This window comes from Cyanobium sp. FACHB-13342 (assembly GCF_014697415.1).
In the GTDB taxonomy this organism is placed as follows: Bacteria; Cyanobacteriota; Cyanobacteriia; order PCC-6307; family Cyanobiaceae; genus Cyanobium_A.
In genome coordinates, this window is the sequence record NZ_JACJRT010000004.1 from 54,236 (window position 1) to 100,869 (window position 46,634).

The following is a 46,634-nucleotide window of genomic DNA, read 5'->3' on the forward strand; positions in this document are numbered from 1 at the left end:
GGGTGGCCTGCTGGAAGCGCAGCTCAAACAGCTCGCGCCGGGTGGCGTTGACCTGTTCGTTGATTTGGTCACCGCTGAGCTTGCGCACGTCGGCGATGTTGGGTCTTGCCATTGGATCAGGCCTCCACAGGGGCTGCAGTGTCCTGATCCGCCAGGCTCAGGAATTTGGTCTTCAGGGGGAGCTTGTATTGCGCCAGGCGCATGGCTTCCTTGGCGATTTCGGGGGTGATTTCGGCACCCCCCATCTCGAACAGAATCCGACCCGGCTTGATGACGGCCACCCAGAATTCCGGGTTGCCCTTACCGGAACCCATTCGGGTTTCGGCGGCGCGCATGGTGACGGGCTTGTCGGGGAAGATCCGGATCCAGATCTTGCCGCCCCGCTTGACGTGGCGGGTCATGGCTCGGCGGCTGGCCTCAATCTGGCGGGAGGTGATCCAGCCACATTCCTGGGCCTGCAGGGCAAACTCACCGAAGGCAATGGTGTTGCCGCGGGTGGCGACACCGCGCATGCGGCCTCGCTGTTGCTTGCGGAATTTGACGCGTCGTGGACTCAGCATGGTTCAGGGCTCCTGATCACTCTTTGTTAGAGCGGTCTTCAAACTGTTGCGGCTGCCGGCTGGTCCGGCGGCGGGGGGCAGCACCCACGGGCAGCTGCTCTTTCTGGCCAGGCAGCACCTCGCCCTTGAACACCCACACCTTGATGCCGAGCACCCCATAGGTGGTGCTGGCCAACTTGGTGGCGTAGTCGATGTCGGCGCGCAGGGTGTGCAGGGGCACACGACCTTCGCGGGTCCATTCGGTACGGGCGATTTCGGCGCCGTTGAGGCGGCCGGCCACCATGATCTTCAGACCGAGCACGCCAGCCCGTTGGGCCCGTTGCACGGCCATGCGCATGACGCGGCGGAAGGCAACCCGCTTTTCCAGTTGCTGGGCGATGTATTCGGCCAGCAGGAAGGCGTCGGCGTCGACCCGCTCGACTTCCACCACGTTGATGCGCACCTGACGGTTGGCATCGCCGAGGGTTTTTTGGATGCCGGCACGCAGCTCCTCAATGCCGCTGCCCTGGCGGCCAACAAGAACGCCCGGACGGGCGGTCTTGAGTTCGACCTCCAGTTGGTCGGCCTTGCGGGCGATCAGCACATCGCTGATGCCGGCAGCGCCGTACTTCTTGTGGACGAACTTGCGGATCCGATCGTCCTCCTGGAGGAGGGTTGGATAGGTCTTGCTGGGGGCGTACCAACGCGAGCGGTGATCCTGGGTAATCCCCAGGCGCAGGCCGGTTGGATGGATCTTGTGTCCCATCGGTCGGTGTCCTCGGGGTCAGGCGGAAGGCGCCACAGCAATGCTGATGTGGCAGGTTTGTTTTTTGATCGCGTAGGCACGACCCTGGGCGCGGGGGCGGAACCGCTTCAGGGAGGGGCCCATGTCGGCGTTCGCCGCAGCGATCACCAGGGTGGAGGGGTCGAGGCCGAGGTTGTGCTCGGCGTTGGCCACCGCCGACCGCAGCACCTTGGTGATGGGGCCAGTGGAGCGGTAGGGCATGAACTCGAGCATGATCAGGGCCTCGCGGTAGCTGCGGCCACGGATCTGATCGAGAACCCGCCGCACCTTGGACACGGAACCGCGGATGTAGCGACCGTGGGCGAGGGCCTGGTTGGAAGGGGTGTTTGCCATAGCGTCAGCGGCCTCCTTTCTTGTCCTTGATGTGGCCCCGGAAGGTGCGGGTGGGGGCGAATTCCCCGAGCTTGTGGCCCACCATCTGTTCCGTCACGTAGACGGGAACGTGGGATTTGCCGTTGTGAACGGCAATGGTGTGGCCGATCATCATCGGCAGGATGGTGGAAGCCCGTGACCAGGTCTTGATCACGGACTTGTCATCGGCGACGTTTTGCTTTTCAACCTTCCGCAGAAGGCTGTCGGCAACAAACGGTCCTTTTTTGAGTGAACGTCCCATGGCGGATTAAGCGAACAGCAAAGCGGTGTGGATCATCAGGAATCGCGTCCGCCACGGCTCCGTTTGGAGGTCCGGCGACGTTTCCGGAGCACAAACCGATTGCTGGGTTTGTTCCGCTTACGGGTTTTGAGGCCCAGGGCCGGTTTACCCCAGGGGGTGACCGGGCCGGAGCGGCCGATCGGTGCACGGCCCTCGCCACCACCGTGGGGGTGGTCGCAGGGGTTCATCACCGAACCGCGCACTTCGGGTCGGCGACCCAGCCAGCGCTTGCGTCCAGCCTTGCCAAGACTGGTGTTGCGCACCTCGGAGTTGCCCACTTCGCCGAGGGTGGCGTAGCACTCGCGACGCACCAGGCGCACCTCGGTGGAGGGCAGCTTGAGGGCGACGTAGTCGCCTTCTTTGGCCACCACCTGGGCACTGGCACCAGCGGTGCGCACCATCTGGCCACCCCGGCCGGCGTAGAGCTCCACGTTGTGGACGCTGGAGCCGAGGGGAACGGCCGAAAGGGGCAGGGCGTTGCCGGTTTCGATCGGGGATTCGGGGCCGGAGACCACCTGTTGACCGATCTCAATGCCAGCCGGAGCCAGGATGTAGCGCTTCTCGCCATCGGCGTAGAAGAGCAGGGCCAGCCGGGCGTTGCGATGGGGGTCGTAGTGAATGGCCGCCACCTTGGCGACGATGCCGTGCTTATCGCGGCGGAAGTCGACGATGCGGTAGAGGCGCTTGTGGCCGCCGCCGCGGTGGCGACAGGTGATCACACCGCGGTTGTTGCGGCCCTTGCGGCGGTGTTTGGCGACCACCAAGCCCCGCTCCCGTCCACGGCCGGTGACTTCAGAGAAGTCGCTGGCGACGCGGGTGCGGGTGCCGGGGGTGATGGGTCGGTAGTTGCGAATAGCCATGACGTTTCAGACCCCTCAGGACTCAGGGAACAGCTGGATGGCGTTGCCCTCGGCCAGGCGCACCACGGCTTTCTTCACCTGGGCACGCTTGCCGGCGAAGCGCCCCACGCGCCGGGTTCGGCGGGGGGGATTCATGGTGCTGATGCCGATGACCTTGACGTCGAACAGCTGTTCAACGGCAGCCTTGATGTCGGGCTTGGCGGCCCGGTGATCCACCTCAAAGGTGTACTGGTTTTGCTCGAGGGCCCGGGTGGCCTTCTCGGTGATCAGGGGCCGACGGATCACATCCGCAAGCCGACTTGAAAAACGCTCAGCCATCGCCGTAGACCTCCTGAATCTTCGCGAGTGCTTCCTCGCTCACCACCAACTTGTTGGCGTGGAGCAGATCGAACACGTTGAGCTGATCGGCGGCGATCAGCTTGACCTTCTCGAGGTTGCGGACGGAGCGCCGCACCGCCTCGGAGGCATCGTCGAGCACCACCAGAACCTTGGCGCCGGCCTCGATGCCGAAGCGGGCCAGGGCAGCAGTGATCTCCTTGGTTTTGGGGGTCTCCAGACCCGCTCCGAAGCCCTTCACCACCGTGATGTCGTCGATGCGGCTCATCAGGGCTGTGCGCAGGGCCAGGCGACGCTCCTTGCGGTTCATCGCCACCGCGTAGCTGCGGGGTTTCGGCCCGAACACCACGCCACCGCCGGGGCGAAGCGGGGTGCGGATCGAACCCTGGCGGGCCCGACCGGTGCCCTTCTGCTTGTAGGGCTTGCGGCCACCACCGGCCACTTCGGCCCGGGTGAGCGTGCTGGCCGTGCCCTGGCGGGCGTTGGCCAGCTGACGCACCACGGCGCGGTGCACCAGGTCGGAGGCGGAGGATTCTTTGGCGACCTTGAGGTCGAGGGCAGCCTTGCCGGCTTCTTTGCCCTGCCAGTCGCGGATTACACAGTTAGCCATCGGTGTTCTCCTCAGTTCCCGGCTTTGGCGCCCACCCGGTTCGCCGGGCGGATGTTCAGCAGGGCGCCGGGCTTGCCGGGCACTGAACCTTTCACCACCAGCAGGTTGCGCTCGGCATCCACTTTCAGGATCACGAGGCCACGGGTGGTGGTTTGCTTGCCGCCGTAGCGACCGGCCATGCGCTTGCCGGGGTAAACGCGGCCCGGGGTGGTACCGGCACCGATCGATCCGGGCTCGCGGTGGTTCTTGGAACCGTGGGTCATGGGGCCGCGGCTGAAGCCGTGGCGCTTCTGGAACCCGGAGAAGCCCCGGCCCATGGTGTCGCCACTCACATCGACCTTCTGGCCTGCTTCGAAGGCCGTGACGGTGATGGAGCCACCCAGCTCAAGGCCGTCCACGCTGTCGACCCGATATTCCTTCAGGTGACGCAGGACATCCTCACCGGACTTGGCCAAATGCCCCTTGGCCGGCTTGTTCACGAGTTTTTCGCGAATGTCGCCAAAACCAAGCTGCACGGCGTTGTAACCGTCGGTGCTGGTGCTTTTGAGTTGGGTGATGCGGCAGGGCCCAGCCTCGATCACGGTGACCGGGATGGACCTGCCCTCTTCATCGAAGAACTGGGACATGCCCAGTTTCTTCCCAAGAATGCCGATGGACATAGGAGGGGAAACAACGCCAGCTGGACCACCGGGACCAGGAGCACGGGGCCCATGGACAACGGTGAAGCTGAAGGGATCGAAGAGCTGCCGGGCTCGGCCATGGGGCCGCTTGGCGCCGTTCGAGTGGGCACTCGAACCGGGCTGTTGCGAATTCCAAGGGCTAGCGAGGCTGATCAGGATCGGATCAGCGCGGCTGGGACTTATCGGAACCGGACCGGGATGTCTCCGAGGAGCTCCGGCGCGTTCAGGCAGTTTCCCGACGGATCGCGCAACCTGGGAGGGTTGGTTGGTCCGTACTGGCCGAGGACGGTCTCCACCACTGGAGACCGTGTGCCGCGAACTGGAGGCCCGGCTAGCGGACGGGCACAGTTCAATGGCACAGTTGGCCACCTTACCCCACAGCCCAACCCCCTACCTACGGTTCGAGCTGGCAGACTGGTGCCCAGCTCCGCGATCTTCTGCGATGCCCCTGCTGCTCTCTGGTCGCGGTTTCCGACAGGACCTTGAGCGCGCCGGGGCATTGGCCCTCTTTGCGCCCCTGGAAGGCGGGGCAGAAACCCGGTTGATGCGCCGCCTGCGGGCTGCGGGGTACCGCGCCCAGCTCACCTCGGCCCGCGGGCTGGGGGATCCGGAGGCGTTTTTGCTGCAGCTGCACGGTGTGCGTCCGCCCCATTTGGGGCATCAGAGCGTGGGCCGGGGGGCTGCTGTCGGTGAAGTCCAGCGGGTCATGCCCCAGTTGGGCGCCCTGCTGGAGGGAACCCAGCCAATCCTGCTCTGGTTGCTGGAGGGGCAGGTGCTCTCCCAGGCGGAGCTGGGATCCCTGGTGGCGCTCTGTCGCCGGGAGCCCCGGCTGAAGCTGGTGGTGGAGATGGGTGGTGCCCGGTCCCTGCGCTGGCAGCCCCTTGACCAGCTGCTTGCGGCCTGACCTCGCCCTGGCCCGGGGGTGCTGGGTCAAGCTCATCTGCGGCGCCAGCAACCAGGACCTGGCCGCCATTGAAGATCTCTGTGGCATCTTCAGCCTGGCGGGGGTGCACTGCATTGATGCAGCCGCCGATTCCGCCGTGGTGGCGGCGATTCGTCGTGGCATGGCCTGGGCCGTGGCCCGCGGGGCGGAGCGGCCCTGGCTGATGCTCAGCCTCAGTGACGGCGCCGATCCCCATTTCCGCAAGGCCTGGTTTGACCCCGGCCGCTGTCCGCCCGCCTGTGCCCGTCCCTGCGAACGGGTTTGCCCGGCCCTCGCCATCGGCGTGGCCGCCACCGGCGCCGCGGGGGTGCTGGCCGAGCGCTGCTACGGCTGTGGCCGCTGCCTGCCCCTTTGTCCCCATGGTCTGATCGAGGAGCGGGGGCAGGTGCTGGAGGGGGAGGCTGTGGCGCCCCTGCTGGCCCAGCTCCGTCCCGATGCGGTGGAGCTCCATACCCAGCCCGGTCGGGGACTCGCCTTTGCGGAGCGGCTGGCCCAGTTGGTCGCCAGTGGCGTCCCCCTGCAGCGGGTGTCGGTCAGCGCTGGCCTGGAGGGCACGGCCCAGTCGCCGGAGGCCCTGGCGGCGGAACTCTGGCAGCGTTCGGTCCTGCTTCGCGGGTCTGGGTTTCGCCCGATTTGGCAGCTCGATGGCCGCCCGATGAGCGGCGATGTGGGGGCCGGAACGGCCCATGCCGCCCTGGGCTTGGTGAGGGCTGTGGCGCCAGCCTGCCCGCCTGGCCCCCTGCAGCTGGCGGGGGGGACCAATGGCCAGACCCTTCCCCTGCTGCGGGCGGGGGGGCCACTGCGGCAGCCGATCGCCGGTGTGGGTTTTGGTGGGGTGGCCCGGCGCCTGTTGCAGCCCCTGTTGCTCCAAGCCCAGGCCCGGGGGCGGGCGCTCCTGGCCGATGGGGAGCTGTGGCCCCAGGCCCTCACCCTGGCGCAGGACCTGGTGACTCCCTGGCTAGAACGGGCTTAGTGCTCCGCGAGCCGGTGTCCAGCCCTGAGCCCCACCCTGAGCCCCAGCGCATCACCGACGATCTCGATCGCCTGCTGGAGGTGTTGCCCGACGTGGTGCAGGCGTCGTTGGCCTCGGAGGCGTCGCGCGAGCAGCTGCTGGAGGTGGTGCTGGATCTGGGCAGGGTGCCGGAGGCCCGTTATCCCGGCCGCGTGCTGGCCCTGGGCGAAGCGCCGCTGCAGCGTGTTGATCTGGCTGCCGTGGTGGACCGCCTCGGCAGCTTCGGGGGGGACAATCGCGCCGGGATTGAGCGCACCCTGCATCGCATCAGTGCCATCCGCAATCGCAGCGGCGATGTGGTGGGCCTCACCTGCCGGGTGGGACGGGCGGTGTTCGGCACCGTGGCCATGGTGCGTGACCTGCTCGACTCCGGCGAGTCGCTGCTGTTGATGGGGCGCCCTGGTGTGGGCAAGACCACCGCCCTGCGCGAAATCGCCCGGGTGTTGGCCGACGACCTGGGCAAGCGGGTGGTGGTGATCGACACCAGCAATGAGATTGCCGGCGATGGCGACATCCCCCACCCCGCCATCGGCCGTGCTCGCCGCATGCAGGTAGCCCGGCCTGAGCTGCAGCACCAGGTCATGATCGAGGCGGTCGAAAACCACATGCCCGAGGTCATCGTCATCGATGAGATCGGCACCGAACTGGAGGCCCAGGCGGCCCGCACCATTGCTGAACGGGGCGTGATGCTGGTGGCCACGGCCCATGGCAATGAGCTGGCCAACCTGATCAAGAACCCCACCCTCTCCGACCTGGTGGGTGGCATCCAGTCCGTGACCCTGGGCGATGAGGAAGCGCGGCGGCGACGCACCCAGAAGACGGTGCTGGAGCGGGCCGCCGATCCCACCTTCCCCCTGGCGGTGGAGATGCACAGCCGTCACCGCTGGCTGGTGCACCGCGACGTGGCCCGCACCGTCGACCTCCTGCTGCGGGGGCAGAGTGCCCGGCCCCAGATTCGTGAGCTCGGGGTCGATGGCCGGCTGCAGCTCCAGGACCTGGCTCCAGTGGCTCCGGCCGAGATGGGGGGATCCCCGGCCGCGCCCCCACCGCTGTCCTCCCTCACGGTTCGTCCGCGGATCGCGCCCAGGCCCCTGCCGCCTCCCGATGCGCCCGTCGGTCCCGCCCCTGCTCCGTTGCCCGTGTTGCGGGTGTACGGCGCCGGCATCAGTCGGGCCCAGCTCGAGCAGGTGGTGCGGGCCCGCCAGCTGGCGCTGGAGGTGGTGGGCAGCGTGGAGTTGGCCGATGCGGTGCTCAGCCTGCGTCACCAGCTCGGCCGGGATCCCCATGTGCGCCGGCAGGCCCAGGACCTCGGGCTGCCGATTCTGGTGCTGAAATCGGCGGCCCAGCCCCAGCTTCAACGGGCCCTGGAGCGGCTGCTGGAGCGCCACCGCCAGGCCCAGGTGGACCACGATCCGGCCGTGGCGGCGGCGGCTTCGGTGCAGGGCGACGATGCCCTGGCCGGCTTGGAGGAATGCAGGCTGGCGGTGGAACAGGTGGTGCTTCCCCATGGCCAGCCTGTGGAGCTGTTGCCCCGCAGTGATCGGGTGCGCCTGATGCAGGCGGAACTGGCCAGCCGCTACCGCCTGCGCACGGCGGTGTTCGGCCGTGGAGCCGAACAACGGTTGCGGGTCTTCCCGGCCTGAAGCGGCGGCCTCGCCAGCACGCGGTTGACGAAGGACGGGGCGCTATGGGTAACTATCTAGGCACCGGTGAAACCCGGCTGCTTTGGGTCGTCGCCAAGTGGTAAGGCAGCGGGTTTTGGTCCCGCCATTCCTAGGTTCGAATCCTAGCGACCCAGTTTTTAGCAGCTTTCGCGGCCCCTGTTCCGCGCCCGCATTTTCCTTGCCATGTCTGCCGATCCGGCCCCCCTGCTGGTCTTCGACTTCGATGGTGTGCTGGTGGATGGAATGCCGGAGTACTGGTGGTCGGCCCGGGAGGCAGCGCTGCAGCTCGCTCCTGCGTTGCAGCTCCCCGAGGCGGCCCCTGCCGGCTTCGCCCAGCTGCGGCCCCTGATTCACAAGGGCTGGGAGATGGTGTTGATGGCCGCGGAGCTGGGGCGAGTCGACCTCGATTTGGAGGCCCTGCTGGCTGATTACGACGCGGCCCTGCCCAGGGCGCTGGCGCGCTGGGGTTGGCAGGCCGATCCGCTGCAGCGTCAGTTGGAGCAGGTGCGCTCCACGGCCATCGCCACCGACCCGGCGACCTGGTTGGCCCGGCACCGGCTGTATCCCGGGGTGAAGGAGCGCCTGGAGCGGTTGGGCCGAGAAGGCGCGGACTGGGCCGTGCTCACCACCAAAGGCGCGGCGTTCGCCTCCCAGCTCCTGGCGGCGGCGGGGCTGGCGCCCAGGGCCCTGTTCGGCCACGAGCAGGGCAGCAAGCCCGAGGTGTTGCGGACGTTGTTGGCGGAGGAGCGGCCGCTCTGGTTCATCGAAGACCGTCGTCCCACGCTGGAGACGGTGCGGGCGGATCCCCGGCTGGCGGCGGTGCGCTGCTTCCTGGTGAGCTGGGGATACCTGGGGCCCCGTGATGGCGAGGGCCTGCCGCCCACCATCGCCTGGCTCACCCCGGAGCGATTTGCAGCCCCCCTGGCGCAATGGCCCTAGTCGGGTAGAGTACGCCCGTACTATGCACAATTGGTACGCCGGCCCTGTTTGGTGGCACTTGCTGCTCAGAGGTCGCAGGATGGCTCCCCAGCGGGGCCCGCGCCACGGCCTGTCCCATTGCTTCTGATCGCTGCCATGCCTGCCGATCCCGCCACCCCGTCAACAAAACCGTCAACAAACCCGTCCGCAGCAGCACCGTCCTCAGGGCCGTCCGCGCCCGCTTCCATTCCTTCCACCGCCCGTTCTTCCGTGTCTCCTTCTTCCTCCGCTCCCCGCACCCCCGCCGCCGGTTCGTCTGGGGCAGCGGATGCTCGGGCTTCCGCCGAGCGTGACAAGGCGTTGGGGCTGGTGCTCAACCAGATCGAGCGCAACTTCGGCAAGGGATCGATCATGCGCCTCGGGGATGCCTCCCGCATGCGGGTGGAAACCGTGTCCACCGGGGCCCTCACCCTCGACCTGGCCCTCGGTGGTGGCTACCCCAAGGGGCGCGTGGTGGAGGTCTACGGCCCGGAGAGCTCCGGTAAAACCACCCTCACCCTGCATGCCATTGCCGAGGTGCAGAAGCGCGGTGGCGTGGCGGCCTTTGTCGATGCTGAGCACGCCCTGGATCCCGTCTACGCGGCCTCCCTCGGCGTCGACATCGAAAATCTGCTGGTGTCCCAGCCCGACACGGGCGAGATGGCCCTGGAGATCGTGGACCAATTGGTGCGTTCCGCCGCCGTTGACATCGTCGTGGTCGACTCGGTGGCAGCCCTGACACCCCGGGCCGAGATTGAGGGTGAGATGGGCGACCTGGCGGTGGGGAGCCAGGCCCGGCTGATGAGCCAGGCCATGCGGAAGATCACCGGCAACATCGGCAAGTCCGGCTGCACCGTGATCTTCCTGAACCAGCTGCGCCAGAAGATCGGGGTCACCTACGGCAACCCGGAAACCACCACCGGTGGCAACGCCCTCAAGTTCTATGCATCGGTGCGCCTCGACATTCGCCGGATCCAGACCCTCAAGCGCGGGACGGAGGAGTACGGCATCCGCGCCAAGGTGAAAGTGGCCAAGAACAAGGTGGCGCCACCGTTCCGCATCGCGGAGTTCGACATCCTGTTCGGCCGTGGCATCAGCACCCTGGGCTGCCTGCTTGACCTGGCCGAGGAAACCGGTGTGGTGGTCCGCAAGGGCGCCTGGTACAGCTACGAGGGCGACAACATCGGCCAGGGCCGGGACAACACGATCGTCTGGTTGGAGCAGAACCCGGAGCAGGCGGAGGTGATTGAGCAACTCACGCGCCAGAAGCTCAAGGAGGGCTCCGAAGTAACGGCCAATTCGATGAAGCCGCTGGCCGCGGCGGCCAAGGCCGCTGTCAGTACGGCTGTGCTAGCGGACTCGGCGGCTGATGCGGTGGAGGATCTGCCGGTGGCGAGCTGAATCGGCAGCCGCTCGGGAGGGTTGGGCTCAGGGCCGGGTGAAGGCTCCCTGGGGTCGGGCTGTCGGGCCGAGGGATGCCTCGCCCCGGGGCTTGGTGTGGGCGGCTGGGCTCTGGAGCACCTGGGCCACCCGCTGCAGCTCCTGGATGGCTTCAGCTCCCTCCAGCTTCACCAGTTCATGGCCGTCCCGGGACTCCACCCAGCTGATGCCGAAATCAGACACCAAAAAGCGAACCATGTGATTGGCATCCAGGTTGGCCACGAAGGAGGCGCCATGACCGTCGCGGCCATCGCCGCACACGTAGCAGGTGGCGGCGATGTTCCGGTCTTGCAGGCTTTTGGCGAGGGCCTGGAGGCTCATCACCAGGTCGTGAACCACCGATCGGTATTGCTCGGCAAGACGCGGAAACACGGCGGCACCCCGGAATCCTGCCAATCATAATGTTTTCTTCAGATTTCGGCGACTCAGCCGTCGGACAGGGTCCACCAGCCGGCGGCTGGTCCGATGAAGCGCACCGTGAGCCAGAAGAGCACCAGGGCGCCAATGCCCACCCAGGCCCCTTTGGTGGTGAGGGCGACAAAGCGATCCGCCTGGTTGCGGGTCAGGGGTAGCCAGGAGGCAATGCGCGGAGAGGTGTCGACCTTGTCGCCGCGCTCTGGCTTGATCACTTTGGGTGGCAGTCCCTGAATGCTGCGTCGCTTGGCTTCCCCCATCTCCTTGGTGGCTCGTCTGGTGCGGTGAGGGTCCCACGCTAATGAGGCAGCAAGCGGCTGAGGCTCACCCAGGGTTCGAGGGCATGGAGCACCTGGCGGCCCCAGCTCCGGCCCCGCAGGCGGCCGTCCAGCACCGCCAGCCTTCCGCCCTGGCGCCGCAGGCCAGCGACCCCCAGTTGCAGGCGCGTCAGCCCATCGGGAAGGAGGCATTCCCGAAACCAGTCGCGCCCCCCTTGGCGGAGGGCCAACACCCGGGCGGCCGTGAGGGGGTCCTCCAGGCTGGCAATCGGCAGCAGGCCCACCACGATCTGGCTGGGCAAGGGGAGCCGCTGCTGCTGGGTGAGCCACCAATCCCAGCGCGCGCAAATGACGCCATTGCCCTCCGGCGCGGTGCTCTCATGCACCACCCGGCTGCCAAATTCCGCCGCCAGGCCACTGGTGAGTCCCAGCCGCAAGCCATCGTCATCGAGCAGCACCACCGTGAGCCCCGTCTGGCCCAGCACCAGTCGCCTGCCCTGCTCCAAGAGGTGCTGGCCGTAGTGGGGGCTGTTCGGCAGCGGTTGGCGTAGCGGGGCATAGAGCGGCAGGGGATCGGCCAGGGGGGGATCCCCCAGGGCCACGCTCACATCCGGCTCAAACCCCAGCTCCAGGCCGGGCTGGGGCTGGCCGGCGGCAGCCCGGGCACTGGCGAGCTGGCCCAGGACCACCGCCCCCCGCTGCTCCAGCAGGCCGCGCAACACGCCGAGGGGCTCCAGGGGTTGGCGGTGCAGTTGCCACTGCAGCATCTCGGGATTCACCCGGGCCCAGCTGGTCCAGTCATCTCCCTGGGCGGCCAGCCAGGTCGGCCAGGGGTCGGGAAGGGGGCTCAGCAGCTGCAGCAGGTGCCGCAGGGGCGCTTCGTCTTCCGGGGCGAGGGCGACCAGGTGGTTGGGGTTGCGGGGATGGCTGAGCACCTGGCGGCTGAGCCGCTCGTGCAACGCCAGCAGGCTGGCTTCCGCCGCGGGTTGCGCCCGGCGCAACTGGTCCCAGTGCTGGGGCGTGACCACCACCTCCAGGGCCTGGCGCAGGAGGCCATCGAGGTGTTCGGCTTCCGGGATCACCAGTTGCCGCTCCCCCAGGGTTCCCTGCTGCCAGGCCCCCACCAGCTGGCGATGGTTGAGCAGCCAGACGCGGGCGTGGCTGGGCGGATGGTCACCTTCGAAGCAGGGCAAGGCCAGGCTCGGGTCGGCCCGTCCCAACCGGGGGAGTTCCACCTGCAGCAGCCGCTGGCGTTGGGCCTCGCTCACCACCAGGGCCAAGGGGCATTCGCTCAGGGCCAGGGGCACCAGCAGGCTGATCCACCAGCTCGGTTCGCAGCCCGGTGCCAGCCGTACCAGGGTGTGGTCGCTGCGGCGCAGGCTGCGGGCCACCAGCCGGCTGAGGCTCAGGTGGTGGGGCCAGGGTTCGCCGCCCTCACGCTCCAGCAGGGCCTTGAGTTGCTGGTGGGCGCGGGCTTCGAGCATTCCCAGGCGTCCAACGGACCCAAATCGTAGGAAGCTGGCTGCATGGCTCCCTCGCCCCGATGACGTCCGTGCCCGTGCCTTCGCCCCCGGCGTCCGATAGCCCTGCATCTGGCTTCGACCCGATGGCCCCGTGGTGCCAGCACCCCGTGGGGATTGTGGGTCTGGGCCTGATCGGGGGCTCCCTCGGCCTGGATCTGCAGCACCTTGGCGTGGAGGTGCGGGCCCTGGTGCACCGCGAGGCCACGGCTGAACGGGCCCGTCAGCGCGGCCTGGCCAGTGCGGTCAGTACCGACCCCGGTGTGCTGGCCCCCTGTGGATTGGTGGTGTTGGCCCTGCCCCTCGATCGTTTGCTGGCCCCGGCTGCGGAGTTGGTGGCGGCCCTGCCGCCGCAGGCGGTGGTGACGGACGTGGGTTCGGTGAAGGCCCCGGTGCTGGCCAGTTGGTCGGCTCTGGTGCCGCGCTTTGTGGCGAGCCATCCGATGGCGGGCACCGCCCAGGCTGGGGTGGACGCCGGCCAGCGGGGGCTGTTTCTGGGGAGGCCCTGGGTGGCGACTCCCGACCCCTCCACCGATCTTGAGGCCCTGCAGGTGGTGCGCGGTCTGGCCGAGGCCGTGGGCGCCGCCTGGCTCTGCTGCGAGCCGGAGGCCCATGACCAGGCCGTGGCGCTGATCTCCCACGTGCCGGTGCTGGTGGGCGCGGCCCTGCTGCAGGCTGCCGCCGGGGCGGAAGGCGATCCCGCCCTGAGGCGTCGTCTGGCCTCGAGTGGCTTTGCCGACACCACCCGAGTGGGTGGGGGCAATCCGGAGCTGGGTACCCTGATGGCCCGCTGCAACCGCTCCGCCGTGCTGGCGGCCTTGGCCGCGTACCGCCGCGCCCTCGACCAGCTCGAGGGCCAGATTCAGGACGCGGACTGGGTCGCTCTCCAGCAGACGCTCCAGGCTTGCCAGGAGCTGAGGCCCGAGTTCCTCTAGGCCAGCTCCAGGGCCCCTCCGCGGGCAGCCAGCAGCTGACGGCTGGCCATCAGGGCCGAGAGGCTCACCCCGGCGGTGCCTTCCCCGGGGTAGATCCCATCACCGCAGATCCACAGCCCCGGGATGGGCGTTCGGCTGGCCAGGCCGAAGGGGCCGAACCGGCTTGGGTGTTGTCCCTGGCCGCCCACGTAGCCGAAGGGCCGGCCGGTCCAGCGTTCAAAGCCGCGGGGGGTGGCGGTTTCGCAGTGCAGCCAGGGGTGCTCCGGCAGCTGCAGCAAGGTCCGCAGTCCCCGTTCCATGCCGGCCTGGGCCCTGGCTTTGCGGGAGGCATAGGCGTCCGGACTGAGCCCGAACCAGGGCTTGGCCTCGGTGAACACACTGGCGATCACGGTCGCTTCTCCTTGGGGTGCCCGGCCATCCCCGTCCCGGCTCACGGACACGAACAGGGACCCCGGGTCGTCCCAGGTGCGTTGCAGGTGGGCGGGGCATTGGGGCGGCAGGTCGCGGCGGGCTACAGCCCCGTACAGCACCAGGGCGCCGGAGGGTTCGTTCAAGGCGTTCAGCCGCTGCCGGTAGCGCTCGGGCATGGAGGGCCCCAGCAGGCTGGGCAGGCTCTGGGGGGGTAGGGCCAGCACCACGTCGCGGCCGTGCAGGGCAAAGGCACGATCACCGGGGCCGATGCCCTCCACCCGCCAGCAAGGGGCTCCCGCTTCAGCGGGCCCAGGAACCCGATGCACGGCGGTGACCCGGTGGCGGGTGAGCAACTGGCCGCCGGCCTGGCGCAGCCCTCGCTCGAGCGCGGTGGCCAGGCTCTGCATCGAGCCCTGGAGATGAAAGAGCCCCAGGGGCGCCTGGGCCATGGCCAGCACGGTGGCCCCGTAAAGGGCGGCGGTGCGGTCGGCGGGTTCCTGGGAGTACAGCTTCAGCTGCAGGTCGAGAAAGCGCTGCAGTCGGGTGTCACCCGCGGCGCCGCAGAGCCGCAACAGATCGGCGATGGTGGAGCCCACCAGCACCCCGCTCAGCAGGTTGGCCGGGCCCAGGGCCCCGATCAGCTGGGCCAGGTCCCAGGGATGGCGGGGGGGCAGCACCGGATCCCTGGCGGCGAAGGCCCAGTTCGCCCGGTGCAGGGCTGCACAGAGCTGCCAGAAGCGTTCACTGCCGGGGAACTGGGCACGCCGTTCTGCTTGCCAACGCTGGGGGTCGCGCCAGAGCTGCACCGGAGGACTGCCATCGCCCAGATCCACCACACAGCCAGGATCCAGCGGGCTGGCCAGGGGGGCCTCAACGCCCAGGTGTTGGAAGATGCGGGCATGGATGCCGCCTGGCTCCAGCCCCGCCACCTGGGTGGCTCCCACATCAAAGGTGTAGGGCCCGCGGCGGAAGGTGCCGGCGCAGCCGCCGCTCTGGTGGTGGGCTTCCAGCAGCTGCACCTGCAGGCCTGCTTTGGCGAGCAGGGCCGCGGCGGTGAGGCCGGCGATGCCCGCCCCCACCACCACCACTTCGCCGTGTTCCTGCATCCCGGCATGCTGGCAGGCGCCTGAGCGGCCCGCGCCATGGCTCCTGCCCCTCCCGAGTGCCTCGTCCGCTGGTTCCAAAACCAGCTGGGTCAGGCCGTCGTGGGCTGGTCGCCGGTGGCAGGGGGCTGCATCCATCGGGCCTGGCGCCTTGAGTTCGCTGGCGGTGGGCTGGCCTTTGCCAAGACCAACACCGCCGCCCAACTCCCCCTGCTGGAGGCGGAGGTGCTGGGGCTACGTGCCCTGGCATCCCATGCCCCTCCGGGTCTGGTGATTCCCGAGCCCCTGGCCTGGGGCGTGGCGGGTGAGCAGGCCGTGCTGGTGCTGGGCTGGCTCAACTTGGGTGGCCGGCTTGGCGGTGTCGCCGCTCGGCAGGCCTGGTTCCGGCTTGGTCAAGGACTGGCCGCGTTGCACCGTTCCAGCGCCGTCCATGCCCCGACCGAGGGCTACGGCTGGCCGACCGACAACTTCATCGGTTCCGCCCCCCAGACCAACAGCTGGCGCCAGGACTGGGGGCTGTTCTTTGCCGACTGCCGTCTGGCCCCCCAGCTGGCCTGGGCGGCCCGGCGGGGCCAGCCCCTGCGGGGGGGACAGGCCCTGCTGGAGCGGCTGCCCCACTGGTTGGCTGGCCACCGCTGCCAGCCCGCGCTCGTTCACGGGGATCTCTGGAGCGGCAATGCCGGCCTACTGGCCGACGGAGCCGCTGCAATCTTTGATCCTGCTTGCTACTGGGGGGATCGGGAGGTGGATCTGGCGATGGCCCAGCTGTTCGGCGGATTTCCGCCGGCCTTTTTCGAGGGCTATGCCGCGGGATGGCCCCTGGAGCCCGATGCCGCGCAGCGGGTTGCGCTCTACAACCTCTATCACCTGCTCAACCACGCCAACCTGTTCGGAGGCGACTACCACCGTCAGGCCCAGGCTTCGATCCACGCACTGCTGGCCTAGCCCAGGTATTCCTTGCGCAGGTTTTGGACCTTCGCTACCACGGCACCGCGCTTCTCACTGGTGGTGAGGTTCTGCCAGCTCCACTGGCCCACAACCACCAGGCCGAGCAGTTCCAGCAGACCGGGGACCACTGGCAGCAGGTTGATGGTGTCCAGCACACCCTTGATCAGGATCTGGGCCACGATCACGGCCACGATCACGCCGGTGGCCTTGCCGATTCGGCCCATCTGGCTCCAATCCACCTGGTCAAGGGTGGAGTTCACCTTGGCGAGGATGTCGCTGTAGCGCTCGCTGAAGCTGACGTCGGCTTGCCCGGAGGTCGCACCGGCGTCCACTCCAGGGGCAGGTTCAGTGGCAGTGCCCTGCTCAGCCGCGTCGGTGGTGGTATCGCTCATGGACCGGAGTGAGGGGCGGGTGTTTGGATTGCTTCATAAGGTATCGGTGTGTCCCGCCAACCGCCAGTGCAGCTCAGGGCAGGTCACCGCCTGCTCACCGTTCTGGGCCAGATGCTTGCGTCTGCTGGGCCCCGGGAAGGGTGTGCCCTCTTGCTGGGACAGCGGCTCGGGGATGTCTGGCGTCTCGACTGGGTTTGGCCCTGCTGCAATGTCTGGCCGGTGCCGGATGAACGCTGCCGGCACTTCGCGATTGACCCCCGGGAGCAGTTGCTGGCTCAGAAGTGGGGGCGGCAGCGGGGTCTGGAGCTGCTGGGCTCGGCCCATAGTCACCCCACCAGCGAGGCCGTGCCCTCTGCCCACGACCGCCGTCTCAGTGCGTTGCCGGCGTTGATGGTGATCCTCGGTGGGGGCAGCCAGGACCAGGTGCCGGCCCAGGCGCGGCCGCTGCTCGGCTGGTGGATCCCGGAGCCGCCCGCTCGGCCGCAGCGCCTGCCATGGACAATGGAGAGCTGATCCCAGCGGCCATGCTTCCTCCCGATACCAGCGGCGTTCAGCTCAGCCCCGATGAGGTGGCCCGTTTTGCCAGGCACCTGATCCTGCCCGAGGTGGGCATGGAGGGGCAGAAGCGGCTCAAGGCCGCCTCCGTGCTGTGCGTGGGCACGGGCGGTCTGGGTTCGCCCCTGCTGCTGTATTTGGCCGCCGCCGGCGTGGGCCGCATCGGCATCGTCGATTTCGATGTGGTGGACCACTCCAACCTGCAGCGCCAGGTGATCCACGGCACCAGCTGGGTGGGCAAGCCCAAGATCGAATCGGCCAAGGCGCGCATCCTCGAGATCAACCCCCACTGCCAGGTGGATCTCTACGAAACGGCGCTCACCAGTGAGAACGCCCTGGAGATCGTCCGCCCCTACGACCTCGTCTGTGACGGCACCGACAACTTCCCCACCCGCTACCTGGTGAACGACGCCTGCGTGCTGCTGGGCAAGCCCAACGTGTACGGCTCGATCTTCCGCTTTGAGGGCCAGGCCACCGTCTTCAACCTGGATGCCGAGAGCCCCAACTACCGCGACCTGTTCCCCGAACCCCCGCCGCCGGGCATGGTGCCCTCCTGCGCCGAGGGCGGCGTGGTGGGCGTTCTGCCCGGCATCATCGGCGTGATTCAGGCCACCGAGGCGGTCAAGATCATCACCGGCATCGGCACCACCCTCAGCGGCCGGCTGCTGCTGTTCGATGCCCTGGGCATGAAGTTCCGGGAGCTGAAGCTGCGGCCGAACCCCGAGCGGCCCGTGATCGACAAACTGATTGACTATCAGGAGTTCTGTGGCGTGGGCGGCAGCGCCCCGGGCCAGGAGGAGGCCGGCGCGGTGGAGAGCATCAGCGTCAGCGAACTGAAAGGGCTGCTCGATGGCGACACCTCGGGGATGGTGCTGATCGATGTGCGCAACCCCCCCGAGGCGGAGATCGCCGTGATCCCCGGGGCCGCGTTGATCCCCCTCGATCAGATCGAGAACGGCACGGCCGTGGAACGCATCCAGCAGCTGGCGGCCGGCAAGACGCTCTACGTGCACTGCAAGCTGGGTGGCCGCAGCGCCAAGGCCCTGATCGCCCTCAAGCGGGCCGGAATCGAGGGCATCAACGTGGCAGGTGGCATCGACGCCTGGAGCCAGGAGGTGGATCCGAGCGTGCCCCGTTATTGATCCAGGCCGGCGCCAGGGGCCTCGAGCTTGGGTCCCCCTCAGTAATCCACGCCGCGCTTGAGGTCCACACCCCGCTCGGCGTAGTGCTTGTGGCACACCATCTCGGAGTGCACTGAGGCCAGGTCGAAGTAGGCGGGTCGGTTCTTGCAGCGGCCGGTGAGGATCACCTCGGTTTCGGCCGGCTTGCGCAGCAGGGTCTGCACGATCGGCTCCACCGGCAGGAGCTCCAGATCCACCGTGGGGTTGATCTCGTCGAGGATCACGGTTTTGTAGAGCCCGCTGGAGATGGCCGCCCGGGCAATTTCCCAGGCCCGTTCCGCCTCCACGTAGTCGATGGGCTGCTGCTGACCGCGCCAGACGATCGCATCGCGGCCGGAGCGCAGGTGGTCGACCAGGTGGGGATAGCTCTCGCGCAGTGCCGCGATCGCCGCGTCTTCGGTGTAGCCCGCTCCGCCTTTGAGCCATTGCAGGATCAGCACCCGGTGGCTCTTGTCCTGGGAGATGCCCCGGCCGATGGCCTGCAGACCCTTGCCTAGGGCGCTGGTGGATTTGCCCTTGCCCTCACCGGTGTAGATCTCCACACCCTCGAGACCGCCGGGGCCCTGGTGGGCCCGCATCTCCGAGTGCAGGTCGGCTAATTGCACCAGCTGGCGGGGGGCCCCTCGGCCCGTGCAGATCACTTCCATGCCGGCTGGCTTGGCCGCCAGGGTGCGCGCCACGTCCTCGATGTCCAGCAGGCCCAGGTCCAGCACGGGGTTGAGTTCGTCGAGCACCACCACCGAATAGAGGTCGCTGGCGATGGCTCCCTTGGCGATGTCCCAGCCCCGCTGGGCTTCCTGCCGGTCGAAGCGGGTGGCCTCCTCGGCGCTGAAGAACTCCCCGCGGCCGGTGCGCACCTGGTCGATCAGATGGGGGAAACCCTGCTGAAGGGCCTCAATGGCCGCATCCTCGTCGTAGGCCCGGCCGGGACCTTTGAGGAAGCGCAGCAGCAGCACCCGGGTGCGTTTCTGCTCGCAGATGCCCAGGCCGATGGTGCGCAGCACCACCCCTAGGGCCGCCTGGCTCTTGCCCTTGCCATCCCCGTCATAGACGTGAAGTTGGCCATGGGCCCGCTCGTCGCTGCCCGCCGCCGTGCGAATGCCGATGCCCCGGCCCGTGCCCCGCTGCGGCGTCTGGGTGCTGCTCATGGGGCGATGTTACCGGCGCTTCCCGGTTGGGAGTTGCCAGGATCGGGGCAGGATTCTTGGCCTGATCCCGTTCGCCTGATGCGCTTCTCCCTGCTGGAACCGTTGCCGCCGCCGCTGGCTGCGCTTCTGGCTGCGCTGCGTCAGCACCTGGCGGCCTTCGATCAAGTGGTGGTGGCCTATTCGGGTGGGGTCGATAGCGCCCTGGTGGCGGCCCTGGCGGTGGAGCAGCGGGGAGGGGCGGCCCTGGCCATCACCGGCGTGTCGCCGGCCCTGGCCCCCCACCTGCGCCAGGAGGCCGCCGCCCAGGCCGGTTGGCTCCGCATTCGCCACCGCGAGATCGCCACGGCGGAGCTGGCCGATCCGGCCTATGCCAGCAACCCCGAGCAGCGCTGCTACGCCTGCAAGCGGGAGCTGCACCGCCTGTTGGCGCCGATTGCGGCGGCGGCGGGTGGGGCGGCGGTGGTGGATGGCGTCAATGCGGACGACCTCGGCGATCACCGGCCTGGGATCCGGGCGGCCCAGGAATTCGGGGTGCGCTCTCCCCTGGCCGAGGTGGGCCTCGACAAGGCCGGAGTGCGCCAGCTCTCGCGGGCCCTGGGTTTGCCCTGGTGGGACAAGCCAGCCCAGCCCTGCCTGGCCTCGCGCTTCCCCTACGGCGAACCGATCACGGCCGAACGGCTGGAGCGGGTGGCCGCGGCCGAGGCCTGGCTGCTGGCGGCCGGCTGGCCCCAGCTGCGGGTGCGCTGTCAAGGCCAGACGGCTCGGATTGAGTTGCCCGCGGATCAACTCAACCGGGCCCTGCTCCTCTGGGCCGAACCCACAGCGAGAGGCGAGTTGGTGGCCGCCTTCCTGGAGTTCGGGTTCACGGCCGTGGGCGTGGATCTCGAGGGGCTCGTGAGCGGCAAGCTCAACCGGGAGCTGGCCGCCCAAAGCCTGCCGGAGTTCAGACCGTCACCGCTGCGCTGAAGGGCTGCTCCTGCAGGGGCTCCCGCTGGCTGTCGGCGATGCACGATGGCGTTTCGCGGCGAAAGCTGGTGAGCTTGTGGGTGCCGGCGGCGAGTTCTTCGGCAAGCACCGCACAGGCCTTTTCGGGCATGGTGTGGTCACCACAGGTGAACACGTCCACAGCCGCATAGCCCGATTCGGGCCAGGTGTGGATTGAGATATGGGATTCGGCCAGCAAGGCCAGCCCCGTGACGCCCTGGGGCTCGAAACGGTGGGTGATCAGATTGAGCAGGGTGGCACCGGCACGCTTCGCTGCTGCGGTGATGGTGTCCCTCAGGAATGCTTCGTCGTCGAGGCGGGTGCTGTCGCAGCCGTAGAGCTCGAGGATGCAGTGTTTCCCAACCGTATCGGAGACCTGGTGGGGTAGGGGGGCCGCTGGGTTGGCGGATGCAGGGGCCTCGGTCCATCCTGGGTTTGGGTGGAGGCAGGGCAGGGTCTGGGTCATTGATTTCGACCGCACAAGCTGCCCACCATACGTGGTGAAGCAGGTCATGGTGCCCCGTTCAAGCCAACCGTTGGTGTCTCCCCATCCAGCGCGCCGGCACGCATCTGCACCACCTGGCTCTCGGCCTGCCAGCCGTTGCTGAACGCTCCGAGGTGGGTGGCGCTCACCAGGCACTGGTGGCCGTTCCCGACCGCCTCCAGCAGCAGCTGCTGCCGCACTGGATCGAGCTCGGCCAGCACGTCGTCGAGCAGCAGGAGCGGGGGTTCGCCCAGCACCGAGCCCACCAGGTCCAGTTCGGCCAGCTTCAGGGCCAGCACCAGGGTGCGTTGTTGCCCTGCCGAGCCGTAGCGGCGTGCCGGTTGGTCTGCCAGGCTCAGGCCCAGTTCGTCGCGGTGCGGCCCCACCGTGCATTGGCCCAGGCGCAGCTCCTCGCCGCGTTGCTGCAGCAATTGCTCGAGTAGGGCCTGGCGCCAGGGCTCCTCGGCCTCCTCGCCGGGCGGCACGGTGCCGCTTTGGTAGTGCAGCTTCAGCCGTTCCTTGCCGCCACTGAGCCGCTCCTGCCAGGCGGCGGCCAGGGGTTCCAGGCGTTGGATCGCCCGTGATCGGCGCCGGTGCAGCCGGGTGCCGATCACAGCCATCTGCAGATCGAAGGCGTCCAGGAGGGCCTGCAGCTCCCCGCCGCCGAGGCCGCGACGCAGCAGTTGGCTGCGCTGGCGCAGCAGCCGTCCGTAGCGGCTGAGCAGATCGCCATAGACGGGCTCCAGCTGCAGCACCACCCGGTCGAGCCACTGGCGACGACCGGCCGGTTCCCCGCGCACCAGGTCCAGGTCGAGGGCACTGAAGCCCACACAGCGCAGCGACCCCAGCAAATCGAGTTGCCGCTCCAGCGCCTTGCCGTTGCGTTGGGCCACCCTCCCACCACTGCGCCGCAGGTCGAGCTGGAGCTGGTCGCCGTCGCCCGTGGCGGCCCGAATCAGGCTGCTGCTCTGGCCGTGCTGGATCAGGTCCCGGTCGCTGCCGGTGCGATGGGAGCGCAGGCAGCCCAGCAGTTCCACCGCTTCGAGCAGGTTGGACTTGCCTTCGCCATTGGCACCGATCACCAGCAGCCGGGGGGCCTCCAGGGCCAGCTCCAGCCGACTGATATTGCGAAAACGCAGCAGCTCCAGGCGGTGCAGCCGGATGGGTCTGAAGCGGTGAGCAGTTAAGGTAGGCCCACTGGGGTATTCACTCCGGCCATGGGCCCCGTTCCATGGGCATGTAGCTCAGTTGGATAGAGCATCAGATTCCGGTTCTGAGGGTCGGGGGTTCGAGTCCCTCCATGCTCGTCACCCCATCACCCCCACCGCCTCCGGCAGCCCTGGCCTTGGCGCTGGGGTTTTTTTGTGGGCTAGCTCTCCAGCTGCAGCCCCATCGCCCGAATGCCCCCTGGATCCACGGCGAAGCCGTGACGCTCGAGGGCGGCTAGGGCCTCCGGCGGCGCTGAGAGCGAAATGCTGCACCCGGCCAGTTCCCGGCGCAGCCGTCCCAGGGCGCCATGGACCAGCACCGCCAAAATCTCCCCTCGCCCGGGATCGGCGGGATCGGAGCAGAGGTCCCAGAGGTTGGCGTTGAGGGCCAGATCACTGGTGGCCCGCACAAAGCCCACCAGCTCTCCCTCGGGGGACTCCACGGCCAGGTGCCAGATGCTGCGCTCCAGCACCCGGTGCCAGCGTTCGGCATCGCGGGCGCGATCCCCACTGGCCAGCAGCAGCCGATTGAGGGCGGCGGGGCTGGGCTGTCCATCAGCCACCAAGCGGTAGCCCTCCCGCAGGCGCGGGGCTGGGGGCTGGCTGCGGAAGGGGATCAAGAGGGAGTCCAGAGCTGGGCGGAGCGGGGCGGGTGAGCTTGGCGTGGCGAAGGGGAAATCAACCGGTGTTGCGCATGCCTGCGGCAATGCCGTTGATGGTGAGCAGGGCCCCCCGCAGCAGTTCGCTGCGGCTGTAGGTCCGGCCGTCATCGCTGGGGTTGCTGCTGGCGGCTTCGCTCATCGGCGGTTGACGGTTCTGGTCGCGCAGGCGCCGCAGCAGGGCCACCTGCAGGAAGCCCAGCGGAATGATCGTGCGGTTGCGCAGGTCCACCGAGAGCTGGAGGGCTGGATCGCCATCGAGCAGGCGGGTGTGGCCGGTGATGGTCAGCACCAGGTCGCGGGTGAGGGCGAATTCGGCGGCAATGGCCTGGAAGATCTGCTCGAAGGCTTCCCGGTGTTCGCTGCGGCCCAGGGCCTGAACGTAGTGGTGGGCTAGATCCAGATCCACCTTCGAGAGGGTCATCTCCACCTTGGAGATCAACATCCGGAAGAAGGGCCAGCGCTGATACAGCAGGCGCAGCAGTTCGAGTTGGTCCGGGTCCTGGTCGAGTTCCTCCTGCAGGGCCGCCCCCACCCCAAACCAGCTGGGCAGGAGGAACCGGCTCTGGGTCCAGCCGAACACCCAGGGGATGGCCCGCAGGCTGGAGAGATCCTTGGCGCCGCTCTTGCGCCGGGCCGGCCGGCTCGAGATCTGCAGTTTGCTGATCTCCTCGATCGGGGTGACCTGCTGGAAGAAGGCCACCAGGTCAGGGTTGTCATGCACCAGGGCGCGGTAGTGGTCCCGGGAGCGGGCCGCCAGCCGGCCCATCAGGGTGTTCCAGCTCGGGGTGTCGTCCACGGGGGTGCTCACCAGGCTGTTTTGCAGCACGGCGGTGGTGACCGTTTCCAGGTTGTAGAGGGCCAGTTCCGGCAGGGAGTACTTGGAGGCCAGCACTTCGCCCTGTTCGGTGATCTTGATGCGGCCATTGAGGGTGCCGCTGGGCTGGGCCAGGATCGCCTGGTAGGCAGGACCGCCCCCGCGCCCCACGGAACCGCCGCGGCCGTGGAAGATCCGCAGGGCCACCCCGTGCTCAATGGCCAACCGCTGCAGGGCGATCTGGGCCTTGTGGATCTCCCAGTTGCTGGAGAGGAAGCCCGAATCCTTGTTGCTGTCGGAGTAGCCCAGCATCACTTCCTGCAGGGGCTGGCTGCCGTCGCTGCCCAGCAGGGCCCGGTAGAAGGGGTGCTGGAAGAGGGTGGCCATCACCGCCGGGGCCCCCTGGAGATCTTCCACCGTTTCGAACAGGGGTACCACCAGCAGCCCCGCCCGTTGGGCCAGGGGGTCCACCAGGCCAGCTTCCTTGGCGAGCAGCAGCACCTCCAGCAGGTCGGACACCGTGTGACTCATGGAGATCACATAGGTGCGGCAGATCCGGGAGCCGAATTCCTGCTGCAGCCGCTGCAGCATCCGGAACACGGCAAAGGTCTCCGCTGCTGGAGCACTCCAGCGTGCCGTCGGCGGCAGCAGGGGACGGCGGGTCTGCAGCTCCGCCAGCAACCAGGCGACCCGCTGCTCCTCGTCCATCTCCCCATAGGGAACGGGCAGTTGCAGGTAGCGACTGAGCTCGTCGAGGGCGTCGCTGTGCCGGGTGCTCTCCTGGCGGATGTCGAGACTGGCCAGGCAGAAGGCGAAAATCTGGGCCTGGCTGATCAGGTGCTGCAGTGACTCGCAGCTGAGGCCCGTGCCCTTGAGGCTGTCCTGGATCAGTTCCAGGTCGTTGCGGAACTCGTCCACCGTGCTGTAGTGCAGCTCCTGGGAGGGAGGGGCCGCCAGGTTCCCGCCCATCGGGGGGGGAGGGGTGTTGCCATCACAGGGGGACTCCCAGCCGGCATCGGCCAGTTGTTGGTTGCGCTCGTGGGTGAGGCGCAGGCGCTCGAGGGTGTAACTGAGCTTGAGCCGGTAGGGCTCGAGCCGGTAACGGGCCGCCCGCTCCTCATAAATCTCCGGGAAGCGCAGCCGGTCCATTTCCAGTGACTCGAGCAGGGCCGGGCTCACCTGGCTCCATTGCATCGAGATGCTCAGCTGGTCCCGCAGCTCGGCCACGGCCTTGATGTAGCGCTCCAGCATCAGCTGGCGTTGATAACAGGCCGTCCGCCAGGTGATGTCCGGGGTCACTGAGGGGTTGCCATCCCGGTCTGAGCCCACCCAGGAGCCGAAGGTGCAGAACGCATCCCGGGGTGGTTCCACATCGGGATAGCTCACCTGCAGGGCTGCGCGGATGCGATCCCGCAGTTGGGGCATGGCGTCGAAGAGCACCTGCTGGAAGTAGTGCAGGGCGTAGTCGACCTCGTCGAGCACCGTCGGTTTGAACTGGTGCAGCTCATCGGTGCGCCACCAGAGCCGGATCTCCTCCTCCAGCTGAAGACGCAGGCTCTGGCGCTCGAGGCCATTGAGGCCGCTGCCCTGCTCCAGCTGTTGAATCAAGGTGGCCACCCGCCGCTGTTTGTGCCGCACGGTGTGCCGCACGATTTCGGTGGGATGGGCGGTGAAGACCAGCCGCAGGTCGAGGGTGCGCAGCAGGTTTTCCAGCTGGGCTGGGGGTACGTTCAGATTCCGTAGTCGTGCAAACAACTGACGGAAGGTGGCCGGGTCGGTTTGGTTGGCCAGCGCCGGCAGGAAGGGATCGCTCGGACTGCAGTCCTGGTTTTTGAGGCTGTCGAGGTAGCTGTCCTCCTCGATGTGCTGCTCGAGAATGTTGACCAGCTGGAAGTAGAGCGAGAACGCCCGGGCTGCGGCGATGGCCTCGGCCAGATCCATCTCGCGGATCAGCTGCACAATCGCCGCCGTCGCGTCTGCACCGTTGGCGTCGCCCGTGCCGCTGGCATCGCCCTCGGTGGGGTCGCTCAGGCGCTTCAGCCGCAGCAGGCGCTCTGCCTGTTCGGGCGGGCACTCGCTGCGCAGCACGGTTTCCCACAGGTCTTCAACCAGCTCCAACCGTTCGCCGAGGAGGCGGGTGACCCGTTGTGCCGTCGGCAGGCCAGCGCTGCTGGCGCCCGCGGTGGGGTTGGGCGTGGGCATGGACTGCCGCATGGGAGCCGGATGGGCAGCACGGGAATCCATGATCATCCCAAAGGACCCGGCCGCCCGACTGTGCCGAATGCCTCCAGCAGGGCCGTTTCCTGGTTGGCCATCGCCTGAATCTCCTGGCTCAGCAGGGTGCTGATTGAAAGGCCGGCCCGGTGGCCAGCCAGCCAGCGCATGGCCTGGTTGCCGTGGTCCAGAACTGTGTGCAGGGGGGCCAGCACGGTCGCCAACCCCAACTCCACGGCCAGAGGGGCCAGGGCGGCCAGCTCGGCCCGCAGCCAGTCTTGGGCGGACACCGCCGCACCATCGCGCCAGTGATGCAGCGTGGCCTCCAGGCTGGAGCGGGCTGCGGCCCGGTCGTTCGCATCGGCCAGGGCAGCCAGTTCGGCCGGCGTCAGTTGGCTGGCCTTGAGGGGATCGCCGGGTTCCGGCTGGCGCAGCAACTGGTGGATCCGAAGCTCGGCGAAGGCCGTAATCGCCAGCAGCAGGAGTGGATCGGTCACCAGATCGCAGATGCGGATCTCCAGCCGGTTGAGGTCATGGGGACGGTGGTCCCCATTGGGCCGCACCGAGGTCCAGAGGTGCCGCACGTTCTGCATGGTGCCGAGGGCCAGCTGCTGGTCCATCCAGTCGATGTAGTGCTGGTGGCTGAGGAACAGCGGCACATCGGCCGGCGTGAGTGGGAACTGCAGCCAGCGCTGGGAGTGGGCTCCGGTGGCCGCACCGTCCAGGAATGGGGAGCTGGCGCTCAGGGCCAGCAGCAAGGCCGCCTCACAGCGCATCAGGCGCAGCGCCGCAAACAGGCGGTCCATCTGCTCGGGACCCTGGCTGCCGATCAGCCCCAGGTTGATGTGCACGCTGGCGGTGACCACCTGGGTGCCGTAGGTGGCTTCGATGTAGCCGTGGTAAGGGTTTTCCGGATCCGAACGCTCGAAGCGGTGGCTGTCCCCCAGGCTCAGGGTGCTGCCGGGCAGCAGGGTGAGCTGGCGGCTGGCCAGCCAGAGGCGGAGGCGCTGCCGCGGCTCGATCAGCAGCCGCAGCTGGTTGGCGTAGCTGGCATCTGGGGGGGTGATGTATTCGAGGTTGCGGTGGTCGGGTTCGGTCACGAAGCCCTCCAGGGCCGCTGCCGCCTCGGCTGAGCAGCCCACCACGGTGCCGTCCTCCCGGCCGGTGTACAGCTCCACCTCGAAACCCTTCAGCAGCAGGGGTGTGGTCATGGCTGGGCCGGCAGGAGGCAGGCCAGGGCCTTCAGCATGCCGCGGGCTTTGTTGAGGGTTTCCTGGTATTCCGCTTCAGGCCTTGAGTCGGCCACCACCCCGGCGCCGGCTTGCACCTGCACCCGCCAGCCCCCCTCGGGATGGGGCAGCACCACCATGGTGCGAATGGTGATGGCCGTGTTGAGGGCGCCGGCCAGGTCAACGCCGCCGTAGACCCCCGAATAGGGGCCGCGGGCGTCCGGCTCCAGGGCGTGAATCAGCTGCATGGCGCGGATCTTGGGGGCGCCGCTCACCGTGCCGGCCGGGAAGGAGGCCATCAGCAGGTCCCACACGGTTTGCCCCTCGGCCAGCAGCCCCTCCACCTGGCTGACGATGTGCATCACGTGGGAATAGCGCTCGATCACCATCAGGTCGCTCACCTTGACGGTGCCGGGCTGGCAGACGCGGCCCAGGTCGTTGCGGCCCAGGTCCACCAGCATCACGTGTTCGGCCCGTTCCTTGGGATCGGCCAGCAGGTCGGCCTCCAAGGCGAGGTCTTCGGCCTCATCGGCGCCCCGGGGGCGGGTTCCGGCGATCGGCCGCAGGGAGGCCTTCACGGTCCCTTCCGGTGTGGGTTCGGCCTTCACCATCACCTCGGGGCTTGAGCCGATCAGGTACCAGCCGCCGAAGTTGAAGAACGCCATGTAGGGCGACGGGTTCACCATCCGCAGGCTCCGGTAGAGCTCGAAGGGATCGCGATCGATGCGGGTTTCCAGTCGCTGGCTGAGCACCAGCTGAAACACGTCGCCCGCCTCGATGTGCTCCTCGCCTCGGAGCACGGCGGCCTCAAACGCTTCCCGGCCCACATTGCTGGTGGTCACCAGGGTCTGGGCCATGTCGGTGGCGCTGGCGTCGTGCCAGCGCAGGGGGGTCACGTGGCCTGGCAAGGGAGCATGCATGCGCTCTTCCAGGGCGGCAATGCGGGCCGCCGCAGCGGCATAAGCATCCTGTGGATCCTGGCCATCGCTCAGGTCGGCATAGGCCAGTGCGGTGATCTGCCGCTTCACCTGGTCGAACACCAGCAGGCTGTCGGCGAGCATCCAGCAGCCATCGGGCGGGGCGCCCTCCCCTGGCGGGTGCACCGGCACGCTCGGCTCGATCCAGCGGATCAGTTCATAGCCCCAAAAGCCGAACAGCTGCCCCACCGGCGGTAGCCCGGGGATGGGGGGGCTGCTCAGGGGCTCCAGGCAGGCGCGCAGCAGCCCGAAGGGATTGCCCTCCAGGGGCTCACGACGGCCATCGCGCCAGCGGCGCTCGGACTGCTCGCCGCGGCTGGTGAGGGTCCAGAGGGGGTCGCTGACCACAAAGCTCCAGCGGCCAATCCGCTCGCCACCATCCACCGACTCCAGCAGGACGCCGTGATCACTGCCGGACCCCACCTTCAGCCAGGTGGTCAGTGGGGTCTCCAGGTCGGCAGGCCAGCGCTTCCACAGGGGGATGAAGTTGTGGCCGGCCGTCACCGCCTCGAGGAACGCCTGCTGGGCAAGGCCATCGCGATCGGGGCTGGGCATCGGGCAACCGGGCAGGCAAAAAAAACGGGGCGCCTGGCCCCGCCTTTATAGGGGTTGGTCGTCGCCGTTCAGGCGTCGAAGGTGTTCTTGCCGGTGAACTTGAGGTTGGCGGGATTGGGATTGGCGCCAATCCGACGGGGGTTGTGGCCCACCATGGCGCGGCCCTCGTTGACCTTCTCGGGGAAGACGCCGTCTTTGGGGTGCAGGAACTCGGTGTCACCGCCCGGGAAGATCCGGTAGATCTTGTAGTCCTCGATCCGGGGCTTGAACTTGGTGCGCAGCTGGGTGCCAAGCGCAAGGCACTGCTCCTTGCGGGCGAAGTACATCAGGTTTTCGCCCTCGTTCATGTGGGCGGCACCGCCGGTGGGCAGCTCAAACACCTGTTCCTTGGGGCTGGTCCAGGTGATGGCGTATTTCTCCTCGGTCTCAGCGGAGTTCAGCAGGCCGCCGGTGCTGCCGATGTACTTCGGGAGTTGACCGCTGAGCGCCGTAGCTGCCATGGCTTTGGATCGTTTCAGCCGGAAGCTAGCACCGTGTTTTTGCCCCAATCCGGGCTGGTGCCGCACTCTTCACACCCGTCAACAAACCACGCCTCCTGGCGGATCCTCAGCACAGCGGGAAGAACACCGTGAGGCCGCTGCCGCTGCGTTCGGTGAGCCGGCCGCCCAGGCGATGGAACAGCCGCTGGGTGGCCTGGCGGCTCAGCTGCAGGCTGCCGGTGGTGGGGTTCCAGCTCAGCACCGGTCCCACCAGCTCCCGGGCTTCCCCGTCGCCCTCCTGGGTGGGGCTGGGTTCTTCGCTGGGCTGGCCTGCGCTGCTGAGCTGGAGTTTCAGCCTGGAGCCGGCGGGGGACAGGCTGAGGGTCACCGTGCTGCCCGAGGTCAGGGTGCGGCTGAACCGGTCGATCAGGCCGCCCAGCATGGTTTCCAGGCGGGCCGGATCGCTCAGCACCTGGGGCAGGCCCTCGGCGATCACCAACTCCAGAGCCAGGCCGCGGCGGGCCAGTTGCCGTTGCCAGAGTTCGTGCTGGTGCTCCAGCACCGCGCTGAGGTCGGTGCGTGCCAAGGCATGGCGCTCGAGGGGCTGTTCGCTGCCCGGCTCGCGCTGCAGCTCGGCCGCCAGGAAGATCAGGCCAAACCGATCGATCTGCTCGCTGCACTCGCCATCGATCTGCTCCAGGCGCTGGCGCACCACCTCGGGCAGATCGCTGCGCCGCAGCAGGGAGCGGATCAGGGTGCGGATCGTGGCCAGCGGCGTCCGCACCTCGTGGGTGAGGGCCTCCAGCAGGGCCAGTTCACTGCTCACGGCCCGGGACGCGTCGCCCTGGAGCCGTTCGCGCGTCGTGCCCCCATGCACCAGGGGTTGCAGGGTCAGGCTGGGGGCCATGGCCGCCAGCCGTTCCCCCATCCGTGGCCAGAAGTGCATGCCCAGCTGGTCATCGCTGCGCAGGGGGCCCAGCCGTTGGAGGGCCGTGCGCAGGGCGCCGGAGGCCTCCTGGTTGCCGGCCAACAGACGGCCGTCGATCAGGCCCAAGGCAGCGGACAGGGCCTCCGGGTCGAACCGCACGATCAGGCGCCGGGCCTCGGCCGGTCCGTCGAGGCACAGGGCTACCTGCAACTGGGGAGTGATCACCAGCAGCAGTGGATCGGTGCCATCGCCCTCCTCGAGGGCCAGCCGATGGAAGCTCCCGCCGCCGCCGGTTGGGGCGCTCCCGGGGAGCAGGGCGGCGGAGCCGGGCAGCAGATCCTGCAGTTCCCGCGGGGCCCACACCCAGCCCTGGAGCTGCCGGAGCAGCTCGGGTTCGTAGAGGGCGGGCAGGGGGGCCGCCAGCCAAAGCCCCTGCAGCGGTTGCCGGGGCAGCAGGAAGTCGTCCTGCAGGGTGGCCAGGGCGGCCCACCATTGGCGCCGCACGCTGTCCTCGTTGCCGACGCCGGGGGGGACGCCCTCGGCCAGGCAGCGTCGCAGGTCGGACAGGCTCACCAGCGTCCCTGGGCCGAGCGACCCCGGCGGGCCACGGAGGCGCACAGCCCGAGGGCGATGAAGTTCACGAGCATGGCGGACCGTCCGTAGCTGAGCCAGGGCAGGGGGATGCCGGTGATCGGCCCCAGGCCGATGGTCATGTTGATGTTCACCACCACCTGGAACATCAGCATCGCGCCGATCCCCACCACCACAAGGGCTTCGTAGTCGGTGCGGGCCCGTCCGGCGATCTGCAGCAGCCGCCACATCAGCAGGGCGAAGCCGGCCACCACCAGCACCGAACCCAGGAATCCGGTTTCTTCCCCCAGGGCACTGAAGATGAAATCGGTGTGCTGTTCTGGGATGAAGCGCAGTTTGGTGAGGGATCCATTCATGAGGCCCGTGCCCCAGAGCTGGCCGGAGCCAATGCCCACCGTGCTCTGCAGCAGGTGATAACCGCCGCCGAGGGGGTCCTGGGCGGGGTCGAGAAACAGGGTGAGTCGTGCCCGCTGGTGGGGGCGCAGGCCGTGTTCCCACAACAGGGGGGTGGTTACGGCGAAGAGCCCCTGCACCGCCAGGCTGATGCCCAGTGCGACCCGTTTCCAGGGCAGGCTCTTCCAGGCCAGCCAGCCCATCAGGGGAATCCAGGCGAGGAGCAGCCAGGGAAGGGTGCCGGCCACGATGGCCGTGACCAGTGGAGAGAGCAGCAAGATCACCCAGGCGCCGGGCATGCCAGCCCAGAACAGCATCACCAGGAGAACGGCCCCGAACACCAGGGAGCTGCCCAGATCAGGCTGCACGAACACCAGCAGCCAGGGAAGGGCAATCAGGCCCACAGGACGGACCAGGTCGACTGGGCGATCCACCGGATGCCGGGCCAGCACGCCAGCCAGCAGCAAAATCGCCCCCACCTTGGCAAATTCCGACGGCTGCACATAGAAGCCGCCGATGTTGATCCAGCTCTGGGCCCCCAGGGCGCTGGTGCCCACGATCCGAACGGCGATCAGGCTTGCCACCATCGCGCCATAGATCAGCCATTTGAGCGGGATCAGTCGCTCCAGCGGCATCCGGGCCAGCAGCAGGGCCACCACCATGCCCACCGCTGCGGTGATCCAGTGCTGGTACCAGTCGGCGTAATTGGCCTGGCGCTGGGTGCTGGCGATCAGGATGCCTGCGATCGCCACCATGGCCAGGGGGACCCCCCAGAGGATGAGGTCCACGTCGGCCAGGGGGCTGCGCCGGCCGCTGCGGCCGCTGAAGAATCGGGAGTTGCGCCGCCCCAGCTGGCTCAGCATGGTGCTTAGGCCGGCACTAGGTGGGCCGCCCCGATGCGCTCGGCCAGAGCCCGGAAGGCCTGGGCGCTGGCCGACTCGGGATGGGAGAGCACCACGGGCCGGCCGGCATCGCCCCCTTCGCGCACCGGCATTTCCAGTGGCAGCTCCGCCAGCAGGGGCACCCCGGCCTCCTCGGCCAGGCGGGCGCCCCCGCCACTGCCGAACAGGGCGTAGCGCTTCTCCGGGGCATCCGGCGGGATGAAGGCACTCATGTTCTCGACCACGCCCAGGATGGTGACGCCCATCTGCAGGAACATCGCCAGCCCCCTTCGGGCATCCTGCAGGGAGACCTGCTGGGGTGTGGTGACGATGATCACGCCTGCCATGGGGACGGCCTGGGCCACGGTGAGTTGGGCGTCGCCGGTGCCGGGGGGCAGGTCCACGATGACCACATCCCTCTCCCCCCAATCCACCTGATACAGGAACTGGCGGATGATGCCGTTGAGCATGGGGCCCCGCCAGATCACCGGCTGGTTTTCCTGGATCAGCAGCCCCATCGAAACCATGGCGATTCCGCAGGTCTCGATGGGGGTGAGCACCTGCTGGGCGCCTTCGCCGCGCACCTCCGGCGTGCGGTCAGCCACGCCCAGCATGGTGGGGGCGTTGGGTCCGTAGATATCAGCATCGAGCAGGCCCACCTTGAGGCCGGAGGCCGCCAGGGCACAGGCCAGATTCACCGCCACCGTGCTCTTGCCCACGCCCCCTTTGCCGCTGCTGACGGCAATCACCTGGCGGACGCCGGGGATGGCCTGGCGATCCGGCAGCTGACCGGGTGCCGCGCCCGGGGCCCCATGGCCGGCGGCTCCAATCGGGGCACCTCCAGCGGGCTGGGCCACTTCGATCTGCACGTCGGTCACCCCATCGAGGGCGAGCAGGGCTGCACGGGCTTCAGCGGCAATGCGATCGCGCTGGGCCTGGGCAAAACCTGGCAAGGCCAACCGAAACACGGCCCGATCGCCCACCAGTCGGGGGGCCTGGATCCAGCCCAGCTCGATCAGGCTGCGCCCGCTGCCGGCATCCTGGACAGCGTTGAGGGCGGCTTGGGCCTGCTCCACTGAGGCCATCGGGAATCCAAACGGGGTCTGCGATCCTAGGTGGCCTGCCCTGCCAGGAGGGTGACGCTCTGGCCGTGACAGACCCTCTCGAACACTTGTCTGAGGGGAGGCTGGCCTGAAATGGTGAGACCTTTCCGGCGTCTTTTCGGCGCACCGTCGATGCTCAAGGCCCTGCTGGCGCGTGGCAAAAACAAGCTGGGTGGAGGTGCCTCGAGTCCGGTTGGCAACGACGCAGCTCTGGAGGCCCCGCCCGCCGACTCGCGCGCCCGGGCCAAGGCCCTGCTGATGGGCCTACAGGACTCCATCTGCGCTGGGCTGGAGCAGCTCGATGGTGGGGCCCAATTCGCCGAGGAGAGCTGGGTGCGTCCTGAGGGCGGCGGCGGTCGCTCCCGGGTGATGACCGGCGGCCGCGTGTTGGAGCAGGGCGGCGTGAATTTCTCCGAGGTGGAGGGTTCGGAACTGCCTCCCTCGATCCTCAGCCAGCGCCCGGAAGCCAAGGGCCACCGCTGGTTTGCCACCGGCACCTCGATGGTGCTGCACCCCCGCAATCCCTACATCCCCACCGTTCACCTCAACTACCGCTACTTCGAGGCGGGCCCGGTGTGGTGGTTCGGCGGCGGGGCCGACCTCACCCCCTACTACCCCTTTTTGGAGGACGCCCAGCACTTCCACCGCACCCTCAAAGGCGCCTGCGACAGCGTGAACCCCGCCTATTACGAGGTGTTCAAGCCCTGGTGCGACGAGTATTTCTTCCTCAAGCACCGCCAGGAAACCCGCGGTGTGGGCGGCATCTTTTACGACTACCAGGATCCCCGCGGCGTGCTGTACAAGGGTCAGGACCCCAAGGGGCCGGCTGCCTTGGAGAGCAACCGCATCGGCCCGGTGCCCCAGAGCTGGGAGCAGCTGTTCGCCCTGGCCAGTGCCTGTGGCAACGCCTTCCTGCCCAGCTATGGGCCGATCCTCGAGAAGCGCCAGTCCACTCCCTACGGCGAGCGGGAACGTCAGTTCCAGCTCTATCGCCGGGGCCGTTACGTGGAGTTCAACCTGGTCTTTGACCGGGGCACGATCTTCGGCCTGCAGACCAACGGCCGCACCGAGTCGATTCTGATGTCGTTGCCGCCCCTGGTGCGCTGGGAGTACGGCTACCAGCCGGAGGCAGGCAGCCGCGAAGCCCTGCTCACGGATCTGTTCACCAAGCCCCAGGCCTGGTTGACCGACGCCTCTCTGGCCGCCCGGTGCGCTCCCCATCAGGCGGTGGGGTGAACGCCGCAGGATTGGCCGTGGCGATGGGGGCGCCGGGGCTGCGGCCGAGTCCCTGTTCCAGGGCGCTTACCACCCGGATGGCAATGGCCTCCAGGGTGGCCTGGCGCCGGATCGGATCGCGCAGGGCGGCTTCCAGGGCCCCCTCCAGTTTGCCGATTTCCAGGATGGCAATCCCCCGCTTGGGGGCTCCCAGCCCCTCGCGGTACAGCAGGGGGTAGGGCCCAAAGGCCAGCGCCAAACTTTCATCCACCCGGGTGGGTGGGCGATGCAGCGGGGGGATCAGCCCCGAGCCCACCCCGTCAGGGCCGTAGGCGTCGTAGTGGATTTCCAGGGCATAACCACCGGCTTCCGCATGGGCCTTGCCCACACTCCAGTTGGTGCGCGGGTCATCGCCGTCGGCGATGGTGCGCAGCGGGGGGTCGTAGAAGCGGATCGCCAGCCCCCGCCGTTGGCCGAGGGCCACCACCGCTTGCGCCGTGAGCAGATTCCAGTGGAGCTCGTCGCGGAGGCCGGGCTGCATGGGGGGCGCCCCGGCCAGGTCCACCGCAGCCCCGGCCGTGCCCGCTCCGCCAATCCCCTGGGAATCGGCATGGCCGGCGAGCACCAGGATTGGGGTGGTGTTGGGCAGGGGAGCCAGGCCCACCCAGTCTTTGGCCAGCCGGCTGCGGGGCCCGGTGAGGGGATCCAGGTTGGCCACCAGGGGGGCCTGGGCTGCGGCAGCACCGCCGAGGGTGAGAACCCCGATCAGCACGGCCACCATCCCTTGGCCATAGGGCATGGGGTGTGACGGCATGGTGGGCCTGGATGGAGAGCTAGATGGGTGAACTGAGCAGTTTGCCGTCGCTGAACAGGCCGAGCTGGGGGCCCAGTTCCAGTTCCAGCGCAATCAGCTCATCCCGGTGGGCCCGCAGGCGCAGGGCACTGCCGGTGGCGCTGTCATGGCTGAGTAGGCGCAGTTCCAGGGTCTCGGCGCGCATGGCCCGGTTGCGGTAGATCAGCCCCGCCGCTGGACCCACCAGGGCCAGCAGCAGGGGCCACCAGCCCAGTTGGGGGAGCAGCTGGCGCAGCACCAGACCCAGGCAGGCGGCCCCCACGGCTCCCAGCAGGGAGAGCAACACCGCCAGCCAGGGGCTGGCGGCCACTTCAGCGCGAAAGCGCAGGTGACGCCGTTCCGGATCACTCGATTCGGTTTGCCAACCGCGTTGCTGGAGCCAGTCACTGAGCTGACTCAGCACCTCCAGGGGGGGGCGGGACGAGCGCACGTCCACCACGGTGGTGCGGTCCTTGCTGGCAGCCCGCAGAAAAAACACCAGGCCGATGGCCAGCAGCAGGGTGAGCAGCAGGGTGGAGCCGAGGTTGACCATGGTGCCCATTCTGCCGTCGGCCGGCCGGGACGTGGCTTGTCAGCATGGGGGCGATCTTCCGCCTCTTTGGCATGGCCGCCCCGTCCGCCCCCAGCAACCTGCCAGCTCCAGCCCGGTTCGCCGTGTTTGACGGCGATCTCGATGCGGAGTGGGGCGCCCTGTATGCCGGCGCCCGGGCCCTGGCGGTGGACACCGAGGCGATGGGTCTGATCCACGGCCGCGATCGGCTCTGCCTGGTTCAGCTCTGCGACGACCACGACAACGTCTGCTGCATTCGCCTCTCCCGCGGCCAGAGCGAGGCGCCCCGGTTGCAGGCGCTGATGGAAAACGCCGGCATTGAAAAGGTGTTCCACTTCGCCCGGTTCGATGTGGCCGCCCTGGCCGAAAACCTCGGCATTGCCGTGGATCCGATTTTCTGCACCAAGATCGGCAGCCGCCTCGGCCGCACCTATAGCCCGCGCCATGGACTCAAGGACGTGGTGCAGGAGCTGGTGGGGGTGGAGCTCGACAAGCAGGCCCAGAGCTCCGACTGGGGCAGGGTCGAAGACCTCTCTGAGGCCCAGCTGACCTATGCCGCCGGGGATGTGCGCTATCTGCTGCCCGCCCGCGACCGCTTGGAAGCCATGCTCCGCCGCGAGGAGCGCTGGGAGCTGGCCCAGCGTTGCTTCCGCTGTCTGCCGGTGTTCGCCGACCTCGATCGCCAGCGCTTTCACCTGCTGTTTGAACACTCCACCGGCGGCAACCGCTGAAGCTCCCTGTCCAGGGCGGCTCAGTCCTCCACCATGAAGTTGTCGTCGTTGCCCACCGCTTCCAACAACGAGGTGAGCAGGGCGTGGTTGCTGGTGCTGTTGCCCTCGGCGTCGGTCAGCATCTGGGTGGCCAGTTCCACCCGGGAGGCGGTGTCCTTAAGGCCCGCCTGGGCGGCCTTGATGTCGACCTTGCGCCGGGCCGCCGCCAGGCTGATGCCCAATTGGCTGGCCAGCTTGCCGCAGGCGGCGTTGTAGGCCCGATCGGGAATGCCGGCCATGGGCGGCGTTGGGGCAGGGGATCAGCCCATCATCCCAGCAGACGTTGCTCCACCAGAGCGGCGATCTGGGCGCTGCCCCCGGCGGGTCCCATGCGCCGGCGGCCGATGGCGCCGAGCTGGTGGCAGGTGTTGGGGTCGTGGAGCAGCTGCTGCAGCCGCCGGGCCAGCTCTTCCGGCCGGTGGCAAGGCAGCACGGCGCCCCCGAGCAGCCGGCTTTGGCGGCGGGCAAATCCAGCCTTGAACTGGGGCCCCGGCCCTGGCAGGGAGAGGGAGGGCACCCCCAGCCCGGCGAGCTGTTCGGTGGCGGTGCCGGCAGTGGCCAGGCCCAGCTCGGCCCAGCCGGCCCAGCGGCTGAAGGTGTGGCTGCCGAGCAGCACGGTCCAGCGGCCCAGGCGCCAGAGGCTGCTCGCGCCGATCGCGGCGGCGGCGGGATCGGCGGCCATGGCCGCGAAGCCTGCGTCACCCAGCAGGTTGGCCCAGGCGTCGAGGCTGGGGGTGGAGCCGGAGGCCACCAGCACGGTGGTGGCCTCCGGTGGCTGGCCCAAGCTGAGGCAGCCCAGCAGCCGCCGGGCATTGCCCAGGGCTTCCGGCAGGCGGCTGCCGGCCAGCAGGATCAGGCGCCGTTGGCTTGCCAGCCAGGCCGGCAGAGGGGTCTGGGGAAAGCCATCCATCATGGGGTTTCCAGGCGCCAGGGCCGCCACCCCATGGCGATGCAGTCCCCGGGCGGTGAGCCGGTCACGCACGGCCACGAGCCGGCAGCGCCGGCTGCCCATCACGGCCCATTCCCAGGGGTCCCACTCACTCCCCTTGCAGCGGTGGTAACCATCAGCCAGCGGCGTGGGTCCCCAGCCTGCGGGACCTGTCGAGGCCCAGGTGTAATCGCTTTTGGGCGTGCCGATGAAACCGAAGCGGCCGCCGCCACCCCAGGCCAGCAGCAGGGGCAGCAGGTCGCCCACCGCGAGCACGGGATCTCCCTGCCGGGCCCAGTGGCGCACCAGACGCATCTGGCGCCAGCTCAGCAGCGGCAGCCCGGCGGCCAGGTCGCGGGCCAGGCCCCGCAGGCTCTGGTTGCTGAAGCCGCCGCTGGGCAGCTGCAGCTGGGGGCCGAGCCGCTCGAGACGGCCCTCCGCTTCGTCGTTGGCGAAGGCCTCGCCCAGGCCCACCAGGGGCAGCACCCGGATCACCAGCTGCGGTCGTCGGGTCTGCAGGGCGCGCAGGATGCGCTGGGCGATCAGATCCTCCCCGTGGCCATTGCTCAGAATGAGCAGACGGTTCAGCGGCCGGGAGGACATGCCATGGCTGATACGATCCGCTGCAGGGAGTTTGCTCCCTGGGCGGCGGCATGGCCAAGTGGTAAGGCAGAGGATTGCAAATCCTTTACCCCCAGTTCGAATCTGGGTGCCGCCTTTTCCAGCTTCTTGGGTGGAGGGCGTCAGCTCCCTCACAGATCCAACACCGTTGCGGCCGGATGGGGCATTTCTGCATAGGGTTTCCTGGTCACTCCCTATTTCCCAGATGAAGCGCTCCTCCTCCGTTGCGCGCTGGTGCCTGCCCCTGGTTGCCCTTCCCTTGACGGCTGCTGGGCTTGGAGTGCTTGCTGCCCCTGCATCGGCCTGCGAGAAGCACCTTGATGGGCACCAGAACGGCTCCGAGACCCAGGCTGAGGTGCAGGGCGAGCGCCGCTGAGCCAGGCCGGGGTGCTGCCCGGACTCAGAGCCGGGCCTTCGCCTCCCAGAACTGGCCCTCCTGATCGCGGGCCTGGCACTGCAGGGAACGGCGCTCCAGCAGGCAGCTGCCCTTGGCCAGCCGGGCCAGGGGAATGGTTGGAGCGAGGCTCTCCTCCCGCGCCAGGCTGGTGGCCACGGTGGCCACGTCCAAGCGGATCGGCCAGCGGGGTTTGCAGTGGCCATAGGGGCTGCACCGCATCGGCTTTTGGCCCGGGGCGAGTGCGCCGCCGAACACCAGGTTCTGGCTGCCGAACCGCTGACCGCCGGAGGGGGTGATCAGTCGCACGGTGAGGAGCCCCTCCAGGTTTTGCTCCAGTCGCAGCCGTCCACAGCTCTGGCGTTGGGCCTGCAGGGGCAGTCCCACCAGACCGTGCACCAAAACACAGTCCTGCAACTTGCTCTCCCAGCGGCCAAACGCCTCAGCCTGGCCGGAGGCTGCCCAGCCCAGCAGCACCAGGGTCAGGCTGGGCAGGCCGGGACGGATGGTCCAGCCCCAGGCGTGGGATCGGGCCATGGTGACCCTCAGTAGCCCGAGTCGGCCACGCAGCTGCCCTGGCAGCTGATGCCATTGCTCGCCGTGCGGCCGCAGTGCTGGCAGAGCACGGGCTCCGGTTGGGGAGCGGCGGGGCTGGACGCGATGGGAGGCCTGGCCAGGGGCACGGAGCTGCCAGGGTTGGGGAGGTCGGGCATTGTGGGACGCAGCACCGCCGGCACGGCATCCCACGATGGCGCATCCACCGGCCCGACCGCCTGGCATCGGCGTGGGCACCTGGGCTTGGGGGAACCAGCTGTTGTGGGGGTATGACCCCAGCCAGGATCCGACGCTGGAAGCCACATTTGCGGCGGCGGTGGCGGCTGGACTGCACACCTTCGATACCGCCGATTCCTACGGCACGGGCCGCTTCAATGGCCGCAGTGAGGCCTTGCTCGGGCGTTTCGTGTCAGCCCTCGCCCCCGCCCATCGGGAGTCGTTGTGCGTGGCCACCAAGTTGGCCCCCTTCCCCTGGCGGCTGGGGCGCCAGGGCTACCAGCGGGCTTTTAAGGCCTCAAAGCAGCGCCTCGGTGGACGGGTCGATCTGGTGCAGCTGCACTGGAGCACGGCCCGCTATGCGCCCTGGCAGGAGGGACCGCTGCTCGATGGCCTGGCCGATCTGGTGCAGCGGGGCGAGGCGGGTGCCCTGGGTGTCTCGAACATGGGGCCGCGGCGGCTGCGGGCCGTGCATCGTCGCCTGGCCGATCGGGGCGTGCGGCTGAGCAGCCTGCAGGTGCAACTGTCGCTTCTGGCTGCAGAGCCCATCGCCGCCGGTGGTGTGGCGGAGGTGTGTCGAGAGCTCGAGATCCAGTTGATTGCCTACAGCCCACTGGCCCTTGGCTTGCTGGCCCGGCCCCTCGATCAGCAGACCTGGCCTGCGGGCCCGCGTGGGGCCCTGTTTCGGCGGTTGGCTCCCGCCCTGGGGGACCTGCAGGCGGAGATGGCCCGAATTGCCGTTGGCCAGGCGGGAGGCCTGGCGGCCGTGGCGCTCAACTGGTGCCGGGCCCATGGGGCGATGCCCATCCCAGGGCTACGGCGGCCCGAGCAGGTGGAGCAGGCTGCGGCGGCCCTGAGCTGGACCCTCAGCCTTGAGGATTGCGCCCGCCTCGATGGCCTGGCCCGGGCGCTGGACGCCCGGATGCCCGCCAATCCGTTCCAGAGCGATTAGCCCGCCTGGGGTGTGGGATCCAGGGTGAGGACCACTGGCAGGGCTTGGGGGCGTACCAGGGGCACTACGGGGGTGGCGCTGGCGTCCGGGTGGGTTTCTGCCTCGGCCGCGGCGGCTTCGGGTCCGCAGGCGGCCAGCGCTTCCTGCAGCAGGGAATCAAAGGTGGAGCCGGGCAGCCGGTGCCGGGCCAATTCCAGAAACACCCGGGCCAGGGATTCTCCGGCAGCGGCCCGCAGGGCGGGGTTGTTGCGGCGAAGCTGCAACTCGTCGTCAATCGAGCGGAGGAAGCGCTCCGTGACATCGCGCTTCGTCGAGGCGCGGATGCGGGTGTCCTGCTCCGCTTCGGAGAGGAAGGGCTGGGCCTGGAGTTCTTCGAGGCGACGTCCCAGGCTTTCCAACACCTCCCGGGCTTCTTTGGCCACATGGGCCAGCTGACCATCGGATAGGCGGGGCAGATCGGCGACGTAGACCTTGCCGTGATCCCGCAGCGTGAGGAAGGTTGGCCGCAGGCCCCCGCGCTGGGGAGGAGCCACGGGCTCGCGGGGGCGCTGGGGGCGGCTTGGCGGAACGGGGCCGGCGGAGCTGCGACGGCGGGTCATGCGCTGACCGGAGGGCCGATCCTGGGGAGCCCTGTCCTCGGAGCCGCGTTGGTCTGAACCTAAGGATTGCGTCATCTCGATCGGCCTGATTTGTCTGCGTTCTTCTCGAGCACCACTGGGTGTACCGGAGCGTCCCCTGTCCCCAGGGGACGCACTCTGGGGCCGGCGGAAAGGCCGGCCAACGACAGCTCCGAGATCAGCACCCTAATCAGCGGGGGGGCAGGCTCCATGCCCAAAGACGAAGGTGAAGCAATTCGCCAGCCCGGGCTCCAGTCGAGCTCAGGGGCGATAGGGGAGGCCGGCCAGTGGTTGATCACCGGCGCTGCCGCTGGCGACGTGGCCAAGCTCCCAGGCTGAATGCCCGGCGGCCTGGCAGATCGCCAGCGTGTCCGCGACGGCGGCGCCTGGCACCACCAGGCAGAAGCCCACGCCCAGGTTGAAGGTGTTCCAGAGATCGGCCTCGGGCACCTCCCCTGCCTGTTGCAACCAGTCGAAGAGGGCGGGCCGCCGCCAGCTGGCGGGGTCGATCACGGCATGCACCCCAGCCGGGAGGCAGCGGGGCAGGTTTTCCGGCAGACCGCCGCCGGTGATGTGGGCCATGCCATGGATCGGCAGGCCGGCGGCCAGAAGGGTTTTCACCAGGCTGCCGTAGAGGCGGGTGGGGGTGAGCAGGGCCTCCAGCAGGGGTTGGTCACTCCCTGGCAAGCGGGTGAGGTCGTCGACCGCCTGGGTGTCGAGAATCCGGCGGACGAGGCTGAATCCGTTGCTGTGCACGCCGCTGCTGGCCACGGCCAGGATGCGGTCGCCGTCAACCACGGTGCGGCCATCGATCACCGCACTGGCCTCCACCACGGCGACGCAGAAGCCCGCCAGGTCGTAGCGGCCCGGGCCGTAGAACCCCGGCATTTCAGCGGTCTCGCCCCCCAGCAGGGCGCAGCCGCTCTGGCGGCAGCCATCGGCAATGCCCTCCACCACTTCGGCCATGGCCTCGGGGCTGAGCTTGCCCGTGGCGATGTAGTCGAGGAAGAACAGCGGTTCTGCGCCGCTGGTGATGACGTCGTTGACGCACATCGCCACCAAATCAATGCCCACGCCATGGTGCTGGCCATGGGCCTGGGCCAGTTCGAGCTTGGTGCCGACCCCGTCGGTGCCGGCCACCAGCAGGGGCTCCCGCAATCCGGCGGGTAGGCGGCAGAAGCCGCCGAAGCCCCCCAAGCCCCCCACCACCTCGGGGCGATGGGTGGCCTCCACGCTGGATCGGATCCGATCCACAAAGGCGCGGCCTGCGACCACGTCCACGCCTGCTGTGCGGTAGTCCATCCGTTGCAGTCCATCAGGAGCAGTGCTCCGATCCTCCAACGGCAGCCGACCCGCCGCCGGCTGTGGACGATCCGCCGATTGGCACGTGATGCAATTAGCTGCGCTGATGCGAGGCATTTGGGTCGCTGATCGGTGGCGGGCTTGTCGACCCCGGCTGAGCCCTGTTAGGGCCTGCGCTGTTGGATTTGATGACAAAAGCTGATCAATCTTCGGGGTGTCGTTTTTGACCAAAACCACCGTTCGCAGCGGTTAACTTTGCGGCGTCGTCAATTCCCGATAGGAACTCCGAACGCGAATTCGGCTCTCATCTCCATTCAGATTGAGACCGGATCCAACGCTGACGAATCACTGATTGGCCTTGAGCTTCTGCTTCTGGCTGGTGATTGCTGCATTTGCCGCGGGTTTCGTTTGTTATGCGCAGCACCTTCTCCCTGGGGGCCCTTGCCCTTCTTCTCTCTGGTAGTGCCCTGGTTCCCGCCATGGCCGATTCCAGCCGAGCTGCCACCGGTCCTGAGGCCGTTGCCCTGGCTGCTCCAGCCCCAGAAGTCCAAGAACCCAGCACCAAGGTCGCCATCCGCGAAGCGGATGCCCAGCCCAACTCCGAGGACAGCCTGATCAAGCAGGCCCCTCCCGCACCCATTGCTCCCCTGCCCAAGCCAGCCCCCCGGGTTGTTCACACCGCCAAGGGGCAAGCCAGCTGGTATGGCCCTGGTTTTTTCGGAAATCGCACCGCCAGTGGTGAAGTGCTCCGCCCGGGAACCCTTACCGCAGCTCACCGCACCCTGCCCTTCGGCACCAAGGTCAAGGTGACCAACCTCTGGAACGGCCGTTCCACCGTTGTGCGGATCAATGATCGGGGCCCCTTCCATGGCAACCGGGTGATCGACCTGGCCCATGGAGCGGCCCACACCCTGGGCCTGACGGCCAGTGGTGTCGCCCAGGTTCGCCTGGACGTGCTCCAGTGATCTGATCTCCTCTGCAGACCGTTTCGCTCTCCAGCCCATCCGCCAATCTGGCGGGTGGGCTTTTTGTTGCCGGCCCGCCATTCCCCCCGTGCTGTTGCTCCATACCCGAGACGACCTTGCCGCTTGGCGCCGTCGGCAGGTCGGTCCGGTGCATTTCGTGCCCACGATGGGGGCCCTGCATGGGGGCCATCAGCAGCTGATCCGGCGGGCGGCGGACGGTCGGGGAGGCGCGGCGCCAGTGGTGTTGGTGAGTGTGTTCGTCAATCCGTTGCAGTTCGCCCCGGGCGAAGATCTCGAGACCTACCCCCGGGATCTGGCCGCCGATGCAGCCCTGGCGGCGGCTGCCGGCGCCTCGGCCCTGTTTGCCCCTTCCGTAGCCGAGATCTACCCCCAGGGGGAGGCCGGGCTGACCCGCGTCGTGCCGCCCCAGACCCTGCGTCAGGGCCTGTGCGGCCGCAGCCGCCCCCAGCACTTCGAGGGCGTGGCCACCGTGGTCTCCCGGCTGTTGGCCCTGGTTCAGCCCCATTGCTTGTGGCTGGGGGAAAAGGACTGGCAGCAGCTGGTGATTCTGCGGCGGGTGGTGGCGGATCTGGGCCTGTCGGTGCGGATCGAGGGTTGCGCCACCGTGCGGGAGGGGGATGGCCTGGCCTGCAGCTCCCGCAATCGCCGCCTCTCGGTGCCCCAGCGCCAGCAGGCTGCCGCCCTGCCGGCGGGATTGGCCGCGGCGGCGGCCCGGCTCCAGGCCGGGGAGCGCCAGGCGGACACCTTGACCAGCGGCCTCAGGACCGAGCTGGAGGCGGCTGGGTTGGTGGTGGATTATGTGGAACTGGTGGCTCCCCATAGCCTGGAGCCGTTGCATCAGGTCCGGGGCCTCGCCCTGCTTGCTGCGGCGGTGCATTGCGGCCCCAGCCGCCTGATCGACCATCTGTTTCTGATGTCCCGTCTGCCAATCGTTGCCATTGATGGTCCGGCGGGGGCGGGGAAGAGCACCGTCACCCGTGCCTTCGCCAGCCGGCTGGGCCTGATCTACCTCGATACCGGGGCCATGTATCGGGCGCTCACCTGGTGGGTGCAGCGCGAGGGCGCCGACCCTGCCGATCCGGCGGCGGTGGCGCCATTGCTGCACAACCTGGACCTGCAGCTGCGCTCGGGGCCTGGCGGTGACCAGCAGGTGAGCATCAATGGTCACGACGTCACGGAAGCCATCCGCAGCCCGGAGGTGACGGCCCAGGTGTCCGTCGTGGCGGCCCATGGCTGTGTGCGGGACGCTCTGACGGCCCAGCAGCAGGCCATGGGCCACAGGGGTGGGCTGGTGGCCGAAGGTCGGGACATCGGCACCGCCGTTTTCCCCGACGCCGAGCTGAAGGTGTTTCTCACGGCCACCGTGGCCGAGCGGGCCCGCCGCCGCGCCCAGGATTTGGCGCGGCGGGGCTTTGTCGTGCCGCCCTTGGCGGAGCTGGAAGCCCAGATCGCCGAGCGTGACCACCTCGATTCCACCCGCGCCGTGGCGCCGCTCTGTCGGGCCGAAGACGCCATCGAGCTGGTGACCGACGGCATGGCGATCGAGGCGGTGATCCAGGCCCTGGTGGATCGCTTTCGGGAGCGGGTGCCGGACGAGGTCTGGCCCGGACCCGACGCCAGCGCCCCATCGGGGGTCTGAGCTCAGCCGTCGAGGGCCTGCAGCAGGCCCGTGCAGGCATCCTCGAGCAGGTCGAGCACGTGCTCAAAGCCCGCCTCACCGCCGTAGTAGGGATCGGGCACCTCGCTGGCTGCGAAGCGGCTGCAATAGCGCACCAGGGGCTCGATGCGGGCTCCGCTGGCGCCGCCGGCTTCCTGGGCCAGGGCCTGTACATGGGCCAGGTTGCTGGCGTCCATGGTGAGGATGTGATCGAAGCGCTCGAAATCGCCCAGATCGATCTGGCGGGCGCGGCTGGTGAGGGTGATGCCCCGTCGGCTGGCGGCCTCGCGCATGCGCCGGTCGGCGGCCTTGCCCACATGCCAGCCCCCCGTGCCGGCCGAGTCCACCACAAAGCGGTCGGTGGCACCCGCCTGGGCCAGCAGGTGCAGGAACACGCCCTCGGCGGCGGGGGAGCGGCAGATGTTCCCCAGGCAGACAAACAGCACCCGTTTCATGGACCGTCCAGCCGTGACAGGGCCAGGGCCGCGCGGCGCTGCACCACCGGTGGGGTGTCATCGCCCCCTTCGCGCAGGCCGCCCAGGGCGTCTCGGGCCCGTTGGCGCTCCGGAGCGTCGGCGGGAAGGGGGGCCACCAGGGATTCCAGTCCTACCGCAACGGCGTAACGCACCACCCATTCGCCATCGCCGGTGGCCGCGACCAGGGCCCCCAGGCAGCGCTGCCGCACGCCGTGTTGCGCATCTGCGGCCAAGCCCTCCAGCTGCAGCTGGCCCAGGCCCTTGGCGGCGGCCCGGCGCACGCTGGCCGCCACATCACTCCCCAGGGCATCCAACAGCAGCTCGAGGCCCCGCACGTCGCCGATGCCAGCCAGGGCCCGCACCGCCCAGGCCCGGGCCCCGTAGTTTTCCGGATCCAGTTGCAGCAGGGCTTCTACCGCCGCCGCCCCGAGGCTGATCAGGCCATCCACGGCGGCCACCGCGGCGCCTGGATTGTTGAAGCCCAGCACCTCCACCAGGGTCGGCGCTGCGGCGGGTGCGGTGCAGGCTGCCAGCTCCTGGGTGGCGCGCAGCAGGGCCAGGGCACTGTCGGCCCGCTGCACGGCCTCGATTCGGGCGGCCAGGGATTCGGGGGGTACAGCGCTCATAGCAGGGCATCCATGCAGGCCAGTAAGGCTCCGTCTCCGGGCTCGCCCCTGCCCCGTTCCACCAGGCCCCGCAGCGCCATCAGCTTCAGGCTGTTTTCAGCGAGGGTGCCTGCAATGGCCTCGAAGCCCGGCCGCCAGCCGGCGGCTCCCAGGTCCATCAGGGCGGCCCGCCGCACCTGCAGTTGGGGGTGCTCCAGCAGCTCCACCAGCAACGCTCCCCAGCGGCCGTCGCCGCTGAGTTGCAGCAGGGTGCGTGCGGCAGCGCTGCGGATCAACGGCCGTTCATGGGCGATGAACGGCTCCACCACGGCCAGCACCTGGGGGTCGGCCCTGCCGATGTCCCCGAGGGCCTCCAACAGGGCTTCGCAGGGTTCGGTCAGGCGGGGGCTGTCCGGTCGCTGGGCTCCAGCCACGGCCGGGCCGCCGGCGAGCCGCTGGCACAGGGGCGCGATGGCCGCCTCGGCGCGCAGCTCTCCCAGGGCCCGGGCTGCGGCCTCCCGCAGGCCATCGTCGGGGTCCTCGAGGGTGTCCAGCAGGTCGGGTATGGCGGCATGGGCCGCCGGGGCCAGCTTGCCCAGGGCCCGGGCCGCATTGCGGGCCACCGCGTTTTCCTCCACGCCGGCCCCCGGGTCCCGGGGGCGGCGCTGGCGCAGGGCGCTCTGCAGCAGGGGCACGGCTTCGGGATGCTGGCTGCGCATCCGGCCCAGCCACCAGGCCCCGTAGTACTGCTGGGAGGGATCGTCGCTCTGGCGGAGCCGGCGCAGGGCCTCCTGCTCGCTGATGGGTTCGCCGGCCTGGAGGCCGTCGGCGGCGGGGGGCATGGTGGCTGGTGGGGAGAGCGCACTGGCAGTGATGTTGCCATCAGCGGTGCGGGGCTGGCCTGGTTCTCAACGCAGAGCCATGAAAAAAGGCTCCCGGGAGGGAGCCTTAGGGGAATCGAAGCCGGTTGCGGCGTTCTGGATCGCGTGAGCGAATCAGACGAGAGCAGCGATGGCGTAGTCGATGTAGTTGTTGGCGATGACACCGGGGTC

The 46,634-nt window shown here is 68.7% G+C and carries 51 protein-coding genes and 3 tRNA genes (1 of these 54 cut by a window edge); 18 read left to right on the top strand and 36 right to left on the bottom strand.

What is annotated here, in order from left to right:
* The 9 genes in view from rpmC to rplC are tightly spaced (at most 35 nt apart) and all read right to left on the bottom strand, a layout consistent with a single transcriptional unit that may run on beyond the window.
* Window positions 1–112: the 5' end (the start) of a 50S ribosomal protein L29 gene (gene rpmC, locus H6G16_RS02740; RefSeq protein WP_190388794.1), read on the bottom strand. It extends 113 nt beyond the left edge of the window; the window shows 112 of its 225 coding nt (coding positions 1–112); the start codon lies at window positions 110–112; its stop codon lies off the left edge, out of view.
* A 4-nt stretch (window positions 113–116) separates the two neighbouring features.
* The gene (rplP, locus tag H6G16_RS02745) at window positions 117–560 is read right to left on the bottom strand and encodes a 50S ribosomal protein L16 (RefSeq protein ID WP_190388795.1); all 444 of its coding nucleotides are present in this window, start codon (window positions 558–560) and stop codon (window positions 117–119) included.
* Between the two features lie 16 nt (window positions 561–576).
* Window positions 577–1,305 (bottom strand): 30S ribosomal protein S3, encoded by a 729-nt coding sequence (gene rpsC / locus H6G16_RS02750; RefSeq protein WP_190388796.1) that lies wholly within the window; start codon window positions 1,303–1,305, stop codon window positions 577–579.
* An 18-nt stretch (window positions 1,306–1,323) separates the two neighbouring features.
* Window positions 1,324–1,677 carry a 50S ribosomal protein L22 gene (gene rplV, locus H6G16_RS02755; RefSeq protein ID WP_190388797.1) on the bottom strand — a complete coding sequence of 118 codons (354 nt, stop codon included), beginning with the start codon at window positions 1,675–1,677 and terminating at the stop codon, window positions 1,324–1,326.
* 4 nt (window positions 1,678–1,681) lie between these two features.
* Complete coding sequence (gene rpsS / locus H6G16_RS02760; RefSeq protein ID WP_094560047.1) at window positions 1,682–1,957, bottom strand: 30S ribosomal protein S19; 276 nt, start codon at window positions 1,955–1,957, stop codon at window positions 1,682–1,684.
* Window positions 1,958–1,992: 35 nt separating this feature from the next.
* On the bottom strand, window positions 1,993–2,856 hold the full coding sequence (gene rplB / locus H6G16_RS02765) for a 50S ribosomal protein L2 (protein ID WP_190388798.1): 864 nt from the start codon (window positions 2,854–2,856) through the stop codon (window positions 1,993–1,995).
* 15 nt (window positions 2,857–2,871) lie between these two features.
* Entirely contained in the window at window positions 2,872–3,174 is a 303-nt protein-coding gene (locus H6G16_RS02770) for a 50S ribosomal protein L23 (RefSeq protein ID WP_190388799.1), read from the bottom strand.
* Window positions 3,167–3,802 (bottom strand): 50S ribosomal protein L4, encoded by a 636-nt coding sequence (rplD, locus tag H6G16_RS02775; RefSeq protein ID WP_190388800.1) that lies wholly within the window; start codon window positions 3,800–3,802, stop codon window positions 3,167–3,169. The genes H6G16_RS02770 and rplD overlap by 8 nt, the downstream gene beginning before the upstream one ends.
* 11 nt (window positions 3,803–3,813) lie before the next feature.
* Complete coding sequence (gene rplC, locus H6G16_RS02780) at window positions 3,814–4,461, bottom strand: 50S ribosomal protein L3 (RefSeq protein WP_190388801.1); 648 nt, start codon at window positions 4,459–4,461, stop codon at window positions 3,814–3,816.
* Between the two features lie 463 nt (window positions 4,462–4,924).
* Between rplC and H6G16_RS02785 the strand changes: the two genes are divergently transcribed.
* From H6G16_RS02785 to recA, 6 genes are all read left to right on the top strand, one after another.
* Window positions 4,925–5,386: an NAD(P)H-quinone oxidoreductase subunit N gene (locus H6G16_RS02785; RefSeq protein ID WP_190388802.1), complete on the top strand. Its 462-nt coding sequence runs from the start codon at window positions 4,925–4,927 to the stop codon at window positions 5,384–5,386.
* The gene (locus H6G16_RS02790) at window positions 5,364–6,398 is read left to right on the top strand and encodes an LdpA C-terminal domain-containing domain (protein ID WP_242036124.1); all 1,035 of its coding nucleotides are present in this window, start codon (window positions 5,364–5,366) and stop codon (window positions 6,396–6,398) included. The genes H6G16_RS02785 and H6G16_RS02790 overlap by 23 nt, the downstream gene beginning before the upstream one ends.
* A gap of 14 nt (window positions 6,399–6,412) precedes the next feature.
* Window positions 6,413–8,080 carry an AAA family ATPase gene (locus H6G16_RS02795; RefSeq protein ID WP_347238766.1) on the top strand — a complete coding sequence of 556 codons (1,668 nt, stop codon included), beginning with the start codon at window positions 6,413–6,415 and terminating at the stop codon, window positions 8,078–8,080.
* Between the two features lie 83 nt (window positions 8,081–8,163).
* Window positions 8,164–8,235 (top strand) — tRNA-Gln (locus H6G16_RS02800).
* A 49-nt stretch (window positions 8,236–8,284) separates the two neighbouring features.
* Window positions 8,285–9,040, top strand: a complete 756-nt coding sequence (locus H6G16_RS02805) for an HAD family hydrolase (protein ID WP_190388803.1) — start codon at window positions 8,285–8,287, stop codon at window positions 9,038–9,040.
* Window positions 9,041–9,289: 249 nt separating this feature from the next.
* Complete coding sequence (recA, locus tag H6G16_RS02810; RefSeq protein ID WP_190388804.1) at window positions 9,290–10,459, top strand: recombinase RecA; 1,170 nt, start codon at window positions 9,290–9,292, stop codon at window positions 10,457–10,459.
* Between the two features lie 27 nt (window positions 10,460–10,486).
* Here recA and H6G16_RS02815 read toward each other — a convergent pair whose 3' ends face one another.
* Genes H6G16_RS02815 through H6G16_RS02825 form a run of 3 tightly spaced genes read right to left on the bottom strand, consistent with a single transcriptional unit; the run spans window position 10,487 to window position 12,674 of the window.
* A complete protein-coding gene (locus tag H6G16_RS02815; protein ID WP_190388805.1) occupies window positions 10,487–10,870 on the bottom strand; it encodes a DUF1815 family protein in 384 nt (127 codons plus the stop codon).
* 53 nt (window positions 10,871–10,923) lie between these two features.
* On the bottom strand, window positions 10,924–11,172 hold the full coding sequence (locus H6G16_RS02820; protein WP_190388806.1) for a DUF2839 domain-containing protein: 249 nt from the start codon (window positions 11,170–11,172) through the stop codon (window positions 10,924–10,926).
* Window positions 11,173–11,210: 38 nt separating this feature from the next.
* A complete protein-coding gene (locus tag H6G16_RS02825; RefSeq protein ID WP_190388807.1) occupies window positions 11,211–12,674 on the bottom strand; it encodes a helicase in 1,464 nt (487 codons plus the stop codon).
* A gap of 122 nt (window positions 12,675–12,796) precedes the next feature.
* On the opposite strand from H6G16_RS02825, the gene H6G16_RS02830 reads away from it, so the two are divergent.
* The gene (locus tag H6G16_RS02830) at window positions 12,797–13,645 is read left to right on the top strand and encodes a prephenate/arogenate dehydrogenase (RefSeq protein WP_190388844.1); all 849 of its coding nucleotides are present in this window, start codon (window positions 12,797–12,799) and stop codon (window positions 13,643–13,645) included.
* Here the strand turns inward: H6G16_RS02830 and crtD are convergent.
* Window positions 13,642–15,162 carry a C-3',4' desaturase CrtD gene (gene crtD, locus H6G16_RS02835; protein WP_190388808.1) on the bottom strand — a complete coding sequence of 507 codons (1,521 nt, stop codon included), beginning with the start codon at window positions 15,160–15,162 and terminating at the stop codon, window positions 13,642–13,644. The two genes, H6G16_RS02830 and crtD, sit on opposite strands and share 4 nt — an antisense overlap.
* A 36-nt stretch (window positions 15,163–15,198) precedes the next feature.
* Between crtD and H6G16_RS02840 the strand changes: the two genes are divergently transcribed.
* The gene (locus H6G16_RS02840) at window positions 15,199–16,104 is read left to right on the top strand and encodes a fructosamine kinase family protein (protein WP_190388809.1); all 906 of its coding nucleotides are present in this window, start codon (window positions 15,199–15,201) and stop codon (window positions 16,102–16,104) included.
* On the opposite strand, the gene H6G16_RS02845 is transcribed toward H6G16_RS02840, so the two are convergent.
* A complete protein-coding gene (locus tag H6G16_RS02845) occupies window positions 16,101–16,499 on the bottom strand; it encodes a CAAD domain-containing protein (RefSeq protein ID WP_190388810.1) in 399 nt (132 codons plus the stop codon). The genes H6G16_RS02840 and H6G16_RS02845 overlap by 4 nt on opposite strands.
* Before the next feature lie 66 nt (window positions 16,500–16,565).
* On the opposite strand from H6G16_RS02845, the gene H6G16_RS02850 reads away from it, so the two are divergent.
* Window positions 16,566–17,012 carry a M67 family metallopeptidase gene (locus H6G16_RS02850; protein WP_347238767.1) on the top strand — a complete coding sequence of 149 codons (447 nt, stop codon included), beginning with the start codon at window positions 16,566–16,568 and terminating at the stop codon, window positions 17,010–17,012.
* Window positions 17,013–17,023: 11 nt separating this feature from the next.
* Window positions 17,024–18,196 (top strand): molybdopterin-synthase adenylyltransferase MoeB, encoded by a 1,173-nt coding sequence (gene moeB / locus H6G16_RS02855; RefSeq protein ID WP_190388812.1) that lies wholly within the window; start codon window positions 17,024–17,026, stop codon window positions 18,194–18,196.
* A 38-nt stretch (window positions 18,197–18,234) separates the two neighbouring features.
* Here moeB and H6G16_RS02860 read toward each other — a convergent pair whose 3' ends face one another.
* Window positions 18,235–19,383: a cob(I)yrinic acid a,c-diamide adenosyltransferase gene (locus tag H6G16_RS02860; protein WP_190388813.1), complete on the bottom strand. Its 1,149-nt coding sequence runs from the start codon at window positions 19,381–19,383 to the stop codon at window positions 18,235–18,237.
* A 78-nt stretch (window positions 19,384–19,461) separates the two neighbouring features.
* Between H6G16_RS02860 and larE the strand changes: the two genes are divergently transcribed.
* Window positions 19,462–20,349, top strand: coding sequence for an ATP-dependent sacrificial sulfur transferase LarE (gene larE / locus H6G16_RS02865; protein ID WP_190388814.1), 888 nt, complete (start codon window positions 19,462–19,464; stop codon window positions 20,347–20,349).
* Here larE and speD read toward each other — a convergent pair.
* Entirely contained in the window at window positions 20,327–20,833 is a 507-nt protein-coding gene (gene speD, locus H6G16_RS02870) for an adenosylmethionine decarboxylase (protein ID WP_190388815.1), read from the bottom strand. The genes larE and speD overlap by 23 nt on opposite strands.
* A 44-nt stretch (window positions 20,834–20,877) precedes the next feature.
* Window positions 20,878–21,999, bottom strand: coding sequence for a DNA replication/repair protein RecF (gene recF, locus H6G16_RS02875; protein ID WP_190388845.1), 1,122 nt, complete (start codon window positions 21,997–21,999; stop codon window positions 20,878–20,880).
* A gap of 85 nt (window positions 22,000–22,084) precedes the next feature.
* On the opposite strand from recF, the gene H6G16_RS02880 reads away from it, so the two are divergent.
* Window positions 22,085–22,158 (top strand) — tRNA-Arg (locus tag H6G16_RS02880).
* A 62-nt stretch (window positions 22,159–22,220) separates the two neighbouring features.
* On the opposite strand, the gene H6G16_RS02885 is transcribed toward H6G16_RS02880, so the two are convergent.
* The 8 genes from H6G16_RS02885 to H6G16_RS02920 form a co-directional block, all read right to left on the bottom strand.
* The gene (locus H6G16_RS02885; protein ID WP_190388816.1) at window positions 22,221–22,679 is read right to left on the bottom strand and encodes an N-acetyltransferase; all 459 of its coding nucleotides are present in this window, start codon (window positions 22,677–22,679) and stop codon (window positions 22,221–22,223) included.
* A gap of 58 nt (window positions 22,680–22,737) precedes the next feature.
* On the bottom strand, window positions 22,738–25,737 hold the full coding sequence (ppc, locus tag H6G16_RS02890) for a phosphoenolpyruvate carboxylase (protein WP_242036131.1): 3,000 nt from the start codon (window positions 25,735–25,737) through the stop codon (window positions 22,738–22,740).
* 44 nt (window positions 25,738–25,781) lie between these two features.
* Window positions 25,782–26,960: a glutamate--cysteine ligase gene (gene gshA, locus H6G16_RS02895; protein ID WP_190388818.1), complete on the bottom strand. Its 1,179-nt coding sequence runs from the start codon at window positions 26,958–26,960 to the stop codon at window positions 25,782–25,784.
* Entirely contained in the window at window positions 26,957–28,510 is a 1,554-nt protein-coding gene (locus tag H6G16_RS02900; protein ID WP_190388819.1) for an anthranilate synthase component I family protein, read from the bottom strand. Before H6G16_RS02900 ends, gshA begins: the two co-directional genes overlap by 4 nt.
* 68 nt (window positions 28,511–28,578) lie before the next feature.
* Window positions 28,579–29,010 carry a photosystem I reaction center subunit II PsaD gene (locus H6G16_RS02905; RefSeq protein WP_190388820.1) on the bottom strand — a complete coding sequence of 144 codons (432 nt, stop codon included), beginning with the start codon at window positions 29,008–29,010 and terminating at the stop codon, window positions 28,579–28,581.
* Between the two features lie 106 nt (window positions 29,011–29,116).
* Entirely contained in the window at window positions 29,117–30,493 is a 1,377-nt protein-coding gene (locus H6G16_RS02910; RefSeq protein WP_190388846.1) for a HAMP domain-containing histidine kinase, read from the bottom strand.
* Window positions 30,487–31,764, bottom strand: a complete 1,278-nt coding sequence (gene rodA / locus H6G16_RS02915) for a rod shape-determining protein RodA (protein WP_190388821.1) — start codon at window positions 31,762–31,764, stop codon at window positions 30,487–30,489. Before rodA ends, H6G16_RS02910 begins: the two co-directional genes overlap by 7 nt.
* Before the next feature lie 5 nt (window positions 31,765–31,769).
* Window positions 31,770–32,867: an Mrp/NBP35 family ATP-binding protein gene (locus H6G16_RS02920; RefSeq protein ID WP_190388822.1), complete on the bottom strand. Its 1,098-nt coding sequence runs from the start codon at window positions 32,865–32,867 to the stop codon at window positions 31,770–31,772.
* A gap of 150 nt (window positions 32,868–33,017) precedes the next feature.
* Here H6G16_RS02920 and hemF point away from each other — a divergent pair, with 150 nt between their 5' ends.
* Window positions 33,018–34,121, top strand: coding sequence for an oxygen-dependent coproporphyrinogen oxidase (gene hemF, locus H6G16_RS02925; protein WP_190388847.1), 1,104 nt, complete (start codon window positions 33,018–33,020; stop codon window positions 34,119–34,121).
* Here the strand turns inward: hemF and H6G16_RS02930 are convergent.
* Window positions 34,048–34,914 (bottom strand): dehydrogenase, encoded by an 867-nt coding sequence (locus H6G16_RS02930; RefSeq protein ID WP_190388823.1) that lies wholly within the window; start codon window positions 34,912–34,914, stop codon window positions 34,048–34,050. The genes hemF and H6G16_RS02930 overlap by 74 nt on opposite strands.
* A 19-nt stretch (window positions 34,915–34,933) precedes the next feature.
* Window positions 34,934–35,485 (bottom strand): cofactor assembly of complex C subunit B, encoded by a 552-nt coding sequence (locus H6G16_RS02935; RefSeq protein WP_190388824.1) that lies wholly within the window; start codon window positions 35,483–35,485, stop codon window positions 34,934–34,936.
* Between the two features lie 71 nt (window positions 35,486–35,556).
* On the opposite strand from H6G16_RS02935, the gene H6G16_RS02940 reads away from it, so the two are divergent.
* Window positions 35,557–36,234 (top strand): ribonuclease D, encoded by a 678-nt coding sequence (locus tag H6G16_RS02940; protein WP_190388825.1) that lies wholly within the window; start codon window positions 35,557–35,559, stop codon window positions 36,232–36,234.
* A gap of 20 nt (window positions 36,235–36,254) precedes the next feature.
* Here H6G16_RS02940 and H6G16_RS02945 read toward each other — a convergent pair whose 3' ends face one another.
* Together H6G16_RS02945 and H6G16_RS02950 are read right to left on the bottom strand one after the other, a co-directional pair.
* On the bottom strand, window positions 36,255–36,512 hold the full coding sequence (locus tag H6G16_RS02945) for a hypothetical protein (RefSeq protein WP_190388826.1): 258 nt from the start codon (window positions 36,510–36,512) through the stop codon (window positions 36,255–36,257).
* Between the two features lie 29 nt (window positions 36,513–36,541).
* A complete protein-coding gene (locus H6G16_RS02950; protein WP_190388827.1) occupies window positions 36,542–37,804 on the bottom strand; it encodes a lipid-A-disaccharide synthase-related protein in 1,263 nt (420 codons plus the stop codon).
* A 44-nt stretch (window positions 37,805–37,848) separates the two neighbouring features.
* On the opposite strand from H6G16_RS02950, the gene H6G16_RS02955 reads away from it, so the two are divergent.
* A tRNA-Cys gene (locus tag H6G16_RS02955) sits at window positions 37,849–37,919 on the top strand.
* 303 nt (window positions 37,920–38,222) lie between these two features.
* Here H6G16_RS02955 and H6G16_RS02960 read toward each other — a convergent pair.
* Both H6G16_RS02960 and H6G16_RS02965 read right to left on the bottom strand, forming a co-directional pair.
* Window positions 38,223–38,753 (bottom strand): hypothetical protein, encoded by a 531-nt coding sequence (locus tag H6G16_RS02960; RefSeq protein ID WP_190388828.1) that lies wholly within the window; start codon window positions 38,751–38,753, stop codon window positions 38,223–38,225.
* Window positions 38,754–38,761: 8 nt separating this feature from the next.
* Window positions 38,762–38,977, bottom strand: coding sequence for a hypothetical protein (locus H6G16_RS02965; protein ID WP_190388849.1), 216 nt, complete (start codon window positions 38,975–38,977; stop codon window positions 38,762–38,764).
* Here H6G16_RS02965 and H6G16_RS02970 point away from each other — a divergent pair.
* The gene (locus H6G16_RS02970) at window positions 38,965–39,939 is read left to right on the top strand and encodes an aldo/keto reductase (RefSeq protein ID WP_190388829.1); all 975 of its coding nucleotides are present in this window, start codon (window positions 38,965–38,967) and stop codon (window positions 39,937–39,939) included. The two genes, H6G16_RS02965 and H6G16_RS02970, sit on opposite strands and share 13 nt — an antisense overlap.
* Here H6G16_RS02970 and H6G16_RS02975 read toward each other — a convergent pair.
* Both H6G16_RS02975 and purM read right to left on the bottom strand, forming a co-directional pair.
* The gene (locus H6G16_RS02975) at window positions 39,936–40,538 is read right to left on the bottom strand and encodes a hypothetical protein (protein WP_190388830.1); all 603 of its coding nucleotides are present in this window, start codon (window positions 40,536–40,538) and stop codon (window positions 39,936–39,938) included. The genes H6G16_RS02970 and H6G16_RS02975 overlap by 4 nt on opposite strands.
* Before the next feature lie 279 nt (window positions 40,539–40,817).
* Window positions 40,818–41,858, bottom strand: coding sequence for a phosphoribosylformylglycinamidine cyclo-ligase (gene purM, locus H6G16_RS02980; protein WP_190388831.1), 1,041 nt, complete (start codon window positions 41,856–41,858; stop codon window positions 40,818–40,820).
* Window positions 41,859–42,271: 413 nt separating this feature from the next.
* Between purM and H6G16_RS02985 the strand changes: the two genes are divergently transcribed.
* Both H6G16_RS02985 and H6G16_RS02990 read left to right on the top strand, forming a co-directional pair.
* A complete protein-coding gene (locus H6G16_RS02985) occupies window positions 42,272–42,823 on the top strand; it encodes a septal ring lytic transglycosylase RlpA family protein (protein WP_190388848.1) in 552 nt (183 codons plus the stop codon).
* Window positions 42,824–42,911: 88 nt separating this feature from the next.
* Entirely contained in the window at window positions 42,912–44,483 is a 1,572-nt protein-coding gene (locus tag H6G16_RS02990) for a bifunctional pantoate--beta-alanine ligase/(d)CMP kinase (RefSeq protein WP_190388832.1), read from the top strand.
* Window positions 44,484–44,485: 2 nt separating this feature from the next.
* On the opposite strand, the gene H6G16_RS02995 is transcribed toward H6G16_RS02990, so the two are convergent.
* The 3 genes from H6G16_RS02995 to H6G16_RS03005 are packed head-to-tail and all read right to left on the bottom strand — an operon-like array spanning window position 44,486 to window position 46,424.
* Entirely contained in the window at window positions 44,486–44,956 is a 471-nt protein-coding gene (locus H6G16_RS02995; RefSeq protein WP_190388833.1) for a low molecular weight protein-tyrosine-phosphatase, read from the bottom strand.
* Window positions 44,953–45,603 (bottom strand): HEAT repeat domain-containing protein, encoded by a 651-nt coding sequence (locus tag H6G16_RS03000; RefSeq protein WP_190388834.1) that lies wholly within the window; start codon window positions 45,601–45,603, stop codon window positions 44,953–44,955. The genes H6G16_RS02995 and H6G16_RS03000 overlap by 4 nt, the downstream gene beginning before the upstream one ends.
* Complete coding sequence (locus tag H6G16_RS03005; RefSeq protein WP_190388835.1) at window positions 45,600–46,424, bottom strand: HEAT repeat domain-containing protein; 825 nt, start codon at window positions 46,422–46,424, stop codon at window positions 45,600–45,602. Before H6G16_RS03005 ends, H6G16_RS03000 begins: the two co-directional genes overlap by 4 nt.
* Window positions 46,425–46,634 lie beyond the last annotated feature (210 nt).

Coding starts and splice junctions, on each gene's coding strand:
- rplP (WP_190388795.1), bottom strand. CDS start 560: ATGCTGAGTCCACGACGCGTCAAATTCCGCAAGCAACAGCGAGGCCGC.
- rpsC (WP_190388796.1), bottom strand. CDS start 1,305: ATGGGACACAAGATCCATCCAACCGGCCTGCGCCTGGGGATTACCCAG.
- rplV (WP_190388797.1), bottom strand. CDS start 1,677: ATGGCAAACACCCCTTCCAACCAGGCCCTCGCCCACGGTCGCTACATC.
- rpsS (WP_094560047.1), bottom strand. CDS start 1,957: ATGGGACGTTCACTCAAAAAAGGACCGTTTGTTGCCGACAGCCTTCTG.
- rplB (WP_190388798.1), bottom strand. CDS start 2,856: ATGGCTATTCGCAACTACCGACCCATCACCCCCGGCACCCGCACCCGC.
- H6G16_RS02770 (WP_190388799.1), bottom strand. CDS start 3,174: ATGGCTGAGCGTTTTTCAAGTCGGCTTGCGGATGTGATCCGTCGGCCC.
- rplD (WP_190388800.1), bottom strand. CDS start 3,802: ATGGCTAACTGTGTAATCCGCGACTGGCAGGGCAAAGAAGCCGGCAAG.
- rplC (WP_190388801.1), bottom strand. CDS start 4,461: ATGTCCATCGGCATTCTTGGGAAGAAACTGGGCATGTCCCAGTTCTTC.
- H6G16_RS02785 (WP_190388802.1), top strand. CDS start 4,925: ATGCCCCTGCTGCTCTCTGGTCGCGGTTTCCGACAGGACCTTGAGCGC.
- H6G16_RS02805 (WP_190388803.1), top strand. CDS start 8,285: ATGTCTGCCGATCCGGCCCCCCTGCTGGTCTTCGACTTCGATGGTGTG.
- H6G16_RS02820 (WP_190388806.1), bottom strand. CDS start 11,172: ATGGGGGAAGCCAAGCGACGCAGCATTCAGGGACTGCCACCCAAAGTG.
- H6G16_RS02825 (WP_190388807.1), bottom strand. CDS start 12,674: ATGCTCGAAGCCCGCGCCCACCAGCAACTCAAGGCCCTGCTGGAGCGT.
- H6G16_RS02830 (WP_190388844.1), top strand. CDS start 12,797: ATGGCCCCGTGGTGCCAGCACCCCGTGGGGATTGTGGGTCTGGGCCTG.
- crtD (WP_190388808.1), bottom strand. CDS start 15,162: ATGCAGGAACACGGCGAAGTGGTGGTGGTGGGGGCGGGCATCGCCGGC.
- H6G16_RS02840 (WP_190388809.1), top strand. CDS start 15,199: ATGGCTCCTGCCCCTCCCGAGTGCCTCGTCCGCTGGTTCCAAAACCAG.
- H6G16_RS02845 (WP_190388810.1), bottom strand. CDS start 16,499: ATGAGCGATACCACCACCGACGCGGCTGAGCAGGGCACTGCCACTGAA.
- moeB (WP_190388812.1), top strand. CDS start 17,024: ATGCTTCCTCCCGATACCAGCGGCGTTCAGCTCAGCCCCGATGAGGTG.
- H6G16_RS02860 (WP_190388813.1), bottom strand. CDS start 19,383: ATGAGCAGCACCCAGACGCCGCAGCGGGGCACGGGCCGGGGCATCGGC.
- larE (WP_190388814.1), top strand. CDS start 19,462: ATGCGCTTCTCCCTGCTGGAACCGTTGCCGCCGCCGCTGGCTGCGCTT.
- speD (WP_190388815.1), bottom strand. CDS start 20,833: ATGACCCAGACCCTGCCCTGCCTCCACCCAAACCCAGGATGGACCGAG.
- ppc (WP_242036131.1), bottom strand. CDS start 25,737: ATGCCCACGCCCAACCCCACCGCGGGCGCCAGCAGCGCTGGCCTGCCG.
- gshA (WP_190388818.1), bottom strand. CDS start 26,960: ATGACCACACCCCTGCTGCTGAAGGGTTTCGAGGTGGAGCTGTACACC.
- H6G16_RS02900 (WP_190388819.1), bottom strand. CDS start 28,510: ATGCCCAGCCCCGATCGCGATGGCCTTGCCCAGCAGGCGTTCCTCGAG.
- H6G16_RS02905 (WP_190388820.1), bottom strand. CDS start 29,010: ATGGCAGCTACGGCGCTCAGCGGTCAACTCCCGAAGTACATCGGCAGC.
- rodA (WP_190388821.1), bottom strand. CDS start 31,764: ATGCTGAGCCAGCTGGGGCGGCGCAACTCCCGATTCTTCAGCGGCCGC.
- H6G16_RS02920 (WP_190388822.1), bottom strand. CDS start 32,867: ATGGCCTCAGTGGAGCAGGCCCAAGCCGCCCTCAACGCTGTCCAGGAT.
- hemF (WP_190388847.1), top strand. CDS start 33,018: ATGCTCAAGGCCCTGCTGGCGCGTGGCAAAAACAAGCTGGGTGGAGGT.
- H6G16_RS02930 (WP_190388823.1), bottom strand. CDS start 34,914: ATGCCGTCACACCCCATGCCCTATGGCCAAGGGATGGTGGCCGTGCTG.
- H6G16_RS02935 (WP_190388824.1), bottom strand. CDS start 35,485: ATGGTCAACCTCGGCTCCACCCTGCTGCTCACCCTGCTGCTGGCCATC.
- H6G16_RS02940 (WP_190388825.1), top strand. CDS start 35,557: ATGGCCGCCCCGTCCGCCCCCAGCAACCTGCCAGCTCCAGCCCGGTTC.
- H6G16_RS02945 (WP_190388826.1), bottom strand. CDS start 36,512: ATGGCCGGCATTCCCGATCGGGCCTACAACGCCGCCTGCGGCAAGCTG.
- H6G16_RS02950 (WP_190388827.1), bottom strand. CDS start 37,804: ATGTCCTCCCGGCCGCTGAACCGTCTGCTCATTCTGAGCAATGGCCAC.
- H6G16_RS02960 (WP_190388828.1), bottom strand. CDS start 38,753: ATGGCCCGATCCCACGCCTGGGGCTGGACCATCCGTCCCGGCCTGCCC.
- H6G16_RS02970 (WP_190388829.1), top strand. CDS start 38,965: ATGGCGCATCCACCGGCCCGACCGCCTGGCATCGGCGTGGGCACCTGG.
- H6G16_RS02975 (WP_190388830.1), bottom strand. CDS start 40,538: ATGACCCGCCGTCGCAGCTCCGCCGGCCCCGTTCCGCCAAGCCGCCCC.
- purM (WP_190388831.1), bottom strand. CDS start 41,858: ATGGACTACCGCACAGCAGGCGTGGACGTGGTCGCAGGCCGCGCCTTT.
- H6G16_RS02985 (WP_190388848.1), top strand. CDS start 42,272: ATGCGCAGCACCTTCTCCCTGGGGGCCCTTGCCCTTCTTCTCTCTGGT.
- H6G16_RS02995 (WP_190388833.1), bottom strand. CDS start 44,956: ATGAAACGGGTGCTGTTTGTCTGCCTGGGGAACATCTGCCGCTCCCCC.
- H6G16_RS03000 (WP_190388834.1), bottom strand. CDS start 45,603: ATGAGCGCTGTACCCCCCGAATCCCTGGCCGCCCGAATCGAGGCCGTG.
- H6G16_RS03005 (WP_190388835.1), bottom strand. CDS start 46,424: ATGCCCCCCGCCGCCGACGGCCTCCAGGCCGGCGAACCCATCAGCGAG.